The organism is Streptomyces inhibens (assembly GCF_003389455.1).
GTDB lineage: Bacteria > Actinomycetota > Actinomycetes > Streptomycetales > Streptomycetaceae > Streptomyces > Streptomyces inhibens.
Map to the genome: position 1 here is coordinate 1 of NZ_QUAC01000082.1, position 49,332 is coordinate 49,332.

Annotated in this window: 34 protein-coding genes and 3 pseudogenes; 25 read left to right on the forward strand and 12 right to left on the reverse strand. The window is 71.2% G+C overall.

The features are described from left to right. The coding region (locus tag DY245_RS11605; RefSeq protein ID WP_244942986.1) for a glycosyl hydrolase family 95 catalytic domain-containing protein at positions 1 to 2,233 on the forward strand (2,233 nt) is incomplete at its 5' end. A gap of 392 nt (positions 2,234 to 2,625) precedes the next feature. On the opposite strand, the gene DY245_RS11615 is transcribed toward DY245_RS11605, so the two are convergent. Further along, on the reverse strand, positions 2,626 to 4,707 hold the full coding sequence (locus DY245_RS11615) for a restriction endonuclease (protein ID WP_128506352.1): 2,082 nt from the start codon (positions 4,705 to 4,707) through the stop codon (positions 2,626 to 2,628). Positions 4,708 to 4,879: 172 nt separating this feature from the next. Further along, the gene (locus DY245_RS11620; RefSeq protein ID WP_128506354.1) at positions 4,880 to 5,221 is read right to left on the reverse strand and encodes a DUF1330 domain-containing protein; all 342 of its coding nucleotides are present in this window, start codon (positions 5,219 to 5,221) and stop codon (positions 4,880 to 4,882) included. Positions 5,222 to 5,348: 127 nt separating this feature from the next. Here DY245_RS11620 and DY245_RS11625 point away from each other — a divergent pair, with 127 nt between their 5' ends. Next, positions 5,349 to 7,457, forward strand: coding sequence for an alpha-galactosidase (locus tag DY245_RS11625; protein WP_128506356.1), 2,109 nt, complete (start codon positions 5,349 to 5,351; stop codon positions 7,455 to 7,457). 148 nt (positions 7,458 to 7,605) lie between these two features. Here DY245_RS11625 and DY245_RS11630 read toward each other — a convergent pair whose 3' ends face one another. Continuing rightward, positions 7,606 to 8,757 (reverse strand): glycoside hydrolase family 88 protein, encoded by a 1,152-nt coding sequence (locus tag DY245_RS11630; protein ID WP_128506358.1) that lies wholly within the window; start codon positions 8,755 to 8,757, stop codon positions 7,606 to 7,608. A gap of 585 nt (positions 8,758 to 9,342) precedes the next feature. On the opposite strand from DY245_RS11630, the gene DY245_RS11635 reads away from it, so the two are divergent. Further along, positions 9,343 to 10,185 carry a nitroreductase/quinone reductase family protein gene (locus DY245_RS11635; RefSeq protein ID WP_128506360.1) on the forward strand — a complete coding sequence of 281 codons (843 nt, stop codon included), beginning with the start codon at positions 9,343 to 9,345 and terminating at the stop codon, positions 10,183 to 10,185. A gap of 33 nt (positions 10,186 to 10,218) precedes the next feature. Here the strand turns inward: DY245_RS11635 and DY245_RS11640 are convergent, their stop codons facing one another. Beyond that, entirely contained in the window at positions 10,219 to 11,781 is a 1,563-nt protein-coding gene (locus DY245_RS11640) for an AMP-binding protein (protein WP_128506362.1), read from the reverse strand. A gap of 333 nt (positions 11,782 to 12,114) precedes the next feature. Here DY245_RS11640 and DY245_RS11645 point away from each other — a divergent pair, with 333 nt between their 5' ends. The 4 genes from DY245_RS11645 to DY245_RS11660 all read left to right on the forward strand — a co-directional run bounded on the left by DY245_RS11645 (position 12,115) and on the right by DY245_RS11660 (position 17,436). Further along, the gene (locus tag DY245_RS11645; RefSeq protein WP_128506364.1) at positions 12,115 to 13,944 is read left to right on the forward strand and encodes an alpha-L-fucosidase; all 1,830 of its coding nucleotides are present in this window, start codon (positions 12,115 to 12,117) and stop codon (positions 13,942 to 13,944) included. Between the two features lie 114 nt (positions 13,945 to 14,058). After that, on the forward strand, positions 14,059 to 14,634 hold the full coding sequence (locus DY245_RS11650; protein ID WP_128506366.1) for a TIGR03086 family metal-binding protein: 576 nt from the start codon (positions 14,059 to 14,061) through the stop codon (positions 14,632 to 14,634). 877 nt (positions 14,635 to 15,511) lie between these two features. Next, complete coding sequence (locus tag DY245_RS11655) at positions 15,512 to 16,726, forward strand: hypothetical protein (protein WP_244942987.1); 1,215 nt, start codon at positions 15,512 to 15,514, stop codon at positions 16,724 to 16,726. Beyond that, positions 16,726 to 17,436, forward strand: a complete 711-nt coding sequence (locus tag DY245_RS11660) for a hypothetical protein (RefSeq protein WP_128506370.1) — start codon at positions 16,726 to 16,728, stop codon at positions 17,434 to 17,436. Before DY245_RS11655 ends, DY245_RS11660 begins: the two co-directional genes overlap by 1 nt. Before the next feature lie 19 nt (positions 17,437 to 17,455). On the opposite strand, the gene DY245_RS11665 is transcribed toward DY245_RS11660, so the two are convergent. Next, on the reverse strand, positions 17,456 to 19,609 hold the full coding sequence (locus DY245_RS11665) for a tetratricopeptide repeat protein (RefSeq protein WP_128506372.1): 2,154 nt from the start codon (positions 19,607 to 19,609) through the stop codon (positions 17,456 to 17,458). A gap of 217 nt (positions 19,610 to 19,826) precedes the next feature. Between DY245_RS11665 and DY245_RS11670 the strand changes: the two genes are divergently transcribed. From DY245_RS11670 to DY245_RS11675, 3 genes are all read left to right on the forward strand, one after another. Continuing rightward, a complete protein-coding gene (locus tag DY245_RS11670; RefSeq protein WP_181923631.1) occupies positions 19,827 to 23,045 on the forward strand; it encodes an AfsR/SARP family transcriptional regulator in 3,219 nt (1,072 codons plus the stop codon). Positions 23,046 to 23,206: 161 nt separating this feature from the next. After that, positions 23,207 to 23,356 (forward strand): hypothetical protein, encoded by a 150-nt coding sequence (locus DY245_RS44285; RefSeq protein ID WP_181923632.1) that lies wholly within the window; start codon positions 23,207 to 23,209, stop codon positions 23,354 to 23,356. 95 nt (positions 23,357 to 23,451) lie between these two features. Next, on the forward strand, positions 23,452 to 24,876 hold the full coding sequence (locus tag DY245_RS11675) for a lipase maturation factor family protein (protein WP_128506376.1): 1,425 nt from the start codon (positions 23,452 to 23,454) through the stop codon (positions 24,874 to 24,876). Here DY245_RS11675 and DY245_RS11680 read toward each other — a convergent pair. Beyond that, positions 24,833 to 25,858 (reverse strand): tetratricopeptide repeat protein, encoded by a 1,026-nt coding sequence (locus DY245_RS11680; RefSeq protein WP_128506378.1) that lies wholly within the window; start codon positions 25,856 to 25,858, stop codon positions 24,833 to 24,835. The two genes, DY245_RS11675 and DY245_RS11680, sit on opposite strands and share 44 nt — an antisense overlap. 250 nt (positions 25,859 to 26,108) lie before the next feature. Between DY245_RS11680 and DY245_RS11685 the strand changes: the two genes are divergently transcribed. From DY245_RS11685 to DY245_RS48220, 3 genes and pseudogenes are all read left to right on the forward strand, one after another. After that, positions 26,109 to 27,314, forward strand: a complete 1,206-nt coding sequence (locus DY245_RS11685) for a lactonase family protein (protein ID WP_128506380.1) — start codon at positions 26,109 to 26,111, stop codon at positions 27,312 to 27,314. Positions 27,315 to 27,437: 123 nt separating this feature from the next. Next, the gene (locus DY245_RS11690; protein WP_128506382.1) at positions 27,438 to 28,859 is read left to right on the forward strand and encodes an amino acid permease; all 1,422 of its coding nucleotides are present in this window, start codon (positions 27,438 to 27,440) and stop codon (positions 28,857 to 28,859) included. 138 nt (positions 28,860 to 28,997) lie between these two features. Beyond that, a pseudogene (locus DY245_RS48220) lies at positions 28,998 to 29,577 on the forward strand (transposase); the annotation flags it as partial. A gap of 322 nt (positions 29,578 to 29,899) precedes the next feature. Here DY245_RS48220 and DY245_RS11700 read toward each other — a convergent pair. Beyond that, entirely contained in the window at positions 29,900 to 31,069 is a 1,170-nt protein-coding gene (locus DY245_RS11700) for an FAD-dependent oxidoreductase (protein WP_128506384.1), read from the reverse strand. A 534-nt stretch (positions 31,070 to 31,603) separates the two neighbouring features. Between DY245_RS11700 and DY245_RS11705 the strand changes: the two genes are divergently transcribed. Further along, on the forward strand, positions 31,604 to 32,209 hold the full coding sequence (locus DY245_RS11705; RefSeq protein WP_128506386.1) for a TetR/AcrR family transcriptional regulator: 606 nt from the start codon (positions 31,604 to 31,606) through the stop codon (positions 32,207 to 32,209). A gap of 139 nt (positions 32,210 to 32,348) precedes the next feature. Continuing rightward, a pseudogene (locus DY245_RS46160) lies at positions 32,349 to 32,551 on the forward strand (transposase); the annotation flags it as partial. 107 nt (positions 32,552 to 32,658) lie between these two features. On the opposite strand, the gene DY245_RS11715 reads toward DY245_RS46160, so the two are convergent. Continuing rightward, positions 32,659 to 33,423 carry a dienelactone hydrolase family protein gene (locus tag DY245_RS11715; protein WP_128506390.1) on the reverse strand — a complete coding sequence of 255 codons (765 nt, stop codon included), beginning with the start codon at positions 33,421 to 33,423 and terminating at the stop codon, positions 32,659 to 32,661. A 219-nt stretch (positions 33,424 to 33,642) separates the two neighbouring features. After that, positions 33,643 to 34,398 (reverse strand): PaaX family transcriptional regulator C-terminal domain-containing protein, encoded by a 756-nt coding sequence (locus DY245_RS11720; protein ID WP_128506392.1) that lies wholly within the window; start codon positions 34,396 to 34,398, stop codon positions 33,643 to 33,645. A gap of 131 nt (positions 34,399 to 34,529) precedes the next feature. Between DY245_RS11720 and DY245_RS11725 the strand changes: the two genes are divergently transcribed. The 4 genes from DY245_RS11725 (at position 34,530) to DY245_RS11740 (ending at position 39,004) form a co-directional block, all read left to right on the forward strand. Then, the gene (locus DY245_RS11725) at positions 34,530 to 36,194 is read left to right on the forward strand and encodes an acyl-CoA dehydrogenase family protein (RefSeq protein ID WP_128506395.1); all 1,665 of its coding nucleotides are present in this window, start codon (positions 34,530 to 34,532) and stop codon (positions 36,192 to 36,194) included. Next, positions 36,194 to 36,958 carry a crotonase/enoyl-CoA hydratase family protein gene (locus DY245_RS11730; protein ID WP_128506397.1) on the forward strand — a complete coding sequence of 255 codons (765 nt, stop codon included), beginning with the start codon at positions 36,194 to 36,196 and terminating at the stop codon, positions 36,956 to 36,958. The genes DY245_RS11725 and DY245_RS11730 overlap by 1 nt, the downstream gene beginning before the upstream one ends. Before the next feature lie 160 nt (positions 36,959 to 37,118). Next, positions 37,119 to 37,625, forward strand: a complete 507-nt coding sequence (locus tag DY245_RS11735; RefSeq protein WP_128506399.1) for a DUF1990 domain-containing protein — start codon at positions 37,119 to 37,121, stop codon at positions 37,623 to 37,625. 155 nt (positions 37,626 to 37,780) lie between these two features. After that, positions 37,781 to 39,004 (forward strand): metallophosphoesterase, encoded by a 1,224-nt coding sequence (locus DY245_RS11740; protein ID WP_128506401.1) that lies wholly within the window; start codon positions 37,781 to 37,783, stop codon positions 39,002 to 39,004. Positions 39,005 to 39,207: 203 nt separating this feature from the next. Here the strand turns inward: DY245_RS11740 and DY245_RS11745 are convergent, their stop codons facing one another. Then, positions 39,208 to 40,362 (reverse strand): methyltransferase domain-containing protein, encoded by a 1,155-nt coding sequence (locus DY245_RS11745; protein ID WP_244942989.1) that lies wholly within the window; start codon positions 40,360 to 40,362, stop codon positions 39,208 to 39,210. An 855-nt stretch (positions 40,363 to 41,217) separates the two neighbouring features. On the opposite strand from DY245_RS11745, the gene DY245_RS44290 reads away from it, so the two are divergent. The 3 genes and pseudogenes from DY245_RS44290 (at position 41,218) to DY245_RS11760 (ending at position 44,080) form a co-directional block, all read left to right on the forward strand. Next, on the forward strand, positions 41,218 to 41,388 hold the full coding sequence (locus tag DY245_RS44290; protein ID WP_181923634.1) for a hypothetical protein: 171 nt from the start codon (positions 41,218 to 41,220) through the stop codon (positions 41,386 to 41,388). Between the two features lie 333 nt (positions 41,389 to 41,721). Continuing rightward, a pseudogene (locus tag DY245_RS11750) lies at positions 41,722 to 42,300 on the forward strand (hypothetical protein); the annotation flags it as partial. A gap of 982 nt (positions 42,301 to 43,282) precedes the next feature. Beyond that, on the forward strand, positions 43,283 to 44,080 hold the full coding sequence (locus DY245_RS11760; RefSeq protein WP_128506407.1) for a PIG-L deacetylase family protein: 798 nt from the start codon (positions 43,283 to 43,285) through the stop codon (positions 44,078 to 44,080). A gap of 29 nt (positions 44,081 to 44,109) precedes the next feature. On the opposite strand, the gene DY245_RS11765 is transcribed toward DY245_RS11760, so the two are convergent. Both DY245_RS11765 and DY245_RS11770 read right to left on the reverse strand, forming a co-directional pair. After that, a protein-coding gene (locus DY245_RS11765) for an IS5 family transposase (protein WP_425329371.1) occupies positions 44,110 to 44,990 on the reverse strand; the annotation gives its coding sequence in 2 pieces (ribosomal slippage) (positions 44,110 to 44,621 and positions 44,621 to 44,990; 882 coding nt in all). A 76-nt stretch (positions 44,991 to 45,066) separates the two neighbouring features. Then, positions 45,067 to 45,303: an HAD family hydrolase gene (locus tag DY245_RS11770; protein ID WP_128506409.1), complete on the reverse strand. Its 237-nt coding sequence runs from the start codon at positions 45,301 to 45,303 to the stop codon at positions 45,067 to 45,069. A 635-nt stretch (positions 45,304 to 45,938) separates the two neighbouring features. Between DY245_RS11770 and DY245_RS11775 the strand changes: the two genes are divergently transcribed. The 3 genes from DY245_RS11775 to DY245_RS11785 form a co-directional block, all read left to right on the forward strand. Then, on the forward strand, positions 45,939 to 48,089 hold the full coding sequence (locus DY245_RS11775; RefSeq protein WP_128506411.1) for a SpoIIE family protein phosphatase: 2,151 nt from the start codon (positions 45,939 to 45,941) through the stop codon (positions 48,087 to 48,089). Positions 48,090 to 48,252: 163 nt separating this feature from the next. Beyond that, a complete protein-coding gene (locus DY245_RS11780; RefSeq protein WP_128506413.1) occupies positions 48,253 to 48,597 on the forward strand; it encodes an effector-associated constant component EACC1 in 345 nt (114 codons plus the stop codon). Continuing rightward, on the forward strand, positions 48,594 to 49,332 hold a 739-nt coding region (locus DY245_RS11785; RefSeq protein WP_147318338.1), incomplete at its 3' end, for a caspase, EACC1-associated type. The genes DY245_RS11780 and DY245_RS11785, both read left to right, overlap by 4 nt.

Consider the following 49,332-nt stretch of genomic DNA (forward strand, 5'->3'; position numbering starts at 1 on the left):
CGCCTGGGCCACCGGCGGCGCCGGCCGCCCCGACCCGTACGCCTCCGCCGTCCGCGCCGCCGCGATGCGGTGGCGCACCCTGCCGACCGGCTGGCAGCAGGCGCCCTTCCTCGCCGACGGACGGCTCGGCTGCCAGATCTACGCGGGCACCACACCCCACACCCTGAAAGTGATGGTCAGCCACACCGAGGTGCAGGACCAGCGTGGTCAGTGGCGGGCCGGTATCGGGTACTCGCGGCTGCCCGTCGGGTACTTCACCCTCACCCTGGCCGGGGCCGTGACCGGCGTCGACTGGACGCTGGACCTGTGGGACGCGGAGCTGCGCGGCACCGTCACCACCACCCGCGGCAGTGTGCGGCTCAGCGCCCTGGTGCACACCACCCGCTCCGCGCTGCTGATCTCCACCCGGCCGAGCCCGGGTGAGGCCGACGCCGCCTGGTCGTTCACCTGGCTGACCGCGGCCACCACCCGCACCAGCGGCAAGCCCGCCGACTACACCCCCAACCCCGCTCCCCGTACCGGCACAACCGGCGCCCCCGACGCCATACACTTCGTCGAGCAGCCGCTGCTGGCCGGCGGCGGCTGGACCACCGCCTGGCGCGAGCGCCACGCCGGCACCGCCCGGCTCCTCGCCGCCCACCTCGTCTACCGGTCCCCCGGCGATCCGGCCCGTACGACACAGGAGGCGGTGCGCGCGGTCGCCGGCACCCTGGCCGCCGACCCCGACCGGCTCATCGCCGGGCACCGCGCGTGGTGGCACACCTACCACCGGCGCAGCCTGCTGTCCGTACCCGACAAACGGCTGCAGAGCTTCTTCCTCGGGCAGCTCTACAAGCTCGGCTCGGCCACCCGCGCCGACGTTCCCGCCCTGTCGGAGTGGGGGCCGTGGTTCCCGGAGGTCGGCAACAACTGGACCGCCCTGTGGTGGAACCTCAACGTCCAGATCGCCTCCACCGCCTACCTCGGCACCAATCACCTCGAACTCGACTCGGTGACCGGCGCGTTCCGCCGCTTCGAGGAGAATCTGCCGCTGTCCGTACCGCCCGCGTACCGTGACGGCCGCACCTACGCCCTCGGCCACCCCTCCGACTGGCATCTGCGGCCCGGCGAATGGACCGTGGGCGCGCCCGGCTCGGACCGGATCTCCGACAACTTCGGCAATCTGACCTGGGGCCTGCACAACGTCTGGCTCGCCCACCGCCACACCATGGACCGTGCCGTCCTGCGCGACGTACTCCTCCCGCTCCTCGCCGGAGCGCTGAACTTCTACGACCATTTCCTGTACGAGGGCAGCGACGGCCATCTGCATCTGCCCACCACCCGCTCCCCCGAGTACGCCGACGCCGCCGACTGCACCTACGACCTGGCCCTGATCCGCTGGGCCGCCCACACCCTGCTCGACGCGGCCCGCGCGCTGCGCATCGAGGACCCGCGCGCCCCGCGTTGGCACGAGATCGCGACCCGCCTGGTGCCGTACGCACAGGATCCCGCCGACGGCGTGATGATCGGCGCGGGCGTCCCGCTCGCCGAGTCGCACCGCCACCACTCCCACCTGCTGTGGCTCTACCCCCTGCGCGAAAAGGTCTGGGACCGGCCGGCGGACCGGGAGCTGATGCGCAAGAGCTTCGCCCACTGGGCGGGTATGCAGAGCGCCTGGCGCGGCTACAGCTATGCGCTGTCCTCGTCGATGTCATCGGTGATGGGCGAGCCCGAACGCGCGCTGGACCTGCTGACGTTCTTCACCGACCGGAACACCGTGGCCGACTGTCAGCTGACCGAGAACACCATGTACCGGGAGGGGAAGAACTTCGCGCTGGAGAGCCCGCTCGCGGCCGTGCAGTCGATGCTCGACATGGTGCTGCAGAGCCATGGCGGGGTGCTGAAGGTCTTCCCGTCCGTCTCCCGCCGCTGGTCCGATGTCTCCTTCGCCACGCTGCGCGCCCAGGGCGCGTTCCTGGTCGACGCCGACCGGTCCGCGGGCCGTACCCGCTGGATCCGGGTGCACAGCGAGGCGGGCGCGCCGCTGGTGCTCGAACACGGCATCGAGGGCGCGGTCACGGTACGGGACGAGCGCGGCAGGCCACTGCCGTGGAAGCCGGCAGGGCAGGGCCGGATCGCCGTCCGTCTGCCGCGCGGCGCCACGGCGTTCATCGCGCCGCCGGGCACCGACCCGGACTCCGGCCCACGGGACGTACCGGCCTCCGGGCCGACGCGGCCTTGGGGGCTTCCGTAGGCAGCGGGCGTGCGTCGCCCTTGGGCACGTCAACTCCCTCTGCCATGCGATCACTTGGAGAAGTCGTGCATCAGCCGGCAACCCTCTCCGACTCGACCTCCGATTCCCCTTCCGCCTCCCCCTCCAGGAGAAGCATCCTCGGTGTCGCACTGGCCGCCGGTGCGGCAGGCGCCGCCGGTGCGGCCGGGATGGCCAGGATGGCCGGGATGGCCGCCGTCGCACCGGAGGCGGTGGCCGCGGCGGCCCCGGAGGCGGCGGTCGACCCCTGGGTGAGCGTCCTCGCCGATGCGGACCTCGTATGGCAGCGGATGCCGAAGACCTGGTACGAGGGCCCATTCCTCGGCAACGCCCGCCTGCCCCGGGAACCGGCCTCGCCGCCGACCGCTTCCTCCTCAGGCAACCTCGATGCCGTACTCCTGCACCAGCGCCTCCAGGCCGCCGGAGAAGCCCTTGCCGCCGATCACGAAGTCCCAGTCGCCGCCCGCCCGTTGCCGGAACGAGCCGAGCACCAGCGCGGTCTCGCCGCGCCGCCCGTCCGAGACCTCCAGCTGCCCCAGCTCCTCGCCCGACGCGTCCAGCAGCCGGATCCGGGCATCGGTGAAGCCGGCGAGGTCGGCGTCGGGGTTGACCTGGGGGTCGATCGCCGCGACCAGGACCAGCCGGTCGGCGTCCGCCGGCAGCGCCTCGAACCGCACCTGCATCGCGGCGCGGTCGGGGGCGAAGCCGGGCAGCATCCGCACCGAACCGTCCGGGGTGCACGGGTTGTTGTAGAAGACGAAGTGGTCGTCGCTGAGCACCGTGGTCCCCTTGCAGACCAGCGCGCAGACATCGAGGGCCACCTCGCCGGACCAGTTCATGCCGAGGATGTTGTGGTCGGGCGCCTCGTCGGCAGCGGTGGAGCCGTTCGGGGCGGCGGCGCCCAGCCGGCCGCGCAGCCCGTACCGGCCGAGCAGATCGACGAGTTCGGGGCCGGCGATCAGGCTGAGCGGCTTGCCGTTGGCGAAGGTGTGCGCACCGGGGCCGAACCGGGAGGTCGTCACCAGCACGCCCTTGTTGGCGCCCTCGGACTGCACGGTGCCGTAGAGGTCACGGACGGCGGTCGGCGGGACGGTGTTGCGGTAGCGCTTGACCTGCACCACGATCTTGCCGCCGCGGATCGGGTCGGGGTCCAGCGCATCCACATCGACCCCGCCGTCGCCGGACCGCTGGGTCGTCACGGCCTGCATGCCCATGGCACGGAACAGCTCGGCGATCAGGTTCTCGAAGGCGATCGGGTCCATCTCGTAGAGGTCCGGCTCGCTCTCGCTGCCGTGCGAGACGACCCCGCCGCCGACGTCGCCCGGCAGCCGTCCGGGGCGCACCGCGGTCCGCTGGTCGGGGCGCGCCGCGAGCTGCCCGCGCAGCCCTTCGGTCAGACACTCCACGGCGCCGACCTGCTCAAGATGGAACGCGTCGAAGGCGCTGCGGGGCGCCATGACGGTCGCGAGACACACCTGGGCCGGACGGCCGGTGACCGGGTCCACATCGTCCACGAAACCGTTGAGCGCCACCGACTCCAGGGTGCCGAAGGTGTCGGCGGCGAAGAGGTCGCGCAGCACCAGCAGCACGCTCTGGGCCAGCACATCGCGGTAGAGCGCCCGGCGCTGCGCGGCCGGCCGGGCGGTCTCCTTCTCCTGGTCGGCGGTGGGCATGTACCGCACGGACTTGGTTTCCGGGACGATGTCGTAGCCGGGCAGTTCCCAGTCCAGGACGAGCTGACGGGCCGTCGGGTCGTAGGCGGCGGCGATCTGGCGGGGGAAGCCCTCCGGCCATGCCGTGGAGGAGTACAGCGCGGCGGAGAAGTACTCGACGGCCGCCTCCGCGTCCCCGTTGCGCAGCCCGGACAGCAGCTCCTCGATGCCGGAGTTGTGCTGCCGGATCTCGGCCAGCGCGCCCGCGGCCCACTGGTCGTACTGCTGTCGGTAGGCGGCGAGTTGGGCCTGTCGCTGGCTCTCCGCGGCCTGCGCGGCGTACCAGTCCTGCTCGTAACGAGCGCGGGCCTCCTCCTGGGCGCGGTCACGGCGGGCGGCCCCGACGTGCCAGCCGCCGGGCGGCGCCTGGTAGCGGGCCGGGTCGGGCATCGGGAGCGGGGTGGCGAGGGCGCCGGGCGCGAACTCCTCGATGCGCTCGGGGCGCAGCAGCGCGGAGGCGGTGAAGGCGGGGGCGCGGCAGCCGTCCGCGAGCAGGCCGGTCAGCGCGGCGACCCGGGCGTCCAGTTCCTCGGTGCGGCGGCGGGCGTCGGCCTCCCGCTGCTGCCGGTAGGCCGCCTGCCGCTCGCGGTGCATCCGCGCCATGGCGCGTTCGGCGTCCCGTGCCTGCCGTTCCTGGTCGCGTTGGTGTTGGACATACGCGCGGCGCTGGGCTTCCTCCCGGCGTTGCTGCTGGCGCTGCGCCTCGGCCCAGACGGCCATTAATCCATGGGAACGGCGGCTCATGTCGATCTGTGTCCTCCCCCCGGGGCACCTGCCCCCGGAACCCTGTGGAAGCGGTTTCACCTGCGCTGTTCATCCGACTTTAGCGGGGCGGGAGATGCCGGGCCGGTGGAGCGACGAGATCAGTCCGGCCGGAATTCGGGGGCCTGTCCGGCCCTGGTCCGCCGGAGGTGCCCTAGGCTGCTTCGGCCCGTCTGGCGGCCGCCGTCACCGAGGCGTCGTAGTCCGGTGCGACGCCGGGGACCAGGACCGTATCGCCGTCGATGTGCTGGGTCCGCAGCGGCAGGATCTCCTGGTACTCGGGGGAGTCGTACCAGGCCCGCGCCTCGTCGATGCCGGGGAATTCGATGACGACGACAAAGCCGGGCCAGCCGCCTTCCTTGACCTCGACCACGGCGTTGTGGACCCGGAACCGTCCGCCGAAGGGGTCCAGGGTCGCCTGGATCCGCTCCACGTATGCGGCGATGTCCGGGTGCGGGTCGGCGGGGCGGAGGTGGGCGATGGCGAACGCGCTCATGGGGCGGCCTTTCTCGGTGCGGTACGGCGGTTGCGTTGCCCTCCACGTTTCCAGCCGGCGCCGTCGGGGTCGATTACCTCCGAGGTCATCGCGCACCTCCACCCGCTCTCCACGAAGGGATTCCGTCATGGACGACCTCCTGCACTTCCGGGCCGCCGGCACCAGCCTGGTGCTGGATCTGTCCGGAACCGGCCTGCCGCGCCTCACACACTGGGGCGCCGACCTCGGCCAGCCGGCGCCCGACCGGCTGGCGGAGCTGCGCGCCGCCGATGTCGCGCAGACCGTCGCCAACGCACTGGACGAGCCGGTCCCGCTGAGCGTGCTGCCGCAGCAGTCCGCCGGCTGGCCCGGTACGCCGGGGCTGAGCGGCCATCGCGACAGCTCCGCCGCCGCGCCCGCCTTCACGGTGCGCACCAGGTCCGTACGGGCGGCGGACCGCCATCTGACCGTCGAGGCGGTGGACGGGGACGGCGGTCTGGCGCTGACGCTGGAGCTCGGGCTCACCGACGCCGGGCTGGTACGGCTGCGCGCCGCCGTCACCAACACCGGCGACACCCCGTACCACCTCACCGAGCTGACGCCCGCCCTCCCGGTCCCCGCGCAGGCCACCGAGATCCTCGATCTCACCGGCCGTCATCTGCGGGAACGCGCCCCGCAGCGGCATGCGTTCACGCTCGGCACCCATCTGCGGGAGAGCCGGCGCGGGCGCACCGGCAGCGACGCGACGCTGCTGCAGATCGTCGGGGCGGCGGGTTTCGGCTTCCGGTCCGGTGAGGTGTGGGGGCTGCATGTGGCCTGGAGCGGCAACCACCGCTCGCTCGCCGAGCGCACCCCGGCCGGGCAGGCTGTACTGGCCGGCGGCGAACTCCTGCTGCCCGGCGAGATCCGGCTGGCGCCCGGCGACACCTACCGCTGCCCCTGGCTCTACGGCTCCTACGGGCGCCATGGCCTGGACGAGCTGGCCGACCGCTTCCACCGCCATCTGCGCACCCGCGACGGTCACCCCACCTCACCTCGGCCGGTCACCCTCAACACCTGGGAGGCGGTCTACTTCGACCAGGATCCGGCGACGCTGGAAGGGCTGGCGCGGGCGGCGGCCGAGGTGGGGGCGGAGCGGTTCGTGCTGGACGACGGGTGGTTCCGCGGGCGGCGGGACGATCGTGCCGGGCTCGGCGACTGGTATGTGGACGAGGAGGTCTGGCCCGACGGGCTGCATCCGCTGATCGGCACGGTGCGGGGGCTGGGGCTGCGGTTCGGGCTGTGGGTCGAGCCGGAGATGGTCAACCCGGACTCCGATCTGGCCCGTGCGCACCCCGACTGGATCCTGGCCGCCTCCCCCGCGCGGCTGCCGCCCGCCTCCCGCCATCAGCAGGTCCTCGATCTGGCGCGCCCCGAGGCGTACGGCTATGTCCTCGGCCGGCTGGACGCCCTGCTGCGCGAGTACCGCATCGACTACCTCAAGTGGGACCACAACCGCGATCTGGTGGATGCGGCAGCGCATCACCAGACGGCGGCCGTCTATCGGCTGATGGACGAACTGCGCGCCCGGCACCCGCATTTGGAGATCGAGTCCTGTTCGTCGGGCGGCGGCCGGGTGGATCTGGGGGTGCTGGAGCGCACCGACCGGGTGTGGACCAGTGACTGTATCGACGCGCTGGAGCGGCAGCGGATCCAGCGCTGGACCGGGCTGTTGCTGCCGCCGGAGCTGCTCGGCGCGCATGTGGGGGCGCCGGTCGCGCATACGACGGGGCGGCGGCACACGCTGGACTTCCGGGCGGGCACGGCGCTGTTCTGCCACTTCGGGATCGAGTGGGATCTGACGGCGGCGGACGCGGCGGAGCGGGCGCGGCTGGCCGAGTGGGTGACGCTCCATCGCGCGCTGCGGCCGCTGCTGCACAGCGGGACGGTGGTCCGCGGCGATCATCCCGATCCGGCGCTGTGGGTGCACGGTGTGGTGGCCGAGGACGGCGGGCGGGCGGTGTTCGCGCTGGTGCAGATGGCGACGAGTGTGCAGTCGCCGGCCGGCCGGGTGCGGCTGCCGGGGCTCGATCCGGACGCGGACTACCACCTGTCGCCGCTTGCGCCGGGCGACCGCCCCGAGGGGCCGTTCACCTCGGCGCTGCCGTGGTGGGAGAAGGGCGTGACGCTGCCGGGGCGGGTGCTGGCCGAGGTGGGGGTGCAGGCGCCGACGCTGTTCCCGGAGCGGCTGGTGCTGCTGGAGGCCGTACGGCGGTAACAGAACGTCTCACCCTGGCCGCGGCGGGCGGATAAATCGCGGATAAATCACAGGCATCTCGTGAAGTTCACGGCTTGATGTGAGAACTTCACATGTGATGTTGGTGGTGCTGCCGCAGCAGTGACCGCGGCGGCCGGCCGACGGGCCGTCAGCCGTCGCCCAGCGCCACCAGCTCCGTACCGGCCAGCAGGAAGGCGCCGACACCGAAGTCGGCGGTGGAGTCATAGGTGACCGGCTGGCTGGACTCCGGCCGGTCGCCAACGTTCTGGACAAGGCCGAGGAAGCCGTCGGGGTGCACGGCGGTGTCCACCATCGCGTTCCAGGCCCGGGCGGCGACCGGGCGGAAGAGGCCGCGCGGGACGAGCCCGGCGCGCAGCGCATACGCCGTCCCATAGGTGAAGAAGGCGGTGCCGCTGGCCTCGGGGCCCGGAAGGTGCGCGGGGTCGGCGAGGTTCACATTCCAGAACCCGTCGGTCCGCTGGACGGCGCGCAGCGCGGCCAGTTGCCCGACGAGCGTGGCGCGGTAGGAGGGGACCGGGGCGAAGGTGTCCGGGAGGACGGCGAGCACCTTGGCATGGGCGCCCGCGACCCAGCCGTTGCCGCGCGACCACAGCACGGGCCTGCCATTGGGGGACGCTATGCCGCCGGGCAGGAACCGCTTGTCGCGGTACCACAGGCCGCTGCCGGGGTCGTGGAGGCCGGGGCCGCCCTCGGCGCTCTTGGTGTGGGTGTAGAGCGCGTGCATCGCGTCCCAGTAGGCGGGGTCGTCGCGCAGCGCGCCGAGCCGGGCGAACGGCGGCATCGCCATGTGCAGCGCATCGTCCCACCACCAGTCGTCGTGCTTGTCGGCCGCGGTATCGACCATCCGCCGCAGCGAGTCCTCGATGGCGGCGATCTTGGCCTGGTCGGGCGCGGCGTCCAGCGCGTAGAGATCGAGGTACGCCTGGCCGGCGCAGTGGTTGTCGGCGTGCCGGGTGGTGACGCCGTTGTGCAGCCCGTACGCATGGCGCTCCGCCCAGCCGCGCGCATAGGCGAGGTAGCGGGGCTCGCGGGTGAGGCGGTGCAGGGCCATCAGCCCGCTGAAGAACGTGGCGCGTGCCCACTGGTTGTCCCCGGGGTCGCTGTGCGCACCGATCCAGTGGTCGGCGACCTTGCGCAGTACGGCGACGATCTCAGCGCGGGCCGGCAGCCGGTCGTGCGGACGGCGGCCGGTCACGGCGGCGGCCGAGTGGGCGGACAGTGGCAGTGTGGTGCCGGCGGTCAGCGCGGCGCCGGTGGCGAGGAATTGCCGACGTTCCATGAACACACCTTCCGCGCCGTAGATCACGAGTGGTGGCATGTCGCTGGGCAGCGCCCATGGACCTCTCCTACCCCTCGGTTCCTACCCCTCGGTCTCCCCGGCGCCACATTTCGAGACGCGTCAGAAGCGTGTCAAGGCGTTGGACTGGACCAGATCGGCAAGCCGATCCGCGTTGCTTCCGCCCGTGCGGGGCATTACCTTTAACTCCGTGACTACCGGGTCGGCCATGGGCCACAAGCGAGTGAGGTTCCCGGTCACCACGTGACCGCGCGGCGGGCGACCAGAGCCCCGCCCCTCCTCCCTTTCGCAGTAAGCGCGTTCCGCGCCTTTTCGATGCATGCGTCGTGCGCCTGCATTCGCCACCACCGCATTCAGCACCGCGTTCACCACCGCATTCACCATCACGGTCGATCTCGCGATCCCGTGGACGATTCGCGGCCGAAGCGGGCGATGTGTGCGATCCATTCGCGATCAATTCACCCTGCCCGACGAGCGGTTGACCCGCTCTTCCACCGGGTTTCTTCGCCATGCCCGCGCACATTTCGCGGGCCCAACGCCTTCACCAACTCTGGAGAAAAACAGCACATGCCGATGGATTTCAATCAACAGGTCATCGAGGAGTTCCGGGCCAACGGCGGATGCGTCGGCGGCCCCTTCGAGGGCGGCCGGCTGCTTCTGCTGACCACCACGGGCGCCCGGTCCGGCAACCGGCACACCACCCCGCTCGGCTACCTCCCCGACGGCGGACGTGTCCTGGTCATCGCCTCGGCCGCCGGCGCGCCGAAGCATCCGGCCTGGTATCACAATGTGGTGGCCAACCCCCGCGTCACGGTCGAAGCCGGTGTCTTCACCTACGAGGCGCAGGCCGTCGTCCTGGAAGGCGCCGAACGCGACCAGGCCTTCGCCCGCGCGGCCGAGGCCGACCCGGGGTGGTCGGAGTACCAGGCAAAGACGTCGCGGGTGCTGCCCGTTGTCGCCCTTGAGGAAATCCCCAGCGGGCCGCCGAATATCGCCGCATCGTCGCCGGGTGCGGCCCTCAAGGCGGTCCACGACGGATTCCGGCGGGAACTCGCGCTGATCCGCAGGGAAATAGTCGAATCGGGCCCCGGCCTCGGCGCCCAGCTCCGGGTGAATTGCCTGACCCTGTGCCAGGGCCTGCACAATCACCACACCGGTGAGGACATCGGTATGTTCCCGATGCTCGACCGGAACCATCCCGAACTCGGTCCGGCCCTGGAGCGGTTGCGCCAGGAACACGAAAAGCTCGCGGTCCTCCTCGCCGAACTTCAGCGGGTCATCTCCACGGAGGGCGCGGATCCCCAACTGGTGCTCTCCGAGGTCGAGCGCCTCACGGACGAGGTGGAGCGCCATCTCACCTACGAGGAGGAGCAGTTGATCCCGGTCTTCGACGGGGCGGGCGCCTGCTGAGCCGAGGCGGTCGCCGGGCGGGTCACGACGGGCTCAGATCACGCCGTCCCGACCCGCCCAGTACGGGTCCCGCAGCAGCCGTTTGAAGAGTTTTCCCGACTCGTCGCGCGGCAGCCGCTCCTCGAAGACCACGGCCCGGGGGACCTTGTACCCGGCGAGCCGCTCACCGACATGGGCGCGTACCGCCTCGGCGCTGAGCAGCACGCCGGGTTCGGTCTGCAGATGCGCGGCGAGGACCTCGCCGAACTCCTCGTCGGGGATGCCGAACACCGCCACATCACGGACCCCGTCGAGGGCGAGCAGAGCGCCCTCGATCTCCGCGGGGTAGATGTTGACGCCGCCGGAGATGACCATGTCGTTGCGGCGGTCGCTGAGGTAGAGGTAGCCGTCCGCGTCGAGATGGCCGATGTCGCCGATGGTGACGTACCCGGGCAGGCCCGGCGCTTCCATGGCGGCGCGCTTGTCCGGGTCACCGAGGTAGGTGAACTGCGGCCATTCGTCGGCGGGTTTGAGGTAGATATCGCCGGTCGCGCCGGTCGGCAGTGGCCGGCCGCCGGGGCCGAGGACCGCGACCCCGCAGCTTCCGGTGGCCCGTCCGACGGTACCGGGATGGGCCAGCCACTCGGCGCTGTCGCACCATGTCACGGCGCCGGTCTCACTGCCGCCGTAGTACTCGCGCAGCACCGGTCCCAGCCAGTCGATCATGGCGTGTTTGATATGCGGCGGACAGGGCGCCGCGGCATGCACGACGGAGCTGAGCGACGACAGGTCGTAGCGCTCGCGTACGTCCTTGGGCAGTCGCAGCAGCCGTACGAACATCGTGGGTACGACCTGCACCTGCTCGATGCGGTGCGCCTCGATCAGCCGCAGGAACTCCTCGGCGTCGAAGCGCGGCATCAGGGTGATGTCCAGACCGGCCGCGAGTGCGAGGACGGCGTGCTGACTGGGGGACGCGTGGTAGAGCGGCGCGGGGATGAGCGTACGGCCGCCGGGCACGACCGCGAAGTACTCCAGGAACAGCCGCACCGCTTCGTCGAGCCGGTCCGGGGCGACGGGTTCGCGCAGAACTCCCTTGGGACGTCCGGTGGTTCCGGAGCTGTAGATGACGGTGGGCGGATGGTCCCCGGCGGCCCGGTCCAGCGGTTCACAGCCTTCCAGCCAGCGGTCGAGCAGCGGGTACCGCCCGGTGGGCGGTGGCGCGGCGATGCCGCAGGCGGCCGCCACACCGGCAGGGAGGGGGACCTCGACGATCGGTACGCCGTCGGGGAGCACGGCGGCCACCCCGTCGAGCAGGTCGGTGTGCACGAAGACCACCTTGCTGCCGCTGTCGGTGAGCACATGCCGTAGCTCGTCATGCTGGAAGTGCCAGTTGACGGGCACGGCGGAGGCGCCCAGCAGCGCGGCCGCGGTGGTGATCTCCAGATGGGAGGGCTCGTTGCGCAGCACGACGGCGATCCGGTCACCGCGCTCAACTCCCGTCCTGCACAGTCCCGTTGCTATCCGCGCGGCGCGTTCGAGGAAGGCCGGGTAGTCGCGTTCCTGACCCGCGCAGCGGATCGCCGGGGCGCCGGCGGCGGACGGGGCGACGGCTTCCATGGTGCCTCCAGTGAGTGCGACCGGGGTCGCTCATTGAAACAGCCCGCTCCGGGTGTTTTCCAGGTCACCGGCCTGGATGCCGGCGTACGCGGAAGCCGACGGTACGCATCTCGGCCACCCACCCCAACGCCCCTCCTTAGGTCCGAGGTATTCGGCGCCTTCTCCCGTCGACTCCCCCAACTCCCGGCCCATTCCTCCCCACTTCCCGCCCGATTCCCGTCAGGTGCTCCGATGTTTATCGCGTCCAGGGTCTTCCGGTCCGGGTGCCGGCGCCTGCACCATGCGGGGTGGCACAGGAGGCACGTAGTGACCAACTGACCCGAGGAGCGAGCGATGCACAGCCGCACAAGACCGTTCCGGATGCTGGGAATTGTGGGCGCGCTGGGCGCGCTGCTGCTGGCGGCCGGCAGCCCCGTGGCCGCCGCGAGGCCCCCACAACGCCCCGCCGCAGGCCCCGGCACCAACCACGCGACGGACGACCCGTTCACCTCATCGCGCACCTCGTGGTGGCGCCAGGACCGCTTCGGGATGTTCATCCACTTCGGCGCGTACTCGAACCTGGAGGGCGAGTACACCCGGCCCGACGGCACGGTCTGCCGCAACGCGGAGTGGATCAAGCGCGAGTGCGGGATCCCCGACGAGGCGTACGAGAAGCAGGCCGCCACCTTCAACCCCTCGGCCTTCGACGCCCAGGCGATCGTCCGGGCGGCCAAAGACGCCGGACAGCGCTATATCGTCATCACGTCCAAGCACCACGACGGCTATGCGATGTGGCCGACGAAGCAGAACACCTGGAATCTGCGCGACCACTCCTCCTTCGACCCGCACCGCGACATCCTCGCCGAGCTGAAGAAGGCCGCCGACGCCGCCGGGATCAAGCTCGGCTTCTACTACTCGATCTGGGACTGGCACGACCGGGACTTCGCCGACCCGGCGACCTTCCCGCGTTACAAGAAGCGGATGTACGGCCAGCTCAAGGAGCTGATCGACAACTACGACCCGGCCCTGCTGTGGTTCGACGGCGAGTGGGACACGGACAACCCCACCAACACCTGGTCGCGCCAGGACGGCGCCGATCTCCAGGCGTATCTGCACGGCCTGAATCCGCGTCTGATCGTCAACAACCGCGTCGGCAAGCGCGATGTGGTCGACGGCGACTTCGGCACACCGGAACAGGAGATCCCCACGGAGCCGGTCGACGGTCAGCTGTGGGAGAGCTGTATGACGCTCAACGACCACTGGGGCTTCGCCAGATACGACACCAACTGGAAGGCGCCCGCCACGGTCGTCCGCAATCTGCTGGATGTGGCCAGCCGCGGCGGCAACTATCTGCTCAACGTAGGCCCTGACAAGCTCGGGCGCATCCCGCAACCGTCGGTCGACCGGCTGCGCGAGGCCGGCCGGTGGCTGGGCGCGCACGGCCAGGGCGATGCGGTGTACGGGGCCGGGCACACCGGGCTGGTCGCCGATCCCTCCTGGGGCGCGGTCTCCCGACGCGGCAACGAGCTGTACGCCTCCGTCACCTCCTGGCCCGCGGCCGGCACACCCCTCCACCTCACCGCCAAGCAGCCGTTCGAGATCGCCTCGGCCCGGGTGCTGGGCAGTTCCCAGCAGGTGAAGGTCGCCCCGTCCGGCGACGGCTTCGACCTCACCCCGTCCGGCGCGGCCACCGATCCGATCGCGAGCGTCATCCGCCTCACGGTCAAGCCGCCGGCCGCGGCACCCGCCGGCAGCGGCCGCGGGCTGACGGCGCAGAGCTGGGCGAACGACTCCTTCACCGGCCCGCCCGCGGTGACCGGCGTCGATCCGACGGTGAACAAGTCCTACCGCTTCGACGGATCGCCGGACCCCAAGATCCCCGCCGATCACTTCAGCACCCGCTGGACCGGCACCATCCAGCCCCGTTTCGACGAGACCTACACCTTCACCACGGTCTCCGACGACACCGTGCGGCTGTGGATCGACGGCAAGCCGGTGATCGACAGTGCCACCCCGCACGGCCCGAAGGTCGACAAGGGGACCGTCACCCTCAAGGCCGGCCACCGGCACAGCATCCGGATCGACTACACGGAGCGGACCGGTGAGGCGCATATGAAGCTGCTGTGGTCCAGCGCGAGCCAGTCCCAGCAGATCGTGCCGCAACGTCAGCTCTACGCCGACTGACCGGGGCCCGCGCGGACGGTACCTGCCGGCGGGCGGGAAATCCGCCGCCCCCGGTTGGGCCGTTCGGGTCGGCGCGGGGGCGGTTGTCGGTGCCCGCTCCTATTCTCGGGGAGCATGAGCAACGACGAGATCCTGCGGACCCATGGCGAGGCCATCGCGCTCTTCGGGACGCGGGTGCACGCCGTCCGCGACGACCAGTGGGACGACCTCACGCCGTGCACGCAATGGTCGGTGCGTGATCTGGTCAACCACCTCACCGCCGAGCAGCTGTGGGTGCCCCGCCTGGTGCGGGACGGCGCCACGCTCGCGGAGGTGGGTTCGGACTACGACGGGGATGTGCTCGGGGACGATCCGGCCGCGGCCTGGGACCGTGCGGCGGTGGCCGCCGTGGCGGCGTTCTCGGAGCGCGGTGCGCTGAGCCGCACGGTCCAGCTGTCGTACGGATCGAGTCCGGCCGACGCGTACTGCACGCAGATGATGGCCGATGCGGTCGTGCACGCCTGGGATCTGTCCCGCGCGATCGGCGCCGATGAGCGGCTGCCGGGCCATCTGGCCGAGGCGGCGCTGCGTGAGGTGGAGCCGTATGCCGCGGGGCTCGGCGCCTCCGGGCTGTTCGCCCCGGCGGTGGAAGCCCCGGCGGACGCCGACGCTCTCACCCGGCTGCTGTGCCTGCTCGGGCGTCGGCCCTGACCCTGGAGAGTGGTCACCCCAAGGGTCAGGGCCGACGCCCGAGCGGTCGGTCGAGCAGTCGATGCCGCGGAAGATGTTCGGCTCGGCGGGGTCGTCGTCGCAGCCGGCCAGACGGACCGGGGCACAGCGGTCCCAGGCTTCGAGGTTGCGGACTTCCTTGATACGACCTGGCCGCTCGCCCTGCTTCAGACGGGGCTGCTTGTGTTGAGCCTTGCGCAAAGCCACCACGCACTCCTTCATCGAGGTATTGGTCCGACGCGGTGGCGCCTTGTTCACAAAGCGGGAAGTCGGCCAAGGTTTGTGGCGTTCCCGCGACGGGCCAATGGTGTTGGCGTCTCCCAGAAAGGTCGTCCGTCGCCCTTCAGAGTAACGACGCCGCGCGCGGCGCGCTCGACGTTTTCCGGCGGTATAGCCATGTCACCGAAGGGCGGGAATTCCCTCTCCCCAAGAGCGACGGGGGAATGGGGCAGATTCTGTGATGCACATCACTCACTCCAATGGCCCTCAAGTTGCTGCATCTGCCATGATCCGTACGCTGGAGAGTGACCGCGAGGCGGGATGGATCTCGCCCTCGTGCGCTACACGCGCGGGCCGCGTGGCTCACGGATGACACCGGATCCTGCCGCCTCCGCTTATGGCCGCCGCTCTCGACGCGATGGCCCGCGACCTGGGCCGGCAAGGTTTTGTCGAGGTACCGGCAACCATTCCGTCCCGTCGTGCGGGCACCCCCTGGGTCTCGGAACTTCCGTTCGGACTCATGGGGGGTGACATGTCTGCTTTCCGCAGGCATTCAGAGCGAGCGTCGGTCGGGGACATCGGGGACAGCCGGTGGCTGACCGTACCGGGCTGCAAACAGGTACTGGTGGTTGCCCATTCGGTGACCTATCTGCAGAGGCTGCGCGCGGTGTTCTCACTGCTGGAACAGGACCCACGGCTCCAGGTGGTGTGCACGGTCCCGCCGCACCAGTTCGGCGAGGGGGTGCATGAGGCGCTTGCCGCGCTGGGCATTCCGGTGATCCCGTGGCGCCGGGCCGTCCGCCGTGAATTCGATCTGGCGCTGGCAGCCGGGTCCCGGGGCACCGAGCAGATCCGGGCCCGGCTGGTGCGGCTGTCGCACGGCGCCGGCCAGATCAAGGTGCTGCGCTCCGCCCGGGAGGGCGCGGCGTCGGACGGGAATGCGGCCGGACGGCACGAGGCCGGCACGGACGAGGGGCGGACGGCGCAGGCGCAGGCGGCGCTCCGGCCGCCGGCCATGCTCAGCCGCGAGTATCTGCTGCACGAGGGGCGGGTGGTGCCGGCGGCGGTGGCGCTCTCCCACGAGCGGGATCTCGCGGAGCTGACCCGCACCTGCCCGGAGGCGCTGCCCGTCGCCCGGGTGGTCGGCGACCCGTGTCACGACCGGATCGCCGCGAGCCTGCGGCTGCGCCGTCGCTACCGGCAGGCCCTGGGCCTGGGCGAACGCCAGAAGTTGGTCGTGGTCGCCACGACCTGGGGCCCCTCCTCGGCGTTCGGCAGCTTCGAGACGCTGCTGCCGCGGCTGGCCACCGAGCTTCCCGCGGACCGGTTCCGCACCGCCGTGCTGGTGCATCCCAACGTCTGGGCCGGGCACGGCAGTCGGCAGATCCGGGCCTGGCTCACGGGTTTCCGGCGACGCGGACCGGTGGCGATCCCCCCGGAGGCGGACTGGCGCAGCATCCTGGTCGCTGCCGACTGGATCATCGGCGACCACGGGTCGGTCACCTCGTACGGAACGCTCACCTCGGCGCCCGTGCTGCTCGCCCGCTTCCCCGACCACGAGGTGCACCCGGACTCCCCCGCCGCGGCGCTGGCACGCACCGCTCCGGCACTGACCGCGGCCCGGCCGCTGCGGGAGCAACTGCGGTACGCGGCCGCGGAGTACCGGCGTGCCGATTACGCGCGTATCGGGGCGATGCTCTCCTCGGAGCCGGGCCGCTTCAACACCAATATGCGCTCCTTGCTCTACGGGATCCTGGGCCTAGGCCGGCCCGCCTTCGCACCGGTGACGGCGGCCCTGCCCAGTCCACCGCCGCTCGACAGCTGGGCGGGTCTGCCGGGATCGGAGGCGGCGTGATGACGCGGTCGACGGCGGCGCGGGCGGCGGCCGCTCCGTATGCGGACGGGTCCCCGCCCGTCGTGCTGCTGGCCACGGTGGCACTGGTGGGTGTGCCCGGTACGCCGGCGCGGGAGGCGATGCCGCACGGCGGCCCGGATCCGGCCGGCTGGGGACTGACGGTCGGCGCCGTCACACCGGGCGCCTCCTGCCTCGCCGCGGTGCGGATGACGCCACCCCTCGTGGACGGTCTGCCGTACTCGGCGGAAACCATGGATCCGTCGGGGGCGGCGGCGGACACCCATCTGTGCGTCGGCGGCGAAACCTCCGGTACGCCGTGGTGGGCCGAGTGTGCCGATGTCCTCATCGGCGGGGCCGCCGACTGCGCGGACGCGGGTGCACCGCACGGTGTCGGCCCGCTGCTCGACCGGCACCCCGGCGCGCTGGTCGCGGCGGTTCCGCACAGCGCGGGCGGCTGTGTGCTCGGTGTGCGTGACGGGCAGGCGCTGCTGGCGATCCCGGGCCGCGGGCGCCGCATGTGCGCGCGCCGGCGGACCGCGTTCGCGTCCTTCGTGCACGGCTGGCTGGTGGCCGGCCGGCCGCTGGGAGCGCTGCGCAGCGTCGTGCTCGGCGCACCGGACACCGCGACCGGCGCCCCGCCGCTGTCCGTACACCTCCGGCACGGCCGTACGGGGCCGGGCGGGGAGCGCGGCACGGCGCGAGGGGGGTGAGGCGGGCCGTACCGCCGGCTCACCCCGGGCCGGCTCCGGCATCCATGTGTCGGAGCCGGCCCGTCAAGCGGCCGGTGTCGGACGGGCTGAGCGGTTCGTACAGCGCACGGGCCCGCTCGTAGGACCGCCGCGCCGACGCCGGCTCTCCGCCGTCCTCGGCGCACTGGCCGAGCAGTTCCCAGGTGCGCGCTTCCCAGTGCACGGAACCCAGCCGCTGGAACTCCTCCAGTGCGGCGGCGAGTTGACGGGATCCGGCCGCCGGGTCGCCGGCGCAGGCGGTGGCCCGGCCCAGATGGGCGAGGGCCCGGGCCGCGTCATAGGGGTCGCTCTCGGCCCGGAGCGTGGTGTGTGCGTGGGCGAGCAGGCTAGCCGCGGTGTGCCAGGCGCCGCGTTCCAGGGCGAGTTCGCCCAGTGCGTAGCGGGAGAGGGCGGCGCCTCGGGTGTGGCCGATGGACTCGCGGCGGTCGAGGGCCTGCTGGTGGTACTCCTCGGCACGCACCAGATCGCCCGCGCCGCGGTGCGCCTTGCCCAGTCCGTTGAGTGCTTGGGCCTGTTGGCGTACGTCGCCGTCTTCCTCGGCGAGCCGGAGGGCCTGGCCGAACCATTCCACGGCTTCCTCGTACCGCCCGGTGTGGCACAGGCCGTTGCCGCCGGAGGTCAGCATCCGCCCCTCGCCCTTGCGGTCGCCGTGCCGGCGGGCGGCATCGAGGCCGAGGCCGTGTGCCTCGGCCCACAGGCCGTACGGGCGCAGCCGCAGGAACAGCGGCCACATGGCGTCGACGAGCTGCCAGGCGGTGGCGTCGTCGTGGCCGCTGCCGGCGCTCAGCCGTACGGCGGCCATGAGGTCGAGCCGGCGGGCGTCCAGCCAGGCGAGCGCCGTCTCCTGGTCCGGGAGCGGGGTCGGCTGCACGGTGCGGCCGTCGTAGTCGCGGGCGAGCGTGCGGTGGCTGGGGGTGAGCAGCGCTTCGGCGGCGGTGGCGGTGGCCAGGCACCAGTCGAGGAAGTGGCGCAGGGCCGCGCGCCGCGCCGGTGCGGGTTCTTCCTTGGCGCGCCCGGCGGCATGCAGCCGTACCAGGTCGTGGAAGCGGTAGGTGTCCGGGCCGACGTCCTGGAGGAGGTTGCCGTCCATGAGGATGTCGAGCAGCCGTTCCGCCTCGTCCAGGCTCACCGCGCACACCGCGGCGGTCAGCTGCGGATCGTAGTGGGTGAGGGGCAGCAGGCCCAGCAGGCGGTAGGCGCGGGCGGCGTCCGGCGGCAGCAGTGCGTAGGACTCGTCGAGTGCGGTGTGCACGGCCGATTCCCCTTCCACCCGCAGGAGTTCGAGGGGGCCGCGACCCCGGGTGAGCGCCGCGGCCATCGCCGCGACCGGCTGCCGGGGGCGGGCGGCCAGCCGGGCGGCGGCCAGGCAGACGGCGAGCGGCAGAAACGCGCACTGCGAGACGACTTGGCGGGCCGCTTCGGGGTCCTGCTCGACCCGGCTGCCGCCCCCGCCGCGGGCCAGCAGTTCCAGGGCCGCGGCCGGGTCGAGCGCGTCGACCTGGTGGAATCCGGCGCCGTCGGTGATCAGTCCGGTCAGCCGACGGCGGCTGCTCACGACGAACAGGCTGCCCGGCGCGCCGTTGAGGAGGGGCCGGACCTGGGCGGCGCTCAGCGCGTTGTCGATCATCACGGCGAGCCGGAGGCCGGCGCTCACCGAACGCCACAGGGCAGCCTGTTCGGCGAGTTGGACCGGTACGAGGCCCACGCCGAGCGCCCGGAGGAAGGCATCGAGCACCTCACCGGGCCGCAGCGGGCGGTCCGGGCCCTGGGCGCCGAGGTCGGCGTAGAGCTGTCCGTCCGGATACTCCTCGGCGATACCGCGCAGCCAGTGGGAGACCAGCGCGGTCTTGCCGACGCCCGCCGGCCCGCTCACCACCACCAGCTGGGGTACGGACGTCCGGCGGGCGTCGCGTAATTCCTCCAGGGCCGCGATATCGGCATCGCGGTCGGTGAAGTGGGCGGGGACCGAGAGGAGTTGGCGTGGTACGGGCGGCCGGGCCTGCGGCGCTTGATGGACGTGGATGCCGCCGCGGATCTCGGCCGCCTGCACGCTGGCACCCCAGATCTGTGCCGATCCGCCGATCTCGTTGCGTCCGCCCCACGCCCCGTCGGTGTGCTCGCCCGGTCCGCTCATGCCGCTCCCCCCGATGGCTCAGCCGTTTGGCATATCCATAACCCTTGGCCCGAGATCTACCCAACGAGGGCTGCTCTTCACATCGCCGGTATGCCGCATCGGCCGGGCGCGGCCCCTACCGGGCGCTCCACGTGGCGCAAAAACGCCGTCTGTCCCAGAGCCTGACACTGTGTCATGCTCCACAGGGTGCGGGGTGGTACCGGCGGGAGGGGCGCTGGTGGAATTCCGATTAATGGGTACGGTCGAGTTGCGGTCCGGTGCGCGCGGCAGCGGGCTCGGCTCCGGCAAGGAACGCATCGTCCTGGCCGCGCTCGCACATGACGTCGGCCGGCCGGTGAGCATCGAGACCCTGGCGCACCGCCTCTGGGACGACTCCCCGCCCCGGCGCGCCCGCCCCAACCTCTATACCTATGTCTCCCGCGTCCGTCGGGCCCTCGCGGAGATCGGCGGGGCGGAGGCACCGCCGCTGGCCCTGCGGGCGCGGACGTACACCCTGGAGGCGGACCCGGAGACCGTCGATCTGCGCCGCTATCTGAATCTCGTCGCCCGCGCCCGGGTACTCAGCGACAGCGGCGACACCCCGGGCGCCCTGGGCCTCCTCGACCGGGCTGCGGCGCTCTACCGCGGTGAGCCGCTGGCCGGGCTGTCCGGTTCCTGGGCCGAGCAGGTCCGCACCACCGTCGCCGCCCGTCAACTGGCGGCCACGCTCACCCGCTCCGGCATCGAACTGCGGCTGGGACACTTCGCCGAGGTCGTCCCCGACCTGACGACGCTGCTCGAACGGCATCCCGCCGACGAGGCGCTGACCGCCCAGCTCGCGCTGGCGCTCTACGGCTGCGGCCGGATCGCGGAGGCCACCGAGGTGCTGCACAAGACCGGCGCCCGGTTGCGCCGCGGCTTCGGCGCCGACCCCGGCTCGGCCCTGCGCCGCATCCAGCGGGGCATTCTCAGCGGCGTCCCGGCGGCCGAACTGCTCACGCCCGCGCCCGCCGCACCCGTCACGTCGGGCCCCGCGCCCACCACCGGTCTTCCGGTGCCCGACAACCTCCCCCGGGACGTCCCCTGGGTGGGCAGGCGGGACGAGCTGCGCCGGCTGACCGCCGCCCTGACCGATGCGCCGGACTCCGCCGCCTCGGCCCGGCACCCGGTCGTCGCTTTGGAGGCCATCGACGGGATGGGCGGCGTCGGAAAGACCTCGCTCGCCGTGCACGCCGCTCATCTGCTGCGCCACCGGTTCCCGGGCGGCCGGGTGCACCTGGACCTGCGTGCCCACGCGCCGTTCGAGGCCCCTTTGGAACCGGCGGCGGCGCTCGGCATCCTGCTGCGGCGCTTCGGGATGCCCGCCGCGCGGATCCCGCACGAACTGGAGGAACTCGTCGCCCAGTGGCGGGCGTTGCTGTCCGACCGGCGGGCCGTCATCATCCTCGACGACGCCACCGGACCGGATCAGGTCCGTCCGCTGCTGCCCGCCGGGAGCTCCCCGTCCCTGGTCATCATCACCAGCCGCAGCCGGCTGACCGGCCTGCCGGACGTCCGCCCGATCTCGCTGGGCGCGCTCACCCCGGACGACGCGGTCGCCCTGCTGCGCAGCCGGCTGGGTAACGAGCGCCTGGTGAACGATGAGTCGGCGGCGGAAATCGTGCGGTTCTGCGGCCATTTGCCGCTCGCCCTCGACATGGTGACCAGCCGGCTCAAGACACGTACCACGTGGTCCACGGCCGACCTCAGGGACCGGTTGGTGCGCGAGCGGGGCCGGCTGGGCGAGATCCGGGACGCCTCCGGCGACATCACCCGCACCTTCGACTTCTCCTACCGCGGTCTGACGGCCCCGCAGCAACACGCCTTTCGCATGCTGGGCCGGCACATCGGCTCGGAGTTCGGCGTGCACGCCGCGGCGGCGCTGATCGACCGCCCGGTCGACGGCACCGAGCGCACCCTGGAGGAGCTGCTCAATCTGCACATGGTGATGGAGCCTTCCCCGCACCGCTTCCGGCTGCACGATCTGCTGCGGGTCTACGCCAACGAGCTGACCGCGGACGTGCCGGACGCCGACCACGACCGGCAGGCGGTCCAGCGGCTGACCGACTTCTATCTGCACACCGCGGACCGGGCCGACCGGATGCTCTATCCCCACCGGGCCCGGATCGGGCTCCCGGTCGCCGCGCGGCCCGCCGAGTTGCCGCAGTGGCTCGATCCGGCCGGTCCGAAGGAGTGGCTGCTCACCGAGAAGCCCAATCTGCTGGCCGTGGTGGAGTACGCCCGCGCACAGGGCGACACCCTGCGTACCGCCCTGCTCGCGCATGTCCTGGGCGAGTATCTGGTGGCCGAGGGGCACTGGGACCTGGCCCGGGAGCTGCACGAGGCGGCGGTCGCACACTGGCGGGCGGAGGAGGACGCCGGCGCCGAGGCGCGGGCGCTGCTCGATCTGACCACGGTGCTGGCGCGCGGCGGCGGCTACGACCGGGCACTGCGCGCCGCCCATCGTGCGCTCGACCTGGCGCGGCGGGCGCCGGACCCCGAAGCGGAGGCCGAGGCGTTGCACCAGCAAGCGGTGCTGCTGTGGTACACCGCCCGCAATCTGGAGGCGCTGCCGCTCCAGCAGCAGGCCCTCTCTCTGCGGATGCGCACCGCGGACCGGCGCCAACAGGCCCGCAGCCTGCTCACCTTGGGGATCATCCTGCTGCACCTCGGCAGCCATGCCGAGGCGTTCGGCAGCTTCCAGGACGCCCTGGAGCGGTTCCGTGCGGTGGACGACCGGCGCGGGCAGTACCTCACGCTCAACAACCTGGGCGAGCTGCATCTGGCGAGCGGCGCCCCCGACCGGGCGGGCCACGCCTACCGGCAGGCGCTCACCCTAGCCCGGTCCATGAGTGACCGCGCGGAACAGGCAACGGTCCGGATGAATCTGGCCGGAGTACTGACCACGGCGGGCGAGCTGGACGAGGCGCTCACCCTGCATAGCGAGGCCCTGGAGGCGCTGCGCGACATCGGGGACCGGCGCAACGAGGCGGTCGCGATGAACGCCCTCGGCCGGACGCTGCAGCTGGCCGGCCGGGACGACGAGGCACTGGCACACCACAGGGCGGCCGTTGCGCTCGCCCGCCGGATCGGCGCGGCCTGCGAGGAGGCGCGGGCGCTGCGCGAACTGGGGCTCGCCGAGCTGCGCACCGGCCGGGTGGGGCAGGCCGCGCGGCATCTTGAGGGATCGCTCGCACTGGCCCGGCGGATTCAGGCACCCGACGATGTCACCAGGTCGTTGGAGGCATTGGCGAAGCTCCGGGAGGCGGAGGGCAACGACCAGGAAGCGATCGCACTCCGACAGGAAGCGGCCGTGTTGCAGCGCTCTCTGGAATCTCAACTTGCCATCCAGCAAACAGAAGAGGAGGATTCCGATCCCGCATCGATCAAGCCAGCACCCTTCCACAAGGGCGCTTAGTAGGATTTAACGAAAATCCGACGAAGATCGATTCGGGAGGGCCTGGCGCAGGCGACAGCGACTAGATTCGGCCACCGCGGCAAGATCATCAGACATATGTGGTCTTTCCCCACGCCGCGGCTACCGAACATAGCCGTTACTTGCGCTCCGAAGGACCTTACGTGCTCAACCAAGCCGGCCCGCTGGTGTCAGCGTTGGCCGCCCTCACCGTCGCAGCCATGCTGCTCTCCCCGGCCCCCGCCCATGCCCACACCGCACAGCCCGAACGGATGGTGGAGGCCGGCGCGCTCGACTCCTGCACACCGTACTGACCCGCCCGCCCGGCGCACCGCCGGCCGCAGCTGATCAGCCTCAAGGCCGCGCGCCGTGCACCAGGGCGCGCGGCCGCAGTGCTACCCATGGGCGGGTGGCATGGTTCTCGGATTCCGGTTACTGGCTCGGACGGCTCGTCTTCCAGCGGATGCTGGCCGTTCTCTATCTGGTCGCCTTCCTCGCGGCGGTACGGCAGTTCCGGGCGCTCATCGGGGCGCGCGGCATGCTGCCGGTGCCCTCGTTCGTGGCACGGGTGCCGTTCGGCGCGGCGCCGTCGGTGTTCCAGTGGCACTACTCGGACCGCTTCTTCGCGATCTGGTCCTGGGGCGGCGCGCTGCTGGCGGCGGCCGTGGCGGCGGGGGCCGCGGATGCCGTGCCGCTGTGGGCGGCGATGGTGATGTGGGCCGTTCTGTGGGCGATGTATCTGTCCATCGTGAACGTGGGGCAGACCTGGTACAGCTTCGGCTGGGAGTCGCTGCTGCTGGAGGCGGGGGTGCTGGCGGTGTTCCTCGGCAATGCCGAGACGGCTCCCCCGGTGGTGGTGATGTGGCTGCTGCGCTGGCTGCTGTTCCGGGTGGAATTCGGGGCCGGGCTGATCAAGATGCGCGGCGACACCTGCTGGCGGGATCTGACCTGTCTGTACTACCACCACGAGACCCAGCCGATGCCGGGCCCGCTCAGCTGGTTCTTCCACCATCTGCCCAAGCCGCTGCACCGGGTCGAGGTGGCCGCCAACCACGGCGCCCAACTGGTCGTCCCCGTCGTACTGTTCACCCCGCAGCCGATCGCCGGGTGGGCCGCCCTCGTGATGGTCGTCACCCAGTTGTGGCTGGTGCTGTCCGGCAACTTCGCCTGGCTGAACTGGGTGACCATCGCGATCGCCATGTCCGCCGCCGCCCCGCTGTGGGGCCGGCCGTCCTCCCCCCTCCCCGCACCCCCCGTGTGGTTCGAGGTCCTGGTCCTCGCGGCGGCCGCCGGTGTCCTCGTGCTCAGCTACCGGCCGGCGCGCAACCTTCTGACCCGGCAGCAGATGATGAATACGTCCTACGAGTCGCTGCACCTGGTCAACTCGTACGGCGCGTTCGGCACCATCACGCGGGTGCGCCGGGAGATCGTGGTGGAGGGCACGGCGGACGCGGTGACCGGGCCCGACACGACCTGGCTCGCGTACGAGTTCCACGGCAAGCCGGGCGATGTGCGGCGGCTGCCGCGGCAGTTCGCGCCCTATCACCTGCGGCTGGACTGGCTGATGTGGTTCGCGGCGCTGTCGCCCGGCTATGCGCGGGCGTGGTTCGTGCCGTTCGTGACGCGGCTGCTGGAGAACGACCGGGACACCCTGCGACTGCTGCGCGGCAATCCGTTCCCCGATCTGCCGCCGGCCCGGATCAGGGCTCGGGTCTTCCGCTACCGCTTCACGACCTGGCGGGAACTGCGGGAGACCGGAGCATGGTGGCATCGCACCGAGGAGTGGGAGTTCATGCCGCCGGTCGCGCGGTCAGCTCTGCACGGAAGGCGATGACCATATCGCGTGCGTGCCGCAGTCCGATGCGGGTGAAGTCCCGCTCCAGCGAGGCGAGTTCGGCCATCGTCCGGCCCACATCGCGGCCGAGGCGGGCGCGGGACTTGGCCAGGCCGAGGCGGGAGAGCGCCACACCGCGCGGCTCCTGCATCTCGGAGAATTCCCGGAGCGAGAGGGTGTAGGTGTCGCGCGCGGACTCGTAACGGCCCGCCCGGAACAGGACGTTGGCGCGCATCTTGTGGTTGTAGGCGAGCGCGCTCGCCAGGTCCATGGTGCGGCAGATGGTCTCCGCCTCGGACAGCAGCGCCAGCGCGCGGTCCGTCTCCCCCTGTACGGACAGAACATCGGCCACCCCGCGCAGCGACCAGGCGCGCCCCCGGGCGTCATCGGCCTCGGCCGCGATGCGGGCGGACTCCTCGAACAGCTCCAGCGCCTTGTCGTAGCCGCCGGTGTTGCGGTGCATCTGGGCTATGCCGGACATCGCCCAGACCATGTGCCGGGCCTCGCCGTGCGCCCGGCCCTGTTCGAGCAGCTGCTCGTGGAGTTCGGCGACCGCGGCGTAGTCGCCCTGGATACGGCCGGTCTCGGCGAGGCCCGCGAGCGAGTAGCCATGGGCGAGGCGGTCGCCGCTGTCGGCGGCCAGCGTGACGGCGTGGGTGAGCAGCCGGCGGGCGAACGGCAGCGTCCCGCACTGGCGGGCCAGGGTGCCGCCGCTCCACAGCGCCCAGGCCATGGCTGCCGGGTCACCGGCGGTGCGGGCGCTGCGGTAGCTCTCCCGCCAGGCGGCGCCGGCCTCCGCCACCCGGCCGAGCCGCCGGTTGGCCTCGGCGACCGCGAGCGCGGCCCGCGCCCGCTCCAGCGCCGTTCCCGCCTCGGCGTGCGCGCGGGTCGCCGTCGCCAGTACCTCCTCGTACGAGGAGTTCACGCCCAGCGCCGAGCCCAACTCGCCCTGGTATTCCGGGGCGAATGCCTTGCCGTACATATATCCGTGGCCTCCCGATCATCTCCGTGCCTTGATCAAAAACTACGAGCGGGGCGGGGTGCGGCGAATCAGTCCGTGTATGTGTTGTGCCGTACGACTCGAGTGCTACGACAGGGGGTCATGGTCATCACGGGGATGTAGGGGTACCTCAGGGTTACCCGGCCGGGACAGACGCCGGCATGGCGTTGCACACCATGCAATTTGAATTGCAGCTCTTGCCGGGGCGGGCGTGACGGGCCACGCTGCTGGCATGACACCAGCGCGTACGGGAACGCGGTCCGGGACCGGGATCGGCCGTCGGCGGTTCATCGGAACCGCCGTGGCGGGGCTGACCGCGGCCGCCGGTGCGGCGCTACCGACGGTGCGGGATCCGGCGCCCGCGCAGGCCGGACACCGTCCGGCACACCGCCCACGCGGCGCCCGGCCGCTGTTCCTGGGCACGTACACCTCCACCGCGGGCGGCGGGACCGGCATCGGGCTCGGCACGTACGACACCGGGACCGGGCAGATCACCGCCACCGGTGTGGTGACCGGGGTCGCCGATCCGTCCTATCTCGCGCTCGCACCGACCGGCCGCACCCTCTACGCGGTCGATGAGCAGGAGCAGGGCGGGGTGACCGCCGTCGCGCTGACGCCGGACGGCGCGCCCAGGGTGCTGGGCACCCGCTCCACCGGCGGCGCCGGGCCCTGCCATCTGTCGGTGCATCCCGGCGGGCGCTGGCTGCTCAGCGCCAACTACCTCTCCGGCAGCGTGGCCGTGCACCCCATCGACCGGTCGAGTGGCGCCCTGGGCGAGCGTACGGACCTGGTCACCCACTCCAGCCCGCCGCCCGGCCCCGGCCAGGACGGACCGCATGCCCACCAGATCATCACCAGCCCGGACGGCCGGCACGTCCTGGCGGTCGACCTCGGCAATGACACCGTCTACACCTACCGGCTGGACACATCGGCCGGAAAGCTGGCCCAGGTGTCGTATGCCGCACTGCGGCCCGGCGCCGGTCCCCGGCATCTGGCCTTCCACCCCTCGGGCGTCTTCGCCTATCTGGCGAACGAGGTCGACAACACGGTCGTGGTCTGCGGCTACGACCGCAAGAGCGGGCGGCTGACACCCGGCGAACCACAGTCCACCGGGACCGGCCCGGGGACCAGCTATCCGGCGCAGATCCTGGTCACCAGGGGTGGCGGCTTCGCCTATCTCGCCAATCGCGGTCACAACAGCCTCACCCGCTACGCCGTGGAGGCCGGCGGGGCGCGGCTGCGCCTGCTGGACACCGTGCCGGTGGGCGGGAACTTCCCCCGGCAGATCGCGTTCTCGCCCGATGAGCGGTGGCTGTTCGCGGCGAACCAGAAGTCGGGGTCGGTGACGGTGTTCTCGGTCGATGCCCGGACCGGGGCGCTCAAGAGCGCGGGCGAACCGTTCGCCGCTCCGGTCCCGGTGTGCGTACTGCCGCTGTGAGCGCGCGGTGCGGAACGTGGTGCCGGCCGCGCCGTCGCCGCACCCGGCCGCCGGAGACCCGGCCCGCCGGCTGAAACACTGCGGCAACGGCCCCGCATGGTTGGCCGGTTAGCGTCGGCTCCCATGAGCACGGGAACGGTTCGGGACGACATCACGGCGGAGGCCGGGGCGCCGGCGGCGCAGGGCGGTCTGCAGCAGGGGCTCAAGCGCCGCCATATGCAGTTGATCGCGCTGGGCGGGGTGATCGGCGCCGGGCTGTTCGTCGGCAGCGGTGTGGTCGTACGATCCACCGGCCCGGCCGCCGTGCTGTCCTTCCTGGCGGCCGGTGCGCTCACCGTCCTGATCATGCGCATGCTGGCCGAGATGACCGTCGCCCGCCCCGCGCTGGGGTCCTTCTACGCCCATGTCCGCGAGGCGCTCGGACTGCGCGCGGGGTTCACGGTCGGCTGGCTGTACTGGTACTTCTTTGTGATCGTGGTCGCCGTCGAGGCGGTGGCGGGCGGCCGGATCATCCAACTGTGGCTGCCCGGCGTCCCGTTGTGGGCGATCAGCCTGGTCCTGATGACGCTGCTGACCGCGACCAACATGGTCTCGGCGCGCTCCTACGGCGAGTTCGAGTACTGGTTCTCCTCGATCAAGGTCCTGGCGATCGTGGTGTTCCTCTTTCTGGGCGCGCTGTATGTGCTGGGGCTGTGGCCGGACGCCCGCGGCGGGCTGGGCAATCTGACGGCGCACGGCGGGTTCGCGCCCGAAGGGGCCGGTGCGGTGCTGGCCGCCGTGGTGCCCTGCATCGGGTTCTTCACCGGCGCGGAGATCGTGACCATCGCGGCCGCCGAGTCGGTCGAGCCGGAGCGGGCGGTGGCGGATGCGATCCGTTCGATCGTGCTGCGGGTGGTGGCGTTCTATGTGCTGTCGATCTTCCTGGTGGTCGCGGTGGTGCCGTGGACGTCGAAGGCGATCGAGGTGAGTCCGTACGCGGCGGTGCTGGACCGGCTCGCGGTGCCCGCGGCCGGCACGGTCATGAACGCCATCGTGCTGATCGCCGTGCTGTCCTGCCTGAACTCCGCGCTGTACACCTCCTCCCGGATGCTGTTCGCCCTCACCCGCAACGGGGACGCGCCGCGCGGCTTCACCAAGGTCAGCGGGGGCGGGGTGCCGCGCCGGGCGCTGCTCGCCGGAACCTCGGTCGGCTATCTGTCGGTGATCGCGGCCTGGATCTCGCCCGATGTCGTCTTCCCGTTCCTCATCAACTCCTATGGCGCCATTGCCCTGTTCGTCTATCTGGCGATCGCGGTCGCGCAGGTGCGGCTGCGGCGGAAGCTGGAGCGCACCGAGCCGGCCCGACTGACGCTGAAGATGTGGCTGTTCCCGTGGCTGAGCTGGGTGACCATCGCGCTGATGGCGCTGGTGATCGGGGCGATGGCCTTCCTGCCGGACAGCCGCTCGCAGTTCTGGCTGAGTCTGCTGACGGTGGCGGTGGTGCTGGCCGGGTACGAACTGCGGCGCCGGGTGGGCGGCAGGCGGCAGGGCGTGTCCGGCGGGTGAGGGTCGGACGGGCCCCAGGGCCTGTTTGGAGTCGTGATCAATCTGGTCCGGAGCGTGTCTGAAAGATCGCGTAAGTCCGTGAGGCGACAGGCCGGCCAAGGCCTGATTCCGGCCCCTGACCAGCCTGGACGGACGAACATGAACGACAAGGAGATCCCGGCAGTCGAGCCGGTCGAGGACAAGCTGGAGGACGAGGCCGTCGAGCGGTTGATGGTCCGCGACGACGCTTCGGGGGCGGCTCTGCTGGGCGAGGGCGGGCTGCTGACGGAGGTCACCCGGGCCGTTTTGGGACGGGCCCTGGACGCGGAGATGACCGAGCACCGCGGCTACGAGAAGCACGATCCCCCGCAGGCCGCGGTTCCGGCAACGGCCGCAACGGCACGTCGCCGAAACGGTACTGACCGATGCCGGGGCGGTCACCCTGGCCGTGCCACGGGACCACGACGGGAGCTTCGAGGCGCAGCTGGTGCCCAAGCTCGCCCGTCGGCCGGCCTGCTTCAACGAGCAGATCCCCTCGCCGTACGCCCGCGGCATGAGCGTGCGCGACATCCGCTCCGGAGCCGGGGTGTCCAAACCGGTCTACCGTGCCGTCGGCTTGGACATGGGCGGTCGAAAGGACGTCCTGGGCCTGTGGATAGTCGCCTGCGACGGACTGAAGGGACTACCCGAAGCCATCACCGCAACCTGGCTCAAAGCCACGGTCCAAATCTGCGTCATCCGGCGTTGACCGGTCAGTGCACGACGAGCCGCGCGCGATCGATGGGCGGCTGGGGAGACCTCCGCCCACCGTCCCGGCTTTGCGTCGCGCTCCGCCACGGTGTGAGTGAGCGTGCGACTTGGCCCGTGGGTGTTTGTACCGGCCCGAGCGGGTTTTTTGGCCGGCCTGCGGTGCGTCGGGACGACGCTCGTGGTGGACGCGGTGGTGTGCGGTCGGCCGGAGCGGTGCCGGGACTGCCGTTGCCGGAGCTCTCAGGTCCATATTCGCTACGCGTGTCATCCGGTGGACCGTCCGTCGGCGGCAGGTGCACCCTGAGCCGGGCTCAGCTGGTGTGAGCGGGGGCCGAGTCAGGGCGGGTACTGGCCGGCCAGAGGCTGTCGGGGAAGGCGGCGGCGTCGGAGTCGGTGTCGGGCATGAGGGTGGTGAGCATCTGCTGGGCGGTCTTCGCGTTGTCGAGGGCGCGGGGCAGCATGACGCTTTCGTAGGCGTCGAGGGCCTGGTCGATGGTGGGGTGGCCGATGACGGACTGGGCGAGTTCGGCGCCGTCGAGCAGGGAGAGGTTGGCGCCGACGCCGACGGGCGGCATCAGGTGGGCGGCGTCGCCGAGCAGGGTGATGCCGGGGACGCGCTGCCACATGTGGGGAACGGGAAGGACGAACATGGGGCGGTTGATGAAACCGCCCTCGTTGTCACGCAGGATGTCCAGCAAACTCTCGTCCCAGCCCTGGTACTGGGCAAGGAGGCGGGCGCGTACGGATTCGGTGTCGGTGAGGTCGAGGCCGGCGTGCCAGTCCTGGGGGCCGCGGAAGGTGATGTAGCCGCGGACGTGTCCGTTGCTGTTGCGCTGCAACACCAGGCTGCGGCGGCCCGCCTTGGCCGACATGGTGCCGCCACCGACCAGGCGGGCGATGCCGGGGTGACGGTGGTCGACGTCGTTGAAGTGGACTTCCACCATCGTGAGACCGGCGTAGGCGGGTTGGGCGTCGGAGAGCGCGGGGCGTACTCGGGACCAGGCGCCGTCGGCGCCGATGACCAGGTCGAAGTCCTCGACGGTGCCGTCGTGGTGGTGCAGGCGGGCCATGCCGTGGGGCAGCGGGGTGACGTCCCTTACACAGTGGCCCCAACGGACCGTGCCGGGGGCGAGGGAGTCCAACAGGAGGGTGCGCAGCCGGCCGCGGTCGATCTCGGGCCTGCTCAGGTCGCCCTCGTCGGCCTGGTCGTGACGTATCAGGGTCGCGTGACGGTCATACAGGCGCCACTGCTGGCCTTCGGGCCGGGACAGCGCGAGGAACCGGTCGAACAGTCCGGCTGCGCGCAGGGCGACCTGGCCGGTGTCTTCGTGGATGTCGAGGGTGCCGCCCTGCGAGCGGGAGTTGAGGTCGCTCTCACGCTCGAAGACCGTGACCGGCACGCCGTGCTGCTGCAGGACGCGCGCGCAGACGAGGCCGCCGGGGCCGGCGCCGATGATCGCGATGCGAGGGGTGGTGGACATGAGGGTCATGCTCCGTTCTACGGATCGAGAGAGTGCTGGTGTCTTGTGGTGCTGCCCTGGGGAATCGCGTGGGGAGGCCGACGAGGTGGTGGTGGCGCGCCGGTCCGCTCCGCGGGGAGCTGGTTCTTCTTCGGCGCCTTGGGCGGGAAGGAGACCAGGACGACGGGCAGGACGGCGGTCAGGGCAACGGTCCATCAGAACGCGGCGCCGAACGCCGGTCAGGTCCGGCAACCGAGGGTGGTGATCGTGAAGTTGAGCCGCCGGTCGCCGGTCTCCGCCGGTGTGCTGGTGCCGGTTGCTTCCACCGTCTATGGCGTTTGCATCGTGGCTGGCTCCTTTCCTGCCGACGGGCCGATTTCGGGCAGGGCAGATCAGTCGTTCCGGTGCGCGGACGCGCCCCGGGTTTCGGCAGCGAGGTCCCGGTGGGGCTCGCTCATCCACAGAAACACAGCAACTCCAAAAGTACAACTGATTCGACTTTCTATCGGATCGCCTTTGCGATCGAATCCTCTCAAGTGGGGTAGGGTGGGGGGCATGGCCGAGACGACGACAGGGCGCCGCGAGCGCAAGAAGGCCCAGACCAGGCAGGCTCTGGCAGATGCCGCAATGCGGCTGTTCACCGAACGCGGCTTCGACAACGTCGGCGTCCGCGAAGTGGCGGAGGCGGCCGACGTCTCGCTGAGCACGCTCTTCAAGCACTTCCCCAGCAAGGAAGCCCTCGTCTTCGACCTGGACGCGGACGTCGAGAGCGCCCTGGTCGCCGCCGTTCGTGACCGGGCCCCCGGTCAGCCCGTCCTGTACGCCCTGCGTGACCACCTGGTGCATACCCGTACCGCCGTGCGGACCGACGACCCGACTTTCGTCCTCGTCGAATCCACCCCCGCGTTGCGGGATTACGCCCGGAGCATGTGGTCACGCCACGAGAAGGCACTGGCCGCCACTCTTGCCGATGCCACTGGGCTGGCCCCGGACGACCTTGCCATCACCGGCCTGGCACGCTTCGCCCTGGAGGCCCCCGGCCTCGCCCGCGCAAGCGACGACCCGGCCCGGGCCATACGTGACCTGTTCGCCCTGGTGGAACACGGCTGGGCCACCACCCCCCTGGCCCGCCAGGAAGACCGCCCCGGTCAGGACGCGTAACCACGACCGGATGCCGCATCACGGCGCCACCGGCAGCCCGCTCGAAGGCTTACTCGCTTCGCATCCACGGGCGGGAACTGCGGTCAGTGTCAGGTCGCCCGACCAGAAACAGGCCGGGCGGGGCTGGTAGAGCGCTCATGTGACGCGACGCGGATTGAGCGACAGTGAGTGGGAGTTGGTCGAGCCGTTCCTGCCGAGCGGCCGGTGCGGCCCCTACCCGCAGCGCCTGCGCGAACAGTTCGAGGGCGTCATCCGGCGGTTCCGCACCGGCAGCCAGTGGCGGGCCAGTGGCGGGAGATGCCCGTGGAGTTCGGGGCCTGGCAGACGGTCTACGGCCGCTTCGTCCACCGGGCTTCAGTTGCGTGGATCCATCATCTGGATGAGCAGCCTCAACCCGGGGCCACGGTATCGGCGCCCGACCGGCAAGCCGGACGCCGATACCGCTCACGTCAGGCCGACGAGGTGACCGCTCGGCCGAAGTGCCGGGCGAAGAACCGGACCGCGCTGTCGGCCTCGAACCTCGGCACCTCCTTGTGCGCGCCCGCGTTGGCGTGCAACGTCTTCTCCTTGGAGGCGAAGGCGTCGAACAAGGCGAGACCGGACTGGCGCGGGATGTGCTCGTCGTCCCACTGGAGCACGAACTCGATCGGGATGGTGATCTGCTTCGCCGCTTCGGCCAGGGACTCGGGCCAGAAGATACCGAAGACCGCGGCGGTGATCCTGGGATCGGCCGCCGCCAGCGGCACCCCGATCGCGGTGCCCATGTTCAGGCCGAAGTAGCCGACCGGCCCTTCGGCGCCGATCTCCGGCAGTTCCTGGAGAGCGTCCAGGGTCGCCTGCCACTCGGGCACGGCGCGCTCCGCCAGGTGGGCGTTGTAGCGAACGACGATCGGGCCGACCGGCTCGCCCGCCGCCATCGCCTGCTGCATCACGGCGATCTCTTGTTCGTCATGCGCCGTGCGCGGCCGGCCGCCGTGACCGGGCGCGTCGATGGTGGCGACGTGGAAACCGCAGCCGGTGACGAGGAGGTGTGCACGGCCCGCCATCGCCGGAGCCTTCTTGTGCATGCCGCCACCGTGACCCATCAGCACCAGGGGCGCCCGGTCGGAGCCGGAAGCCGGTGACCAGAGCGCGCCGGTGACCTCGCCCACGGTGAAGTCGCGTTCGACGACACCGTTCGACGATGACTCCGCAGTGAATTCCACAGAATGCATAGGTTGTTGCCTTTCGGGAGTGCCTTGTTGCTGAGGCGCTCCCGGCGACACCTATGTCAATCGCCCGACCGTGACGAAAAGAGGGAGCACCCACACGGATACAGCGTTCATGGGTCTCACCTCCTCGGGCGGTGTCGCGGTCGCCTGAAAGCTACCAGCCCGATCATCACCCCGCCCAACCCTTTTTTCCTGCCACGTGATCAGAACTCCGGACAGGCCCTAGTCGGCGAGGTACTGCCGCAGCAGATCGCGCAGCTCGGCCTCGAACGCGGCGTATTCCAGGCGGAGTTGACCGCCCGGCCAGTCCCGCGGCAGCAGCTCGGCGGGCAGCAGCGGGTCGGACAGGAGGTGGCGCAGCGCGGCCGCCGCGATCGTGAAGCGGTCGGCGAGGGTGTCGGCGCCGTGCAGTGCGGCCATCAGGTCACGGGCCCGCGCCGCCCAGCCGTCCAGGGCCCACAGCCGGCCCGCGAGCGCGGCCGGGTCGTCGTCCGGGGTTCCGGTGAACCAGGTGCACTGCTCGGTGACGACGGCCGGGCGGCTCCGGTCCAGGTTGGCCGGGCGCAGCCAGCTGCCCTCGCGGAGTTCGGCCAGCCGCAGCGCGGCCATGGCCTGACGCAGCGCGGTGCGCTCGGTGGCCGGCCGGCGTTCGGAGGTGGCGACGACGGCGATCTCCCACTCCCCGCCCCAGGGCCGGGTCCGCGGTGAGCGGCTCTCGTCCTGGCGCGTCTGGCGCGCGAGCAAGCGGCTGGTGAGCGCGTACGAGCCGGCGGACTGCCGCAGGTCGCCGGCGGCCACCATGCGGGACAGCGCGACCCGGACGGTCCCCTCGGCGATACCGAACAGCTCCCCGACCCGCACCAGGGCGCGCGCGGGCAGCCGTGGCGGGTGGTGCCCGAGGAGGGTGCTCAGCACGATCGAGCGGGCGGTGAGCGGCCGCAGCGCGAGCGCGGCGGTGCCGCTGGTGTCGTCGTTCATATGTGCACGAAATTCTAGCGACGCTAGCCATGAGCCGGCACGGCGGCCGTACGACATCACAGTCCTCGGTATTACAGCACCCTCGATGTTACAGACTTCCCACAGCTGTTCTGCTTCTGTAACGTCAAGGTATGACCGTCACCCATGAAGTCGTGAATCAGGCCCCGTCGCTGACCGGGTTCAGTACGGCGGACGAGCCGGCTCTGCTGGAGGCGCTGCGCCGGGACGGCGCCGAGTGGGGCGAGCGGGAGGTGTCCGAGCTCGGCGCGCTGGCCGGGTCGGCGGCGGTGCAGGACCAGGCCCGATGGGCGGAGCAGCAGCCGCCCCGGCTGCACACCCACGACCGGTTCGGGCACCGCGTCGACGAGGTGGAGTTCCATCCGGCCTGGCACCAGCTGATGACGGTCGCCGTGGAGCACGGTCTGCACGCCGCGCCCTGGGCCGACGACCGCCCGGGGGCGCATCTGGTGCGCGCCGCGAAGTTCTATGTCTGGTCGCAGGCCGAGCCGGGACACGGCTGCCCGATCTCGATGACGTACGCCGCCATCCCCGCGCTGCGCAGCGCACCGGACCTCGCCGCGCAGTACGAGCCGCTGCTCGCGGCCCGCAGCTACGACTTCGGGCTGCGGGCGCCGCTGACCAAGTCGGGCCTGATCGCGGGCATGTCGATGACGGAGAAGCAGGGCGGCTCGGACGTACGCGCCAACACCACGCGCGCGGTGCCGGCCGGCGACGGCACGTACCGGATCACCGGCCACAAGTGGTTCACCTCGGCGCCGATGAGCGATGCGTTTCTGGCGCTGGCGCAGACCGAGGAGGGGCTCAGCTGCTTCCTGGTGCCGCGGGTGCTGCCGGACGGCACGCTCAACGGGATGCGGCTGATGCGGCTGAAGGACAAGCTCGGCAACCGCTCGAACGCGTCCTCCGAGATCGAGTACGACCAGGCGGTGGCCTGGCCGGTCGGCGAGCCGGGCCGCGGGGTGCGGACCATCGTCGAGATGGTGAACATGACGCGGCTGGACTGTGTGCTGGGTTCGGCGGCCGGGATGCGGGCGGGGCTGCGGCAGGCGCTGCACCACACCGCTCATCGGCGGGCGTTCGGGCGGACGCTGGACCGGCAGCCGCTGATGCGCTCGGTGCTCGCCGATCTCGCGATCGAGTCGGAGGCGGCGACGCTGCTGGGGATGCGGCTGGCGGCGGCGGTGGACCGGTCGCAGGCCGGCGACGCCGGGGAGGCGGCGCTGCGCCGGCTGGCACTGGCGGCCGGCAAGTACTGGGTGTGCAAGCGGGGCAGCACCCATGCGGCGGAGGCGCTGGAGTGTCTGGGCGGCAACGGGTACGTCGAGGACTCCGGCATGCCCCGGCTGTATCGGGAGGCACCGCTGCTGTCCATCTGGGAGGGCTCGGGCAATGTCGCGGCGCTCGATGTGCTGCGGGCGCTGGGCAAGGAGCCGGCCGCGCTGGACGCGTTCCTCGCCGAGGTGGAGACCGCGGCGGGTGCCGACCGGCGGCTGGACGCGGCGGTGGCCGGGGTCCGCAAGATGCTCGGCTCGCTGGCCGATCCGGAGCGGGCGCAGCTGATGGCCCGGTCGCTGGCGGAGCGGATGACATTGGTGCTCCAGGGTTCGCTGCTGCTGCGCTACAGCCACCCGGCCCTCGCCGATGCGTTCTGCGCCTCGCGCCTCGACGGGGAGTGGGGCAACGCCTTCGGCACTCTTCCGTCCGGCGTCGATCTGACGGCGGTCCTGGAGCGCGCCCGGCCGCTGACGCCCGGTGCGGGCGGGGGCGCGGCCTGATGTCCGTACGGGTGGAGCGGGCCGGGCCGGTGACGACGGTGGTGCTGTCCCGGCCGGCGGCCCGTAATGCCGTGGACGGTGCCACGGCGGATCAACTTGCCGCGGCTTTCCGGGAGTTCGAGGCCGACGACGGGGCGCGCGTCGCGGTGCTGTGGGGCGAGGGCGGGACATTCTGCTCCGGCGCCGACCTCAAGGCGGTGGGCACCGAGCGCGGCAACCGCGTCGCGCCGGACGGGGACGGGCCGATGGGGCCGACCCGGATGCGGCTCGGCAAACCGGTGATCGCGGCGGTCGCCGGTCATGCGGTGGCTGGTGGTCTGGAGCTGGCACTGTGGTGCGATCTGCGGGTGGCGGAGGAGGACGCGGTCTTCGGGGTGTTCTGCCGGCGCTGGGGGGTGCCGCTGATCGACGGCGGTACGGTGCGGCTGCCCCGGTTGATCGGCGCGGGCCGGGCGATGGACCTGGTGCTGACGGGGCGTCCGGTGCCCGCCGCGGAGGCGCTGGACATCGGACTGGCCAACCGTGTGGTGCCGACCGGGACGGCGCGCGCGGAGGCGGAGCTGCTGGCCGCGGAGATCGCCCGCTTCCCACAGGCCTGTCTGCGCAGCGACCGGGCCTCTCTCCTGGACCAGGAGGGCAAGGACGAGCGGTCCGCCATGGCCGACGAACTCCGTTACGGGCAGGCAGTGTTGGCCGAGGCGATGGACGGCGCGGCACGGTTCGCCGCGGGGGCGGGGCGGCACGGGGAGCCGGAGCGGAGGTAGGGCCCCACCCGGTGGAGCGGGTGGAGCGCCGCGGGCGAACGGGTTTGCGCAGCCGGCGGACCGCCCGTCGCAGGGGTGGCGAGCGTCATTGAACGGGCGCGGTTCTCCACGTACCGTCGCCTTTCCCCGCCCCGCCGCCCGCCCTTGAGGAGCACACCGCATGCAGGACCTGAACTACCCCGAGCAGGGCGGCACCCGACGCTCCCCGCTGCCGTCCGGCTACCACCACCTCCACAAGGAGGTGCCGATCGGCCGCGGTCGCGCGGTGCTGACCGCGGCGGGCGAGGCGATCACCACCTTCCGGATGCATCGTGCGGCAGGCACCGGAATCCAGGCCGACGCCCCACGCGCCGCGCCGGGTGGGGGCGTCGAGGTCTCGCTGGGCATCGGCCCGCTGCGGCTGCGGGCACCGTGCCGGGTGGTGTGGACCGTGGCCGAGGAGGACCGCATCGGCTTCGCGTACGGGACGCGGGACGGGCACCCCGAGTGCGGCGAGGAAGCGTTCGTGGCCGAGCTGCGCACCGACGGCTCGGTGTGGTTCACCGTGACCGCCTTCAGCCGCCCCGCCAGCTTCCTCACCCGCGGCGCGGGCCCGTTGGTCCCCGTCTTCCAGCGCCTCTACATCCGCCGCCTGGGCCGCACCCTGCGCCGCCTCGCGAACCGCTAGCGGAGGGCCCATGGGGTGTTTTTCTCACGCGTTGACGCCGCTCGGAAACACGTAGTTACCAACGGGTAGCCAAGTGGCCGCTGATCGCCATACGTCCACCTCTGATTCATCATTCCGTCACCACGATCCCCGTCCGTCGTGAGAGAAATCCAGACATGTGTGATGACGAACTGATCCCGCCGCAGGCGGATATGACCGAGCAGGAGTGGCTGCGGGCCGGCTCGGAGGCGACCGCCGGGGGGCCGCCGATGCGGACGACGGGGCGCGTGCCGCAGTGGGTGAACCGGCGGACACTGCTGGGCGGCGCGATGGCCGGTGCGGCGCTTGCCGTGCTGCCGTCACAGGCGCAGACGCCCGCGGCCGCCGCGCCCCGCCTCGGGGGCCCGGGCGCCTTTCCATTCCCCGAACACCCCAATGGCAAGGGCGAGTTCAGCGTACTGATCACCGGGGACGCGGGGACCGGCGACGAGGCGCAGTACGCGGTGGCGGCCGCGGCGCGGGATATCTGCCAGGCCGAGCGCGTAGGTCTTGCGGTGGGTCTCGGCGACAATATTTACGAGAACGGGCCGGAGTCCGACGATGACTCGGAATTCCAGGACAAGTTCGAGAAGCCGAACAACGGCATCGATGTGCCCTGGCTGATGCTGCTGGGCAACCACGACTGCTCGGGGCTGATCCCGGGCAGCGGTGGCGACCCGTCGCGCGGGGACCGCGAGGTCGCCTACGCGAAGACCTCCCGGCGCTGGTACATGCCGAGCCGCTACTACAGCGTGCCGCTGCCGGCCGCCGACCCGCTGGTGGAGTTCTTCGCCATCGACACCATTCCGTGGTCGTCGTATGTCGCCCAGCTCGACCCGTACTACCGCTGGGACGGGCCGTACATGCGCGAGCAGCGGAGCTGGCTGGACGGTGCGCTGCGCGCCTCGCGGGCCCGCTGGAAGGTGGTGCTGAGCCACCACCCGTACCTCAACAACGGCAAGCACGGCAGCGCCGGTTCGTACGACGGTTTCGAGATCGGGAACTACACCAGCGGCGTCCACCTCAAGGACATGTACGAGAAGGTGGTGTGCGGGCGGGCCGATCTGATCCTGTCCGGCCACGATCACACACTGCAGATCCTGGAGCCGACGGCCCGTACGGGCGGCACCCGGCAGGTGGTGTGCGGGGCCTCGGCCAAGACGGAGGACGGCAAGGCGCACTTCGGTCACCCGGCGGCCTGGCAGAACTTCTCCGACCACGGGTTCATGGTGCTGAAGGTGTCCGGCGCGCGGCTGACCATCGATGCGTACACGGTCGATGTGGCGACGCGGAAGGCGACTTTGCAGCACCGGACGCGGCAGACGCGGCCGGTTGCGGCGGCGGCACGGGCACACGCCTGACGGTGGGAGCCGTCCCGGCCGTGGCGCTCGGCCGGGACGGCTCACCTCACTCCGCCTTGTCTTCTGCTCATCGCCGACGTGCTCGGCGTGCCCCTCGTGGATCTGTTCGCCGATTCGTCACCGGCGGCCCCGCCGACTGGCGCCCACGACAAGGCCACGCCCAGTCCCCCGAAGCGACCGAGCGGAGCCCTGTCGGGCATGGATCAGCTGATGAGCTGTGCGACAGGTTCCACAACCTCGGCCGGTCGCCGTACCCACACGCATTCGCCGGCCCGACTGACCGTCAGCCCCATGCCGCTGATCGCTGGACGATCAAGCCTGTTCCACTCACGCCAGACTGCCTCCACATCACCCCAGATGCTGCGGTCCCCGAACTCGGTGACCGTGCCGTCGGCGTCCGCGATGGCACCCGACCCTTGGCCGTCGTGTACCCACACGCGTAGGTCTGCGCCTTCCCGCCCCTCGGTGAGCGTGACGTCCGGGAGACGGGCGCCTGCGTACAGCGCGAACCCGGGCGTGACTGTCTCCTGCGGCTGGACCTCCGCGGAGCGCGAGCGCGGTGAGGATGTGTCCGGGGCGACGCCGGTAGTGCCACGGTGCGAGCGCATCGGCAGGTAGGTGGCGGTCCCCGTGAACGGGCCCGCCGCCGTGCCGTCATCGTTGGCGGTGAGGCGGACCAGGGCGCCGCACCAGAAGTCGCCCACCCTGGGCGCCACCAATACGCCGCCCGGCCGGAGTTGCTCGATCAGCTCGTATGGAACGTGTCGCAGGGCGCACGTCGCAATGATCCGGTCGTACGGTGCACCCGCCGGCCAGCCGTGCGCCCCGTCGGTGACGACCAACTTCGGCCTGTATCCAGCAGCTGACAGATACCGTTCCGCCTGCGCCGTCAGAGACGCATCGATCTCCACGCTCGTGAGGTTCTGATCGCCCAGGCGTGCCGAGAGCAGTGCGGCAACGTAGCCGGTGGCGGTGCCGATCTCCAGAACTTGCTGCCCGTCGCGCACATCGAGCAGATCCAGCATCTTCGCCACCATTGACGGCATGGAGTTGGACGCCGTCGCGACGCCGGGGCCGTCCTCGGCTCCGTCGTCGACCTGCGTGACGACAGGCTCATCGCAGGACACCAAGGCGGTGCGCTCTTCGGCGGTCGTGATCGGGCGGCACCGGTCGCGGTCCTGCCGCCATACCTTCTCCGGCAGGTACGCCTCGCGTGGGGTGCGCTCCCACACAGCGCGCCACTCGGGGGTCAACAGGCCGCGCTCGCCCAGACACTGCTCCTCAAAGTCGGCCAGCTTGGCGAGTACGTCGGGCGTGAACTCCGCGGCGGTGGCCGGAAGGATGAGCGAGGGGGTCACCACGCGCTGATGCCCTTGAACTGCCGTCGTCACTTCTGGCCTCAGGCCGCCACACAGCGGCTGGGCGGGGGTGGCAGGCCATCAGGACCCTCATCCGGCGCGACCGGCCAGAGCCCGTTCTCATGGCAGACGACAAATACCGCAGGACAACGCCGATGACGTCTGCCCCGGCGCCGTCACGGTTCACCTCCGCCTGCGCGGAGAGGGCGGATCCCCTCCCACATTTGCGGGAGGCACCGACGGTTCACCTCCGCCTGCGCGGAGAGGCCCCTTCGCGACCTGCGGCGTTAGGAGCGGTTTGCATTTTCCTGACTCAAGGAGCGAAGGCTACGCACCCGCCTAAATCTACCGGCCAGAAGTGGTAGGGAGGTGAGCTCATTGCTCCCGACAGCGCCAGATCGGCTGCAGGTAGCTGGCGGGAGACTCACTCACGCGGAGAGGACGAGGTGTCGACGGCCGCGCGGAACTCCAGGTCGGTTCACCTCCGCTCGCGCGGAGAGCACAGGGGTGCCTGCTCTCCGCCCTGCGCGGTGGGCGGTTTACCCCACGCGTCGCCTGACACGATCTGCCGAGCCCGATATACGTATCATCATCACCGGATCGAGGATCTGGAGCGATTCACAGCCTCTCGCCGACGCTGACACCCGGTACGACACCACACCGGACGGGCCCAAGAGCATCGCCTCCACGGCTACGTCGGCGGAGCCGAACCTCGCTGACATCTGGGCCGCGGCATCGGCCCCCGACGTTATGGCTGGCCCGCGCCGCATCCAGAAGTTCGTCGGACGCCGGCCCGACCGTGCGACCCATCACAGCCCGACCACCGCTTACGGCCGTAGAACACCAAGGAACCTCATGCCCCCTTCAACACCGCAGCCGCACAACACGATCGCTGCCAATCTCCCTCGCCCGGCGAAGCCCGACTACAGCAACGTCTTCATCGAACCCGTCTACGCGAACAGCTTCAGCGAAGTCGACCTGGAGGACGATCTCGACGTGCCTGCCACCTCCCGCGTCGACTACTGACGACCTTGGGCGCAGAGCGGCAGCTCACACTCCACCTCCGCCTGCGCGGAGAGCACGGGTCGCTGCTGTTCGAGGTCCGTCTGTAAGCACTCCTTTGGGCCCAGGGTTGGAAGGTGAAGTGGCTCCATCGGGCGTAAGAAGTTGATCTGGTTCCACTTCGGCGTCGGGGAACAGCCGAGCAGCGGTTGGCGGTATCGGCACTTCCGGTTCCCTTTTTCGCAACCGACCAATTGAGAGAGGGTGCCGTAGCAGTCCGGGAGGACTGGAGTCTTCCTGCCAAGCTCTCGGGCGGGGGATGCTTGGGACCTGGTGTGTCAAAGGAAGCGCAGGACCATGGAGATTTCTGAAAGTTTGGCGTTAGCGGCCGTGCAGGTGATGACGGCGGCCGCGACGGGTGCAGCCACCACCGTGGGGCAGGCGGTCGGTGAGCTGGTGCGGTCGCGGCTTGGCGGCTCGGAGCCGGGTCAAACGGCGCTGGCTGGGGTGGACGCGGACCCGGCGGACCCGGATACCGTGAGCGCCCTGCGTGACGCCCTGCAGGACGTGCTCGCTGCGGACCCTGAGTTCGCCAGCAGGCTGACAGCCGCACTCGCCGGTCCCACCCCAGCGTACGCGCCGCACCACACGGCCGGCAGCGTCGTCGTCGGGGGCAGTAGGTTACGCGGCAGCCATATTGCCCTTGGCCCCTTGACGGTCAGCAACACCCGCAACACCAACGGCTCGTGGGCCGCGATTGGCATCCTGGCCCTGCTCGTTGTGGTCCTGGCTGTGTACGGCAGCGTGCACCTGGTCACCGGCGCCGATACGCCGCCGCAGTCCGGCAGCACGCCGAAGCCCAAGCACGTGGTTCTCAGCGACATGGCTCAAGCCAAGGTAATTTTCCCGGGTTTGGGCAGCCTGCCGACTGGTTGGNGGTAATTTTCCCGGGTTTGGGCAGCCTGCCGACTGGTTGGACCGTGAAGGACGGCTTTCCGGGCAAGATGACATGCCCGTTGGAAAGCCCTGGCTGCGATGGCGCTGTACTCAGCGCCTCAACGGAGTACGAACCCAGCTCGGAGGTCGACGCCACCCGGATCGAACTCCGCTCGTACGCAACCGCCGACGCGGCAACCACAGGTTACAAAGCGCTGGCCAAACAACAGACCCAGCGCGGCAGCGGCCTACCTCCGGTCTCTTTGCCGAACGTCGGCGGCGATGAGTCCATGGCGGTTTCGTGGGCGATACACCCCAGCGAGGGCATGACGTCAGCGACAGGAGCCAGCTCGGTGGTCAGGGTGGGCACGGTTGTCGCCAACGTCTATCTGCGCGACGAGGGCGCGGGCGGCACGGACCTCGACGTTCTCCAGGCACTGACAGCGGCAGTGGCCGCCCGCGCCGGCGAGGCGCTTTTGGATCAGGCACCTGCGGCCGTCGTCCACCTGTGAGCAGTTCTCTACCGCCGTTGAGTATCAGCGGTACAGCAGTTTACTGCGAAGGTCGATCTTGAACTTGTCACAGATCGCAGCCGCGGTCTCAGAACCCCCTCGCGCAACTCATTGGTCGTGAGGGGACTTCTGCGACAAGCAACCCGGGCGAATGCGGCGGAGGGTGACGGCTACGACGCCTCTCTCAACTGGTCGGCAAGGCCGGACCGGTTCAAACGGCCCAGGCCGTCCGCTCTCCGCCCGGCCGAACCAATGCCCGTCCTCGTCGTCCACCGCAGATCGAGAATCCGTCGGTCCCGGATCGAACACAGGTCGAGTTCGCCCGGCCACTCACGCCTGTCGGGGGCGCGTCAGCCAGCCGATCCGATGCCACAACGCTACCGCCGCCCACCCACCGCTACTAGGGCCTGTCCGGCGAATCATCTGTGGGTGAGGCCTCTGACGGATGGCGAGTGGTTCAGGATGGACCCATGGCAACCGTTGTGACTTTCCCCGCGCACCCCGACGACGAGGTATTGCATACCGGGGGCACGCTTGCGCGCGCCGCCGCCCACGGCCATCGCACGGTGATAGTGGTCGCCACTGACGGCCTGATGGATGCCGTCCCCAAGGACGGCGAGGCGCCGCGTCTGGTGGAACTGAGGACGAGTGCGACCGTGCTCGGCGTGGCCCGTGTCGCGCACCTGGGGTACGCCAACAGCGGCCACGGCAAGGACCTCTACCCGGATCCGCCGGACCGGGCGCGCTTCGTGAGGGCGGAAACGGAGGAGGCCGCCGAACGACTCGCGGCGATCCTGCGCGAGGAGAATGCAGACGTGCTACTCATCCACGACGCCAACGGCGGTTACGGCCACCGCGACCACGTCAAGGCGCATCGTGTGGGCAAGCGTGCCGCCGAACTGGCCGGCGTGCCTCGGGTGCTGGAAGCGACGATGCCGCGCGAAGTCGTCAGCCGCCTGGTGAGGTTGGTACGTCTGCTGAGGCTCCCCTTCCGCTACGACCCCGAGGTGCTTCGCATCGCGTACAGCCCGCGCGAAGCCATCACGCACACGGTTGATGTGCGACGGTTTGCCGCACAAAAGCAAGCGGCCCTTGCCGCCCACCGCTCCCAGCTAACCGGACCCGGCCGGAGCTCCCCGGTCTTCAGGGCACTGGTCAGACTCCCGTCCCCTGTCTTCGGGTTGCTGCTCGGCCGGGAGTGGTTCGTCGAGGCTGCTGCTGCGCCCACTTCCCAGGTGACCGCCGACATCTTCCAGCCAGCCTCTTAGCTCAACCCGCCTCCCCAGGCGCGGACGGATCACACCCGGAGCCACAATCGGATCGCTGCGACAGTGACGGTGCCATGGAAGACATAGGCCCGTTTGTCGTAGCGGGTGGCGACGGCCCGGAAGTTTTTGAGCCGGTTGATCGTTCGCTCGACTTCGTTCCTGCGTTTGTACGCGGTGCGGTCAAAGCCGGGTGGACGACCACCGGCGGAGCCGCGGGCCAGGCGGTGGCGGATCTGGTCCTTCTTCTCCGGGATGCCGTGCGGAATCTGGCGTCTACGCAGGTAGGAGCGTATCCGGCGAGAGGAGTACGCCTTATCTGCGCTGATCGCGTCGGGCCGAGCGCGGGGGCGCCCACCGCCCTGGCGGGGCACGCGGATCCGCTCGACGACGGCCTCGAAGACGGTACCGTCGTGGGTCTGTCCCGGGGTGACGAGCACGGCCAGCGGGCGCAGCCCGCCCTCGCAGACCAGGTGAATCTTGCTGGTCAGGCCGCCACGCGAGCGCCCGAGTCCCTCATCCTCACGGTGCTGGACCGGGACCCCTTTTTCGGAGCGCCCGCCGGAGCGGTCTTGCGGGCGCCGACAGCATGCTGATGGGCGCGACAGGAAGTGGAATCCACGCCGACCTGGCTCCAGTCCAGCCGCCCTTCGGCGTCTGCATCGCCCTGGATCGCCCCAAGTATTCGATCCCAGGTACCGTCCGCCGACCAGCGCCGGTGGCGATCGTGGACGGTCTTCCATTTCCCGAAACGCGCAGGAAGATCGCGCCATGGCACCCCCGTCCGCTCCCGAAAGTAGATCCCGTTGACCACCTTGCGGTGGCTCTGCCACTGCCCGCCACGCTTGCCGTTCTTTGGCAGGTACGGCTCCAGCCGAGCCCACTCCACCGCGTTCAGATCGCCACGCCCCATAGCCACCTAAACGATCAAGGACGGGGCGCTGTTCCGAGATCCACTGGCAATTCGTCGGACACGCCCTAGTTGACGCTCACTGCGCCCGTACGACGTCCACCCGCTCTGTCAGGCCCCCCAGCCGCCAGTCAGCGGCTCTCGCATCCTCGCTTTCCGCCCACAGATGGCCGAGCGGGCCACGGCGCAGGTGCGCAGTCTGAAGGCCGCACGCCCGGGCGGGAATCACGTCGTTCTGCGGGTGGTCGCCGACGTACAGCACCTCATGTGCAGTGACGCCAGCCAGATCAACGCCTGCCCGTACGATTCGCGGCATGGCGACCACCTGCGTCCCTGACGCCACCGCCGAGGCGGCGGTGGCGGTGTGGGCGGCCGGCCGCGGCCGCCCCGACCGCGCCGATCAGGGCATGGCGGGCTCTTCGGGATCTCATGGTGGGGGGTGCCCTCCTGTGGCAAGGGAAGGCAGGCGGGCACGCCGGGTGTCTGCACTCTGAGCCGGTGTGCTCACGGCTCTGGTGGTGCTTCCGGCCGGTGTGGTCACGGCCGACGGATCGGCCATGTGGTTCGGGGCTTGAACGTGCCGGGTCAAGGGGCGTGCGTGAGTTCGGAGTTGGCGGGGGCCGGTTGCCGGCTTGGGTTCATCTTCTGAACGGGAGGCGTGCCGGGGGCCGGAGGGCGGGGCGCCTGCGGCGGAGCGCCCGGGCGGTGCCGTCACCCGCGTCCCGTAGCCCCGGAGGCCAGTCGGCGCACCGGAAATGCGGGGTCCCCGACCCGCGCCTAAGGTGTTCGCATGGCCGCGTTCCGGTGGATATCGGCCCCGGTCAACGGCCCACGACCGAGGACACGGGGCGTGCTCGACCCGGCGTCGCCGGGCGCTGCCCTGATGTCCCGCTGCCTTCAAAGGATGAGCCCGTACGGTCCGCGCCTCAGGTCCACGAGGCGGGGCGCCCCATGACCGGACCGCCGCCCGGCCTGCCCGACGAGGGATATGACCCCCGGACCGAACGGGACTGGCGCCGGGTCGAGGAGGACGCGCCCGGGGTGTCGCACCATGAGCCGATCGGGCTGCGCGAGCGGCTCTCGCTCAACCGGATGGGCACCTTCGACTGGGATCTGGACGGCGGGTCCATGGACCTGGATCCGGGTGCCATGGACGTCTTCGATCTGCGCCCGGGGGAATACGACGGTGCGCCGATGTCGCTGGTCACGCGGGTGCCGCCGGAGGAGGGCCTGCGGCTGGACGAGGCGCTCTCCCAGGCCCTGCAGGACGGCCACTCGTCCTACGGAGCGTACTTCCGGATCCAGTGCCGCGACGGGTCCCAGCGGTGGACGCACTCCCAGGGGCGGATCCTGCACAACGCGGACGGGATGCCGTACCGGATCATCGGCATCGTCCGGGAGGCGACCAGCGAGCTGGCGGACTCCGCGCTGCTGCGCTCGCTCCAGCAGGAGCGGCAGCGGCAGACCGTGATGGTGCAGCAGACCACCGCCGCGCTGGCCCGTGCGCTGTCCGTCAAGGACGTGACGCGGGTGCTCACGGGTACCGGCGGCGCCCGGCGGTTCGGTGCGGACGGGCTGGTCCTGGGTCTCGTCGAGAACGACCGGTTCGAGGTCATCGCCACCGCCGGGATGGGGGGCGAGGTGCCCGACGACATGGTGAGCTCGCGGCTGGACGACACCCTGCCGCTGGCCGACGTGGCGCGCTTACGGCGGCCGCTCTTCCTCAGTACCCGCGGTGAGCTGGTCGCCCGCTATCCACGGCTGCGCCCGTACACCGATGTGCTGCCGACGGGCAGCGCGGCGTTCCTGCCGCTGATCGCCCAGGACACCGTCATCGGGGCGCTGGGGCTGTTCAACTCCGAGCCGGCGGTGCAGTCGCCGGAGGCCAGGAACCTGGCGCTGGCGCTGGCCGGTGTCGTCGCGCAGTCGGTGCAGCGGGCGACCCTCTTCGACCAGGAGCGGGAGTTCGCGACGGGGCTGCAGGAGACGATGCTGCCGCGCCGGCTCCCGTCCATCGAGGGCGGCGCGGTCACCGTCCGCTACCACCCGGCGAGCGTGGGGCGGGACATCGGCGGCGACTGGTACGACGTGATCGCGCTGCCCCAGGGGCGGACCGGCCTGGTCGTCGGCGATGTGCAGGGCCATGACACCCATGCGGCCGCCGTGATGGGCCAGCTGCGCATCGCGCTGCGCGCCTACGCCAGCGAGGGGCACTCCCCGGAGACCGTACTGGTGCGGGCCTCCCGCTTCCTGGCCGAGCTGGACACCGAGCGCTTCGCGACCTGTACGTATATCCAGGCCGATGTGGAGTCCGGCGCGCTGCATGTCGCACGGGCCGGCCATCTCGGCCCGCTGATCAGCAACAGCTCCCGGCACATCGACTGGCCCGAGGTCTCCGGCGGGCTGCCGCTGGGGCTGGCCACGCTCTTCGGGCACGACCATTTCCCGGAGACCCAGCTGTTCCTGGAGCCCGGGTCGACGCTGCTGCTGTGCACGGACGGCCTGGTCGAACAGCCCGGCCAGGACATCTCGGCGGGCATCGACGCACTGTCCGCCGCGGTCCGCGCCGGCCCCGCGGAGCTGGAGGCCCTGGCCGACCACCTCTCCGACCACCTGTGGGCCGACCCCGGCTCCGAGGACGACATGGCCCTTCTGCTGCTGCACCGGCGGCCCGGCCCGGGGGCCGCCACCACACCGCGGCTGCGGCTGCACGTCCATCAGGCCGACCCGTCGGGCGCCGCGGAGGTCCGCTCGGCGCTGCGCCGCACGCTGGACCAGTGGCGGGCGGGCAGCATCATGCACAACATCGAGGTCGCCGCCTCCGAGCTGATCGCCAACGCGCTGACGCACACCGAGAGCGGCGCGCTGGTCTGCATGGAACTGCTGCCCGGCACCCCGCGCCGGATCCGGCTGGAGGTCGAGGACCGCTCCAGCCAGTGGCCGCGCCGGCGCAGCCCCGGCGAGACCGCCACCTCGGGCCGCGGGCTGATGCTGGTCGAGGCGCTGGCGGACCGCTGGGGCGCCGAGCCGCGCGGCGCGGGCAAGGCGCTGTGGTGCGAATTCGTGGTGGCGGAGGTGCCGGGCGAGCCGCCGGGGCGCTGACCTCCCGCGGCTCAACTCCCTTGTGCCACAAGGCTCTACGGAACCGGCTGCCCGCGCCGGATCACCGTGCCAAGATGGCGGCTACTGTCTGCCACGGGGAGGGTCAACCATGTCGGGCCCTGGTCAAGGTTTACCGTCGGATTCCGGCGGACTGAAAGTGTCCGTGAGCGGTCCGGAGAGCGCGGCGCATCTCACGTCGCTGCAGGGCTGGCTGGCTTCCGACGACGCGCTGCGCGGGCGGGTGCAGCAGCGGCGCCGGCCGCCGGCGCCCGGTCACATGGGCAGCCTGGTGGAGCTGCTCACCGTCGTCGTGGGCACGGGGGGCATCGCGGGGCTGATCACTCCGCTGTGCACCTGGCTGGCCGGCCGCCGCTCCGATGTCACGGTCACCATCGAGCTGCCCGACGGCCGCAAGGTCAGCGTGGATGTCAAGCGGGCCGGCGACCCGGCGGCGGTGATCCGTGAGGCGAACGGCCTCCTCAACTCGCCCGACGGGCAGGACGGGTGAGCGAGCGCCGGTTCCCGCACGGCCCCGCCAGCCGGGCCGTGCTGATCGGGACCAGTCGCTTCAGCAGCCCCGATCTGCCGGGTATCCCCTCGGTCCGGGAGAACCTTGAGGCGTTACAGGGCGCGCTCACCCACCCGACGCAGGGGCTGCTGGCCCCGGAGCACTGCCGGAGGGTGTCCGACCCCACCGACCAGGCGGCCGTCGGCGCGGCGCTGACCTGGGCCGTACGGGAGGCCGACGATCTGCTGCTGGTCTACTACGCCGGGCACGGCGTGCTGGACGACAGCGGCCTGCTGCATCTCGGTCTCGTCCACACCGATGTCGAGCACGTCGGCTTCTCCGCCCTCCCGATCGACCTGATCAAGCGCCATGTCGGTGAGGCGCGGGCCAAGTCCCGGGTGCTGCTGCTCGATTGCTGCTTTTCGGGCCGGGCGGTGTCCGCGATGGCCGAGCCGACCAACCTGGCCGTCGGCCAGCTCGACCTATCCGGAACGTACACCCTTACGTCCACGACGAAAACCGCTCCGGCGCATGCGCCCCTCGGCGCGACGTACACGGCCTTCACCGGGGCCCTGCTGGACGCCCTGGCCGCGCCGGCCGCCCTCACCCTCGACGAGATCTACCGCGAGGTCGACCGCGCGCTGCACGGCCGGGGGCTGCCCCGGCCGCAGCGCAGGTCGGCCGGGGCGGCCGGGTCGCTCGCGCTGGTGCGCGGGCCGGTGCGGACGGGTGGGG

What these genes read in the sequence shown, in the direction of transcription:
- DY245_RS11705 (WP_128506386.1), top strand. Translation starts at nt 31,604, where the DNA reads ATGGCCGAGACGACGACAGGGCGCCGCGAGCGCAAGAAGGCCCAGACC.
- DY245_RS11615 (WP_128506352.1), bottom strand. Translation starts at nt 4,707, where the DNA reads ATGAGCCGCCGTTCCCATGGATTAATGGCCGTCTGGGCCGAGGCGCAG.
- DY245_RS11625 (WP_128506356.1), top strand. Translation starts at nt 5,349, where the DNA reads ATGGACGACCTCCTGCACTTCCGGGCCGCCGGCACCAGCCTGGTGCTG.
- DY245_RS11715 (WP_128506390.1), bottom strand. Translation starts at nt 33,423, where the DNA reads ATGCATTCTGTGGAATTCACTGCGGAGTCATCGTCGAACGGTGTCGTC.
- DY245_RS11700 (WP_128506384.1), bottom strand. Translation starts at nt 31,069, where the DNA reads ATGTCCACCACCCCTCGCATCGCGATCATCGGCGCCGGCCCCGGCGGC.
- DY245_RS11730 (WP_128506397.1), top strand. Translation starts at nt 36,194, where the DNA reads ATGTCCGTACGGGTGGAGCGGGCCGGGCCGGTGACGACGGTGGTGCTG.
- DY245_RS11660 (WP_128506370.1), top strand. Translation starts at nt 16,726, where the DNA reads ATGACGCGGTCGACGGCGGCGCGGGCGGCGGCCGCTCCGTATGCGGAC.
- DY245_RS11735 (WP_128506399.1), top strand. Translation starts at nt 37,119, where the DNA reads ATGCAGGACCTGAACTACCCCGAGCAGGGCGGCACCCGACGCTCCCCG.
- DY245_RS11620 (WP_128506354.1), bottom strand. Translation starts at nt 5,221, where the DNA reads ATGAGCGCGTTCGCCATCGCCCACCTCCGCCCCGCCGACCCGCACCCG.
- DY245_RS11725 (WP_128506395.1), top strand. Translation starts at nt 34,530, where the DNA reads ATGACCGTCACCCATGAAGTCGTGAATCAGGCCCCGTCGCTGACCGGG.
- DY245_RS11770 (WP_128506409.1), bottom strand. Translation starts at nt 45,303, where the DNA reads ATGCCGCGAATCGTACGGGCAGGCGTTGATCTGGCTGGCGTCACTGCA.
- DY245_RS11665 (WP_128506372.1), bottom strand. Translation starts at nt 19,609, where the DNA reads ATGAGCGGACCGGGCGAGCACACCGACGGGGCGTGGGGCGGACGCAAC.
- DY245_RS11760 (WP_128506407.1), top strand. Translation starts at nt 43,283, where the DNA reads ATGGCAACCGTTGTGACTTTCCCCGCGCACCCCGACGACGAGGTATTG.
- DY245_RS11630 (WP_128506358.1), bottom strand. Translation starts at nt 8,757, where the DNA reads ATGGAACGTCGGCAATTCCTCGCCACCGGCGCCGCGCTGACCGCCGGC.
- DY245_RS44290 (WP_181923634.1), top strand. Translation starts at nt 41,218, where the DNA reads ATGCCCCCTTCAACACCGCAGCCGCACAACACGATCGCTGCCAATCTC.
- DY245_RS11685 (WP_128506380.1), top strand. Translation starts at nt 26,109, where the DNA reads ATGACACCAGCGCGTACGGGAACGCGGTCCGGGACCGGGATCGGCCGT.
- DY245_RS11690 (WP_128506382.1), top strand. Translation starts at nt 27,438, where the DNA reads ATGAGCACGGGAACGGTTCGGGACGACATCACGGCGGAGGCCGGGGCG.
- DY245_RS11775 (WP_128506411.1), top strand. Translation starts at nt 45,939, where the DNA reads ATGACCGGACCGCCGCCCGGCCTGCCCGACGAGGGATATGACCCCCGG.
- DY245_RS11740 (WP_128506401.1), top strand. Translation starts at nt 37,781, where the DNA reads ATGTGTGATGACGAACTGATCCCGCCGCAGGCGGATATGACCGAGCAG.
- DY245_RS11720 (WP_128506392.1), bottom strand. Translation starts at nt 34,398, where the DNA reads ATGAACGACGACACCAGCGGCACCGCCGCGCTCGCGCTGCGGCCGCTC.
- DY245_RS11635 (WP_128506360.1), top strand. Translation starts at nt 9,343, where the DNA reads ATGCCGATGGATTTCAATCAACAGGTCATCGAGGAGTTCCGGGCCAAC.
- DY245_RS11640 (WP_128506362.1), bottom strand. Translation starts at nt 11,781, where the DNA reads ATGGAAGCCGTCGCCCCGTCCGCCGCCGGCGCCCCGGCGATCCGCTGC.
- DY245_RS11650 (WP_128506366.1), top strand. Translation starts at nt 14,059, where the DNA reads ATGAGCAACGACGAGATCCTGCGGACCCATGGCGAGGCCATCGCGCTC.
- DY245_RS11645 (WP_128506364.1), top strand. Translation starts at nt 12,115, where the DNA reads ATGCACAGCCGCACAAGACCGTTCCGGATGCTGGGAATTGTGGGCGCG.
- DY245_RS11680 (WP_128506378.1), bottom strand. Translation starts at nt 25,858, where the DNA reads ATGTACGGCAAGGCATTCGCCCCGGAATACCAGGGCGAGTTGGGCTCG.